Origin of the sequence: Streptomyces sp. NPDC093071 (assembly GCF_044754545.1) — a bacterium.
In the GTDB taxonomy this organism is placed as follows: domain Bacteria; phylum Actinomycetota; class Actinomycetes; order Streptomycetales; family Streptomycetaceae; genus Streptomyces.
In genome coordinates this window covers 1-56,668 of the sequence record NZ_JBIVPH010000017.1, presented here as the reverse complement: position 1 = coordinate 56,668, position 56,668 = coordinate 1, and the positions used below count along the sequence as shown (strand labels likewise).

Annotated in this window: 52 protein-coding genes and 5 tRNA genes (1 of these 57 cut by a window edge); 39 read left to right on the top strand and 18 right to left on the bottom strand. The window is 71.0% G+C overall.

Going from position 1 to position 56,668, the window contains the following annotated elements:
* From ACIQD7_RS33910 to ACIQD7_RS33895, 4 genes are all read left to right on the top strand, one after another.
* Positions 1–203: the end of a TetR/AcrR family transcriptional regulator gene (locus tag ACIQD7_RS33910; protein ID WP_402447139.1), read on the top strand. 343 nt of this gene lie to the left of the window's left edge; the window shows 203 of its 546 coding nt (coding positions 344–546); its start codon lies beyond the left edge, outside the window; its stop codon occupies positions 201–203.
* Between the two features lie 75 nt (positions 204–278).
* Complete coding sequence (locus tag ACIQD7_RS33905; protein WP_402447091.1) at positions 279–1,610, top strand: MFS transporter; 1,332 nt, start codon at positions 279–281, stop codon at positions 1,608–1,610.
* Between the two features lie 282 nt (positions 1,611–1,892).
* A complete protein-coding gene (gene cimA, locus ACIQD7_RS33900) occupies positions 1,893–3,509 on the top strand; it encodes a citramalate synthase (RefSeq protein ID WP_402447088.1) in 1,617 nt (538 codons plus the stop codon).
* A 52-nt stretch (positions 3,510–3,561) separates the two neighbouring features.
* Positions 3,562–4,917: a hypothetical protein gene (locus ACIQD7_RS33895; protein ID WP_402447086.1), complete on the top strand. Its 1,356-nt coding sequence runs from the start codon at positions 3,562–3,564 to the stop codon at positions 4,915–4,917.
* 45 nt (positions 4,918–4,962) lie between these two features.
* Here the strand turns inward: ACIQD7_RS33895 and dnaN are convergent, their stop codons facing one another.
* Positions 4,963–6,060 carry a DNA polymerase III subunit beta gene (gene dnaN / locus ACIQD7_RS33890; protein ID WP_402447083.1) on the bottom strand — a complete coding sequence of 366 codons (1,098 nt, stop codon included), beginning with the start codon at positions 6,058–6,060 and terminating at the stop codon, positions 4,963–4,965.
* A gap of 168 nt (positions 6,061–6,228) precedes the next feature.
* On the opposite strand from dnaN, the gene ACIQD7_RS33885 reads away from it, so the two are divergent.
* Positions 6,229–7,386 (top strand): serine hydrolase domain-containing protein, encoded by a 1,158-nt coding sequence (locus ACIQD7_RS33885; RefSeq protein ID WP_402447080.1) that lies wholly within the window; start codon positions 6,229–6,231, stop codon positions 7,384–7,386.
* 101 nt (positions 7,387–7,487) lie between these two features.
* Here ACIQD7_RS33885 and ACIQD7_RS33880 read toward each other — a convergent pair whose 3' ends face one another.
* Positions 7,488–8,099 carry a YceI family protein gene (locus ACIQD7_RS33880; RefSeq protein WP_161374058.1) on the bottom strand — a complete coding sequence of 204 codons (612 nt, stop codon included), beginning with the start codon at positions 8,097–8,099 and terminating at the stop codon, positions 7,488–7,490.
* 317 nt (positions 8,100–8,416) lie between these two features.
* Between ACIQD7_RS33880 and ACIQD7_RS33875 the strand changes: the two genes are divergently transcribed.
* The 4 genes from ACIQD7_RS33875 (at position 8,417) to ACIQD7_RS33860 (ending at position 15,032) form a co-directional block, all read left to right on the top strand.
* A complete protein-coding gene (locus ACIQD7_RS33875; protein ID WP_402447078.1) occupies positions 8,417–8,926 on the top strand; it encodes a hypothetical protein in 510 nt (169 codons plus the stop codon).
* Positions 8,927–9,070: 144 nt separating this feature from the next.
* Positions 9,071–12,961, top strand: coding sequence for an endo-alpha-N-acetylgalactosaminidase family protein (locus ACIQD7_RS33870; RefSeq protein ID WP_402447075.1), 3,891 nt, complete (start codon positions 9,071–9,073; stop codon positions 12,959–12,961).
* 261 nt (positions 12,962–13,222) lie between these two features.
* Positions 13,223–14,806 (top strand): acyl-CoA carboxylase subunit beta, encoded by a 1,584-nt coding sequence (locus tag ACIQD7_RS33865; RefSeq protein ID WP_121831369.1) that lies wholly within the window; start codon positions 13,223–13,225, stop codon positions 14,804–14,806.
* Between the two features lie 22 nt (positions 14,807–14,828).
* On the top strand, positions 14,829–15,032 hold the full coding sequence (locus tag ACIQD7_RS33860; RefSeq protein ID WP_161374056.1) for an acyl-CoA carboxylase subunit epsilon: 204 nt from the start codon (positions 14,829–14,831) through the stop codon (positions 15,030–15,032).
* A gap of 157 nt (positions 15,033–15,189) precedes the next feature.
* On the opposite strand, the gene ACIQD7_RS33855 is transcribed toward ACIQD7_RS33860, so the two are convergent.
* The 8 genes from ACIQD7_RS33855 to ACIQD7_RS33820 all read right to left on the bottom strand — a co-directional run bounded on the left by ACIQD7_RS33855 (position 15,190) and on the right by ACIQD7_RS33820 (position 25,787).
* Positions 15,190–15,771 (bottom strand): ATP/GTP-binding protein, encoded by a 582-nt coding sequence (locus ACIQD7_RS33855; RefSeq protein ID WP_015036414.1) that lies wholly within the window; start codon positions 15,769–15,771, stop codon positions 15,190–15,192.
* The gene (locus tag ACIQD7_RS33850; RefSeq protein ID WP_121834076.1) at positions 15,752–16,300 is read right to left on the bottom strand and encodes a DUF742 domain-containing protein; all 549 of its coding nucleotides are present in this window, start codon (positions 16,298–16,300) and stop codon (positions 15,752–15,754) included. Before ACIQD7_RS33850 ends, ACIQD7_RS33855 begins: the two co-directional genes overlap by 20 nt.
* Positions 16,301–16,406: 106 nt before the next feature.
* Positions 16,407–16,820: a roadblock/LC7 domain-containing protein gene (locus ACIQD7_RS33845; protein ID WP_026057603.1), complete on the bottom strand. Its 414-nt coding sequence runs from the start codon at positions 16,818–16,820 to the stop codon at positions 16,407–16,409.
* 7 nt (positions 16,821–16,827) lie between these two features.
* A complete protein-coding gene (locus tag ACIQD7_RS33840) occupies positions 16,828–20,124 on the bottom strand; it encodes a nitrate- and nitrite sensing domain-containing protein (RefSeq protein WP_402447070.1) in 3,297 nt (1,098 codons plus the stop codon).
* Between the two features lie 341 nt (positions 20,125–20,465).
* Complete coding sequence (locus tag ACIQD7_RS33835; RefSeq protein ID WP_161374012.1) at positions 20,466–21,047, bottom strand: ATP/GTP-binding protein; 582 nt, start codon at positions 21,045–21,047, stop codon at positions 20,466–20,468.
* On the bottom strand, positions 21,028–21,432 hold the full coding sequence (locus ACIQD7_RS33830; RefSeq protein ID WP_121834079.1) for a DUF742 domain-containing protein: 405 nt from the start codon (positions 21,430–21,432) through the stop codon (positions 21,028–21,030). The genes ACIQD7_RS33835 and ACIQD7_RS33830 overlap by 20 nt, the downstream gene beginning before the upstream one ends.
* A gap of 161 nt (positions 21,433–21,593) precedes the next feature.
* Positions 21,594–22,007, bottom strand: coding sequence for a roadblock/LC7 domain-containing protein (locus tag ACIQD7_RS33825; RefSeq protein ID WP_053644606.1), 414 nt, complete (start codon positions 22,005–22,007; stop codon positions 21,594–21,596).
* 9 nt (positions 22,008–22,016) lie between these two features.
* Positions 22,017–25,787 carry a nitrate- and nitrite sensing domain-containing protein gene (locus ACIQD7_RS33820; RefSeq protein WP_402447066.1) on the bottom strand — a complete coding sequence of 1,257 codons (3,771 nt, stop codon included), beginning with the start codon at positions 25,785–25,787 and terminating at the stop codon, positions 22,017–22,019.
* A gap of 569 nt (positions 25,788–26,356) precedes the next feature.
* Between ACIQD7_RS33820 and ACIQD7_RS33815 the strand changes: the two genes are divergently transcribed.
* The 3 genes from ACIQD7_RS33815 to gltX all read left to right on the top strand — a co-directional run bounded on the left by ACIQD7_RS33815 (position 26,357) and on the right by gltX (position 28,955).
* Complete coding sequence (locus ACIQD7_RS33815) at positions 26,357–26,560, top strand: hypothetical protein (RefSeq protein WP_121833652.1); 204 nt, start codon at positions 26,357–26,359, stop codon at positions 26,558–26,560.
* A gap of 132 nt (positions 26,561–26,692) precedes the next feature.
* A complete protein-coding gene (locus ACIQD7_RS33810) occupies positions 26,693–27,487 on the top strand; it encodes a fumarylacetoacetate hydrolase family protein (RefSeq protein WP_121833651.1) in 795 nt (264 codons plus the stop codon).
* Positions 27,480–28,955, top strand: a complete 1,476-nt coding sequence (gene gltX / locus ACIQD7_RS33805; protein WP_402447063.1) for a glutamate--tRNA ligase — start codon at positions 27,480–27,482, stop codon at positions 28,953–28,955. Before ACIQD7_RS33810 ends, gltX begins: the two co-directional genes overlap by 8 nt.
* 115 nt (positions 28,956–29,070) lie before the next feature.
* Here the strand turns inward: gltX and ACIQD7_RS33800 are convergent, their stop codons facing one another.
* Together ACIQD7_RS33800 and ACIQD7_RS33795 are read right to left on the bottom strand one after the other, a co-directional pair.
* Positions 29,071–29,994, bottom strand: a complete 924-nt coding sequence (locus ACIQD7_RS33800) for a hypothetical protein (protein ID WP_402447060.1) — start codon at positions 29,992–29,994, stop codon at positions 29,071–29,073.
* Positions 29,995–29,999: 5 nt separating this feature from the next.
* Positions 30,000–30,443, bottom strand: a complete 444-nt coding sequence (locus ACIQD7_RS33795) for a peptidase inhibitor family I36 protein (RefSeq protein WP_121833648.1) — start codon at positions 30,441–30,443, stop codon at positions 30,000–30,002.
* Between the two features lie 165 nt (positions 30,444–30,608).
* Here ACIQD7_RS33795 and ACIQD7_RS33790 point away from each other — a divergent pair, with 165 nt between their 5' ends.
* From ACIQD7_RS33790 to ACIQD7_RS33765, 6 genes are all read left to right on the top strand, one after another.
* Positions 30,609–31,331 (top strand): HAD family hydrolase, encoded by a 723-nt coding sequence (locus ACIQD7_RS33790; RefSeq protein WP_402447057.1) that lies wholly within the window; start codon positions 30,609–30,611, stop codon positions 31,329–31,331.
* A gap of 93 nt (positions 31,332–31,424) precedes the next feature.
* Positions 31,425–31,496 (top strand) — tRNA-Gln (locus ACIQD7_RS33785).
* Between the two features lie 43 nt (positions 31,497–31,539).
* Positions 31,540–31,612: transfer RNA gene (locus ACIQD7_RS33780), tRNA-Glu, on the top strand.
* An 84-nt stretch (positions 31,613–31,696) separates the two neighbouring features.
* Positions 31,697–31,772: transfer RNA gene (locus tag ACIQD7_RS33775), tRNA-Glu, on the top strand.
* Between the two features lie 18 nt (positions 31,773–31,790).
* Positions 31,791–31,862 (top strand) — tRNA-Gln (locus ACIQD7_RS33770).
* A gap of 18 nt (positions 31,863–31,880) precedes the next feature.
* Positions 31,881–31,953, top strand: a tRNA-Glu gene (locus ACIQD7_RS33765).
* Positions 31,954–32,102: 149 nt separating this feature from the next.
* Here ACIQD7_RS33765 and ndgR read toward each other — a convergent pair.
* Complete coding sequence (gene ndgR, locus ACIQD7_RS33760) at positions 32,103–32,819, bottom strand: IclR family transcriptional regulator NdgR (protein WP_053644579.1); 717 nt, start codon at positions 32,817–32,819, stop codon at positions 32,103–32,105.
* A 140-nt stretch (positions 32,820–32,959) separates the two neighbouring features.
* On the opposite strand from ndgR, the gene leuC reads away from it, so the two are divergent.
* The 4 genes from leuC (at position 32,960) to ACIQD7_RS33740 (ending at position 36,164) form a co-directional block, all read left to right on the top strand.
* Entirely contained in the window at positions 32,960–34,384 is a 1,425-nt protein-coding gene (gene leuC / locus ACIQD7_RS33755) for a 3-isopropylmalate dehydratase large subunit (RefSeq protein WP_121833887.1), read from the top strand.
* A 6-nt stretch (positions 34,385–34,390) separates the two neighbouring features.
* Positions 34,391–34,984, top strand: a complete 594-nt coding sequence (gene leuD / locus ACIQD7_RS33750) for a 3-isopropylmalate dehydratase small subunit (RefSeq protein ID WP_161373798.1) — start codon at positions 34,391–34,393, stop codon at positions 34,982–34,984.
* Positions 34,985–35,088: 104 nt separating this feature from the next.
* Positions 35,089–35,316 carry a hypothetical protein gene (locus ACIQD7_RS33745; RefSeq protein ID WP_015036430.1) on the top strand — a complete coding sequence of 76 codons (228 nt, stop codon included), beginning with the start codon at positions 35,089–35,091 and terminating at the stop codon, positions 35,314–35,316.
* A gap of 143 nt (positions 35,317–35,459) precedes the next feature.
* Entirely contained in the window at positions 35,460–36,164 is a 705-nt protein-coding gene (locus tag ACIQD7_RS33740) for an HU family DNA-binding protein (RefSeq protein WP_383409238.1), read from the top strand.
* Positions 36,165–36,273: 109 nt separating this feature from the next.
* Here the strand turns inward: ACIQD7_RS33740 and ACIQD7_RS33735 are convergent, their stop codons facing one another.
* A complete protein-coding gene (locus ACIQD7_RS33735) occupies positions 36,274–36,483 on the bottom strand; it encodes a hypothetical protein (protein WP_402447051.1) in 210 nt (69 codons plus the stop codon).
* Positions 36,484–36,493: 10 nt separating this feature from the next.
* A complete protein-coding gene (gene cofC / locus ACIQD7_RS33730; protein WP_402447048.1) occupies positions 36,494–37,141 on the bottom strand; it encodes a 2-phospho-L-lactate guanylyltransferase in 648 nt (215 codons plus the stop codon).
* Between the two features lie 126 nt (positions 37,142–37,267).
* On the opposite strand from cofC, the gene ACIQD7_RS33725 reads away from it, so the two are divergent.
* From ACIQD7_RS33725 to ACIQD7_RS33715, 3 genes are all read left to right on the top strand, one after another.
* Positions 37,268–38,020, top strand: a complete 753-nt coding sequence (locus ACIQD7_RS33725) for a 1-acyl-sn-glycerol-3-phosphate acyltransferase (protein ID WP_121832403.1) — start codon at positions 37,268–37,270, stop codon at positions 38,018–38,020.
* Positions 38,017–39,018 carry an NAD(P)H-dependent glycerol-3-phosphate dehydrogenase gene (locus ACIQD7_RS33720; RefSeq protein ID WP_121832404.1) on the top strand — a complete coding sequence of 334 codons (1,002 nt, stop codon included), beginning with the start codon at positions 38,017–38,019 and terminating at the stop codon, positions 39,016–39,018. Before ACIQD7_RS33725 ends, ACIQD7_RS33720 begins: the two co-directional genes overlap by 4 nt.
* 123 nt (positions 39,019–39,141) lie before the next feature.
* Entirely contained in the window at positions 39,142–40,281 is a 1,140-nt protein-coding gene (locus tag ACIQD7_RS33715) for a D-alanine--D-alanine ligase family protein (RefSeq protein WP_383409245.1), read from the top strand.
* Positions 40,282–40,380: 99 nt separating this feature from the next.
* On the opposite strand, the gene ACIQD7_RS33710 is transcribed toward ACIQD7_RS33715, so the two are convergent.
* Both ACIQD7_RS33710 and ACIQD7_RS33705 read right to left on the bottom strand, forming a co-directional pair.
* Entirely contained in the window at positions 40,381–40,878 is a 498-nt protein-coding gene (locus tag ACIQD7_RS33710; RefSeq protein ID WP_402447045.1) for a DUF3515 domain-containing protein, read from the bottom strand.
* 20 nt (positions 40,879–40,898) lie between these two features.
* Entirely contained in the window at positions 40,899–41,132 is a 234-nt protein-coding gene (locus ACIQD7_RS33705) for an Lrp/AsnC family transcriptional regulator (RefSeq protein WP_017947604.1), read from the bottom strand.
* Positions 41,133–41,365: 233 nt separating this feature from the next.
* On the opposite strand from ACIQD7_RS33705, the gene ACIQD7_RS33700 reads away from it, so the two are divergent.
* Positions 41,366–42,328: a thiamine-phosphate kinase gene (locus tag ACIQD7_RS33700; protein ID WP_402447043.1), complete on the top strand. Its 963-nt coding sequence runs from the start codon at positions 41,366–41,368 to the stop codon at positions 42,326–42,328.
* The gene (gene thiD / locus ACIQD7_RS33695; RefSeq protein ID WP_402447041.1) at positions 42,325–43,119 is read left to right on the top strand and encodes a bifunctional hydroxymethylpyrimidine kinase/phosphomethylpyrimidine kinase; all 795 of its coding nucleotides are present in this window, start codon (positions 42,325–42,327) and stop codon (positions 43,117–43,119) included. Before ACIQD7_RS33700 ends, thiD begins: the two co-directional genes overlap by 4 nt.
* A gap of 134 nt (positions 43,120–43,253) precedes the next feature.
* Here thiD and rpmB read toward each other — a convergent pair whose 3' ends face one another.
* A complete protein-coding gene (gene rpmB, locus ACIQD7_RS33690; RefSeq protein ID WP_003957616.1) occupies positions 43,254–43,439 on the bottom strand; it encodes a 50S ribosomal protein L28 in 186 nt (61 codons plus the stop codon).
* A 237-nt stretch (positions 43,440–43,676) separates the two neighbouring features.
* Here rpmB and ACIQD7_RS33685 point away from each other — a divergent pair, with 237 nt between their 5' ends.
* From ACIQD7_RS33685 to ACIQD7_RS33630, 12 genes are all read left to right on the top strand, one after another.
* Positions 43,677–45,440, top strand: a complete 1,764-nt coding sequence (locus ACIQD7_RS33685; protein ID WP_402447038.1) for a DAK2 domain-containing protein — start codon at positions 43,677–43,679, stop codon at positions 45,438–45,440.
* Positions 45,441–45,499: 59 nt separating this feature from the next.
* Positions 45,500–47,701: an ATP-dependent DNA helicase RecG gene (recG, locus tag ACIQD7_RS33680; protein WP_121832408.1), complete on the top strand. Its 2,202-nt coding sequence runs from the start codon at positions 45,500–45,502 to the stop codon at positions 47,699–47,701.
* 69 nt (positions 47,702–47,770) lie between these two features.
* Positions 47,771–48,355, top strand: a complete 585-nt coding sequence (rsmD, locus tag ACIQD7_RS33675; RefSeq protein ID WP_402447035.1) for a 16S rRNA (guanine(966)-N(2))-methyltransferase RsmD — start codon at positions 47,771–47,773, stop codon at positions 48,353–48,355.
* Between the two features lie 26 nt (positions 48,356–48,381).
* Positions 48,382–48,861, top strand: a complete 480-nt coding sequence (gene coaD, locus ACIQD7_RS33670; protein WP_199837039.1) for a pantetheine-phosphate adenylyltransferase — start codon at positions 48,382–48,384, stop codon at positions 48,859–48,861.
* A gap of 110 nt (positions 48,862–48,971) precedes the next feature.
* Positions 48,972–50,042 (top strand): cell division initiation protein, encoded by a 1,071-nt coding sequence (locus ACIQD7_RS33665; protein ID WP_402447031.1) that lies wholly within the window; start codon positions 48,972–48,974, stop codon positions 50,040–50,042.
* 100 nt (positions 50,043–50,142) lie between these two features.
* Positions 50,143–50,877: a YceD family protein gene (locus tag ACIQD7_RS33660; RefSeq protein ID WP_402447029.1), complete on the top strand. Its 735-nt coding sequence runs from the start codon at positions 50,143–50,145 to the stop codon at positions 50,875–50,877.
* A gap of 2 nt (positions 50,878–50,879) precedes the next feature.
* Complete coding sequence (rpmF, locus tag ACIQD7_RS33655; protein WP_015036448.1) at positions 50,880–51,053, top strand: 50S ribosomal protein L32; 174 nt, start codon at positions 50,880–50,882, stop codon at positions 51,051–51,053.
* 20 nt (positions 51,054–51,073) lie between these two features.
* Complete coding sequence (rnc, locus tag ACIQD7_RS33650) at positions 51,074–51,880, top strand: ribonuclease III (protein WP_121832412.1); 807 nt, start codon at positions 51,074–51,076, stop codon at positions 51,878–51,880.
* A gap of 150 nt (positions 51,881–52,030) precedes the next feature.
* Positions 52,031–52,918, top strand: a complete 888-nt coding sequence (gene mutM / locus ACIQD7_RS33645; RefSeq protein ID WP_391164683.1) for a bifunctional DNA-formamidopyrimidine glycosylase/DNA-(apurinic or apyrimidinic site) lyase — start codon at positions 52,031–52,033, stop codon at positions 52,916–52,918.
* 219 nt (positions 52,919–53,137) lie between these two features.
* Positions 53,138–53,467, top strand: a complete 330-nt coding sequence (locus tag ACIQD7_RS33640; RefSeq protein ID WP_391754793.1) for a hypothetical protein — start codon at positions 53,138–53,140, stop codon at positions 53,465–53,467.
* Positions 53,468–53,757: 290 nt separating this feature from the next.
* On the top strand, positions 53,758–54,573 hold the full coding sequence (locus tag ACIQD7_RS33635) for a TIGR04255 family protein (protein WP_402447025.1): 816 nt from the start codon (positions 53,758–53,760) through the stop codon (positions 54,571–54,573).
* A 640-nt stretch (positions 54,574–55,213) separates the two neighbouring features.
* Positions 55,214–56,233, top strand: a complete 1,020-nt coding sequence (locus ACIQD7_RS33630) for a hypothetical protein (protein WP_402447022.1) — start codon at positions 55,214–55,216, stop codon at positions 56,231–56,233.
* The last annotated feature ends 435 nt before the right edge of the window (positions 56,234–56,668 follow it).

The window sequence follows — 56,668 nt, the reverse complement described above, 5'->3', positions numbered from 1 at the left end:
GGGACCTGGTCGCGATCCTGGCCGAAGGGGTCTCGCGCGGCGAGTTCCGGCCGGTCGACCCGGACCGCTTCGCCACCCGGACGCGCGCCCTGCTCGACGGCTTCAGCGTGCACGTCGCCGTCGGGCTCCCCGGCACCGGAAGGGGGCAAGTCCTCGACCACGTAAGGGAGTTCGTCGAGCAGGAGCTGCTCGCGCGACCGTAACGCACGCAAGTACACAGGATCGTTGTCCCCGGCACCCTTGTTGGCCGGGCCGGTGCTCCGGCACGGTTCCTGCCCATGGGACGAGAGCAGTGGAAGAAGATCTGGGTCGGCTCCGCCGGCAACATGGTCGAGTGGTTCGACTGGTTCGTGTACGCGAGCTTCGCCACCTACTTCGCGGGGGCGTTCTTCCCCGAGGGCAACGACACCGCCAAACTCATGAACACCGCCGGCATCTTCGCCGTCGGCTTCTTCATGCGCCCGGTCGGCGGCTGGCTCCTCGGCCGCGTCGGCGACCGCAAGGGCCGCAAGGCGGCCCTCACCCTCACCGTCACCCTGATGTCGGCCTCCGCCGTCCTCATCGCCGTCGCCCCCACCTACGCGGTCGCCGGATACGGCGGCGCCGCCGTCCTCCTGGTCGCCCGCCTCCTCCAGGGCCTCTCCGTCGGCGGCGAGTACGCGGCCAGCGCCACCTACCTCACCGAGGCCTCCGCCCCCGAGCACCGCGGCTTCGCCTCCAGCTTCCAGTACGTGTCGATGACCGCGGGCCAGGTCCTCGGCCTCGGCCTGCTCCTGGTCCTCCAGCAGACCCTCTCCGACGCGGCCCTGCACTCCTGGGGCTGGCGGATCCCCTTCGTCGTCGGCGCCCTCGGCGCGGCCGTCGTCTTCTACCTGCGCCGCACCATGCTGGAGACCGAGGTCTACGAGGAGACCGCGGGCGACGGCGTCGAGCAGGGACAGCAGGGCACCCTCAAGGCCCTGTGGGCGCACCGCCGCGAGGCCTTCCTCGTCGTCGCGCTCACCATGGGCGGGACCGTGGCGTACTACACGTACACCACCTACCTCACCAAGTACCTCTCGAACTCCGCCGGGCTCCCCAAGCAGACCGCCACCCTGGTCTCCTTCTGCGCCCTGATCGTCTTCGCCTGCCTCCAGCCGCTCGCCGGACGGCTCTCCGACCGGATCGGGCGCCGCCCCCTGCTCATCACCTTCGCCGTCGGCTCCACCCTCCTCACCGTGCCGATCATGGCGATGCTCAGGCACGCGGGCTCCTTCTGGCCGGCCCTCGGCCTCTCCCTCCTCGCGCTCCTCGTCGTCACCGGCTACACCTCCATCAACGCCTGCGTGAAGGCCGAGCTCTTCCCGACCGGCGTCCGCGCCCTCGGCGTCGCCCTCCCGTACGCCATCGCCAACGCCCTCTTCGGCGGCACCGCCGAATACGTGGCCCTCTGGTTCAAGGACGCGGGCATCGAGTCGGGCTTCTCCTGGTACGTGGCCGGCTGCGCGGCCGTCTCCCTGGTCGTCTACCTCACGATGCGCGAGACCCGCGACATCGACCTCGGCCGGGTCGGGAAGGGCGCCGACGGCGCCGCGGCCGGGCGGAAACCGGACAGCCTGCCCGTATCGTGAGACCCACGCCCCACGGGGCGGCCACCTGTGTCAGACTTCCGGCGTGCCTGCTACCACGATGATTATCGGCAGCGGCGCGCCGGTCCGCAGTGACCGCTGACGCGTGGAACGACCCCCACGCAGGCGGACACCGTGCCCCAGACCCGCGCGCAGACCTCTCGCACCCGCGAGGGGTTTTTTCGTTTTCCGGCCCCACCCACGCCGGAGACGGACGCGGCGCGAGAATGGGGGCAAGTGGAGCCAGACCTTCCGGAGCCACATCCGACAGGAGCCATGACAGTCATGACCACGGAGAACGCCGAGGCGTCACCCCTCGACGACAGTTTCCACGTCTTCGACACGACGCTGCGCGACGGGGCGCAGCGCGAGGGCATCAACCTCACCGTCGCGGACAAACTGACCATCGCCCGGCACCTCGACGAGTTCGGCGTGGGCTTCATCGAGGGCGGCTGGCCCGGTGCCAACCCCCGCGACACGGAGTTCTTCGCCCGCGCCCGCCAGGAGATCGCGTTCAAGAACGCCCAGCTCGTCGCCTTCGGCGCCACCCGCAGGGCCGGCGGCACCGCCGCCGAGGACCCGCAGGTCAAGGCGCTCCTCGACTCCGGCGCTCCGGTCGTCACCCTGGTCGCCAAGTCGCACGACCGGCACGTCGAGCTGGCCCTGCGCACCACCCTCGAAGAGAACCTGGAGATGGTCCGCGACACCGTCTCCCACCTGCGCGAGCAGGGCCGCCGCGTCTTCGTCGACTGCGAGCACTTCTTCGACGGCTACAAGGCCAACCCGGACTACGCCAAGGCCGTCGTCCGCGCCGCCCACGAGGCCGGCGCCGACGTCGTCGTCCTCTGCGACACCAACGGCGGAATGCTCCCCGCCCAGATCCAGGCCGTCGTCGCCACCGTCATCGCCGACACCGGCGCCCGCCTCGGCATCCACGCCCAGGACGACACCGGCTGCGCCGTCGCCAACACCCTCGCCGCCGTCGACGCGGGCGCCACCCACGTCCAGTGCACCGCCAACGGCTACGGCGAGCGGGTCGGCAACGCCAACCTCTTCCCCGTCGTCGCGGCCCTGGAGCTCAAGTACGACAAGCGGGTGCTGCCCGAGGGCGCCCTCGCCGAGATGACCCGGACCTCGCACGCCATCGCCGAGGTCGTCAACCTCACCCCCTCCACCCACCAGCCGTACGTGGGCGTCTCCGCCTTCGCCCACAAGGCCGGACTGCACGCCTCCGCGATCAAGGTCGACCCCGACCTCTACCAACACATCGACCCCGAGCGGGTCGGCAACACCATGCGGATGCTCGTCTCCGACATGGCCGGCCGTGCCTCCATCGAGCTCAAGGGCAAGGAGCTGGGCGTCGACCTCGGCGGCGACCGGGCGCTGGTCTCCCGGGTCGTCGAGCGGGTCAAGGAGCGCGAGCTCCGGGGCTACACGTACGAGGCCGCCGACGCCTCCTTCGAGCTGCTCCTGCGCGAGGAGGCCGAGGGCCGGGCCCGCCGCTACTTCCGTACGGAGTCCTGGCGGGCGATCGTCGAGGACCGCCCCGACGGCACCCACGCCAACGAGGCCACCGTGAAGCTCTGGGCCAAGGGCGAGCGGATCGTCGCCACCGCCGAGGGCAACGGCCCGGTCAACGCCCTCGACCGGGCGATCCGGGTCGGCCTGGAGCGGATCTACCCGCAGCTCGCCAAGTTCGAGCTGACCGACTACAAGGTCCGCATCCTGGAGGGCCGCCACGGCACCGAGTCCACCACCCGGGTCCTGGTCACCACCAGCGACGGCCACGGCGAGTGGTCCACGGTCGGCGTCGGCGAGAACGTCATCGCCGCCTCCTGGCAGGCCCTGGAGGACGCCTTCACCTACGGCCTGCTGCGGGCCGGGGTCGACCCCGCCGAATAGCCGCCTCTGTCCTTCTATGTCCTGTTCGGCGCCGTTCGGGTAGCGTCGACGTATGAGGACCAGGCCGCTCGCCCGCCCAGCGGCCCTCGGCGGGCTGATACTGCTGCTGCTCCTGGTCCTGGTGCCCGTCGCGGGCGCCAGGGCCACGGGCGTGTCCGACGCGGCCGCCGCCCTGCGCCAGGGCCCGGTATACGTCGACCCCGGCGCCGCCGACCAGCTCTCGAAGGCCGACGCGGACGCCCTCGCGCGGAAGATCGAGGACGCGGACAAACCGCTCTTCGTGGCCGTGCTGCCCGCGAACGCGGAGTTCCCGCCGCAGGGGCTCATCGACAACCTGCGGGCCCAGACCGGCGCCACCGGCCTGTACGCCGTGCGGCTCGGGGACCGGTTCGACGCCGGGGTCGACCCCTCCGTGATGTCCCCGGCCGCCGTCCGCAACCTCGCCGCCTCCGTCCGCGCGCAGGACGTGGACGCGGCCGCCGAGCTGAACGCCTTCGTGGACCAGGCCCTGCCCGCCCTGCGCGGCTCCGCCCCCTCCTCCTGGGACTCCGCCGGATCCGGCTCCGGGGTCCCGGTCGCCGGACTCGCCGTCCTCGGCGGCGTCGTCGTCGCGGCCGGCGCGGGCGGCTACGCGGTCGTCCGCCGCAACCGGCTCCGCAAGGAGGCCGAGGAGCGGGCCGCCCTGGAGAAGCTCCGGGTCGTCGTCGACGAGGACATCACCGCCTTCGGGGAGGAGCTGGAGCGCCTCGACTTCCATCCCGCCGAGGCCGGCGCCGACGACGCCATGCGCAGCGACTACGAACACGCCCTCGACTCCTACGACCGGGCCAAGTCCCTCATGGGCTCCGCCGCCCGCCCGCACGACGTGCGCGGGGTGACCGAGGCCCTGGAGGACGGCCGCTTCTCCCTCGCCGTCCTGGCCGCCCGCCGCGAGCACCGCCCGCCGCCCGAGCGGCGCGCCCCCTGCTTCTTCGACCCGCGCCACGGCCCCTCGACCGAGGACCGCGTCTGGACCCCGGCCGGCGGCGCCGCCCGCGAGGTCCCGGTCTGCGCCGCCGACGCGGCCCGCCTGGACGACGGCCGCGACCCCCTCGCCCGTACGGTCGACACCGACTCCGGCCGCCGCCCCTACTGGGAGGCGGGACCCGCCTACGGCCCCTGGGCCGGCGGCTACTTCGGCGGCGGCCTGCTCCCCGGCCTCCTCATGGGCACCGTCCTCGGCTCGATGCTGTCCACCCCGGCCTACGCCTCCGAGTACGGCGGCGGCGACTTCCAGGGCGGCGACTTCTCCTCCGGCGACTTCGGGTCGGGCGGGTTCGACGGCGGGGGCGGCTTCGACGGAGGTGGCTTCGGCGGGGGAGGGGACTTCGGCGGGGGCGGCGGCTTCGACGGCGGAGGCGGTTTCTAGGGCGGAGGCGGCTTCCAGGGCGGGCCGGATCGGCGGCGCCGGGGCTCAGACCAGCGGCTTCACCGACATCAGCAGATGGCGGTGGACCGGGTCCGGGCCGTCGGTGAGCAGGGCCCGCTGGCCGGGGCCCAGCAGGTGGAAGTGGACCTCGGGGCTCTCCAGGGTGGTCAGGGCGTCCAGCAGGTAGCCGGGGTTGAAGGCGACGGCCACGGAGTCCGCCCCGGTGAGCGAGGCCGGGAGCCGCTGGGACGCCACGTCGTCCTCGTACCCCGCCCGCAGGTGCAGGCCCTCGGCCGAGAAGGCCAGCTGGACCGGGCTGTCGCCCTCCGCGACGACCGCGACCCGCTTCACGGCCTCGACCAGCGGGGCCCGCCCGGTGACCGCGAGGGCGTGCTCGCCGAGGGCGAAGAGCTTGTCGTGGCGGGGGAGCCGGCCGTCGAGCAGCCGGGTGGTGGTGCGCGTCCCGCCGCTCTCGAAGCCGAGCGACCCGGAGTCGAGCGCGAGCCGGGCCGGACCCGCGCCGGCCAGGGAGCGGGCGATCTCGGTGAGGCGCCGGGCCGGGACGACCACGTCGGCGTCCACCGCCTCCGCCCCGGGCTTCCACTCCAGGGTGCGGACGGCGTAGCGGTAGCGGTCGGTGGCGGCCAGCGTCATGACCGTCCCGTCCAGGGAGAGCCGCACCCCGGTGAGGACGGGCAGCGAGTCGTCCCGGCCCGCGGCCACCGCCACCTGGCCGACCGCCGCCGCGAAGGCGTCCCCGTCGACCAGACCGAGCACCTCGGGGAGCGGCGGCGGGGCGGGATGGTCCTCGAGCGGCAGCAGGGAGAGGCCGAACCGGGCGTCGCCCGCGACCACCGAGAGGCGGGCGCCCTCCACGGCGAGCCCAGCGCGGCCCCGGGGGAGGACCTTGCAGATGTCGAGCAGCCGCCGGCCCAGGACCAGCGCCCGGCCCGCCACGACCGTCTCGGCCTCGACCTCGACGCGCGCCGACGCCTCGTGGTCGAGCCCCGAGACGCGCAGCCCGTCCCCCGTCGCCTCCAGGAGCAGACCCCCGAGGACGGGCATCGGGGAGCGGGTCGGCAGGACGCGCGCGGCCCAGGCCACGGCATCGGTCAACACGGCGCTGTCGATACGGAATTCCATGCCGCCGACGCTAACGGTGACCACTGACAACGGCCCCGGCCCGCGGGTTCGCGCCCGGCCCGCCCTTCGCCGACTCCGTTGTCAGTGGCGGCCGTTACGGTCGGGGGCGACGACCGGTACGACGCACGGACACCGCCGCGGCGGCGGCGCGCGGGATGAGGAGAGACGATGAGCGACGTCCACGTCCACGGCACGGTGGAGCCCGGTTTCGAGTCGGTGAGGGAGGCGTTCGCGGGGGTCGCCGCGCACGAGGCGCGGGACGGCGGCGCGCAGCTCGCCGTCCACCACCGCGGCCGCCTCGTCGTCGACCTCTGGGGCGGTGACGGCGTCGACGGGGACTCCCTGCTCGCCCTCTACTCCTCCTCCAAGGGCGCCATGGCCCTGGTCACCGCCCTCCTGGTCCAGGACGGCGTCCTGGACCTCGACCGCACGGTCGCCTCCTGGTGGCCCGAGTTCGCCGCCGAGGGCAAGGGGGAGACCACCCTGCGCCAGCTGCTCTCGCACCGCGCCGGGGTGATCGGCGCGGACGACGGCCTCTCGCTGGAGGAGCTGGCCGACGACCGCAGGACCGCCGCCCGCCTCGCGGGTCAGCGCCCCTTCTGGGAGCCGGGCACCGGCCACGGCTACCACGCCCTGGTCGTCGGCGCCCTGGTCGGCGAGGTGGTCCTGCGGGCCACCGGCCGTACGATCCAGGAGCTGTTCGAGGAGCGGGTCCGCGCCCCGTACGCCCTGGACTACTACCTGGGCCTGCCCGAGGAGCTGGAGCCCCGCTTCCGCCCGGCCCTGCCGCTGGTCCCCACCCCCGAGGAGAAGGCCTTCCTCGACGCGAACCCGATCGCGCCCGACAGCCTGGCGGCCGTCGCCTTCGACCTCCGCGCCGACCCTCCGGTGGACATGGTCGACTACGGCAACTCCCGTGCCGTGCGGGCCCAGGCGCCGGTCTCCGGCGGCGGCGTCGGCTCCGCCCGCGGGCTGTCCCGGATGTACGCGGCGATCGCGGGCGAGCTGGACGGCCGGCCGCCGCTGCTCGCCCCCGGCACCCTCGCCGAGTTCGCCCGGATCCACGCGCGGGGCACCGACCTCGTCACCGGCTCGCGGAACGCCTTCGGCCTCGGCTTCGTCCCGCTGGCCACCCGTTATCCCTCGCTGAATCCGGGCGCCGTCGGCCACAGCGGCGCCCCCGGCTCCCAGGCCTTCGCCGACCCGGCCGCCGGACTCGCCTACAGCTACGCCCGCCGCCGCTTCGCCCTCGTGGGAGGTCCGGGCGCCCCGGAGAACGATCGCCTGGTCGCGGCGGTGACGGAGGCGGCGGCGAAGGCGGCCTGACGCCCGCCGGGTCCGTCCCGGAAACGCCGAGCGCCCGCCGTCCGCCGTGTTCCGGCGGACGGGCGGGCGCGCTCGTACGGCCTCGCGGCCGGGGGATCGGATCAGGCGGCGTTCTTGATCGCGGAGATGTCGAAGGTCAGCTTGACCTTGTCGCTGACCATGACACCCCCGGTCTCCAGGGCCGCGTTCCAGGTCAGACCCCACTCGGAGCGCAGGATCTCGGCGGAGCCCTCGAAGCCGACGCGCTCGTTGCCGTAGACGTCCGTCGCGGCGCCGTTGAACTCCAGGTCGATGGAGAGCGGCCGGGTGACGTCCTTGATGGTCAGGTCGCCGGTGATCCGGTACGCGTCGCCGCCCAGCCGTTCGGCCCGCGTGGAGCGGAAGGACATCAGGGGGAACCGCTCGGCGTCGAAGAAGTCGCCGCCGCGCAGGTGGCCGTCGCGGTCGGCGATGCCGGTGTCGACGGAGGCGATCTTCACGTCGATCGAGGCGGTGGAGGCGCCCGGGTCCGTCCCGTCCAGCTTCAGCGCGCCCTCGTGCTCGGCGAAGGTGCCGCGCACGTTGGTGACCATGGCGTGGCGGACGGTGAAGCCGATGCTGCTGTGGGCGGGGTCGATGGTGTAATCGCCGGTCAGGGCGGCCAGGGCCGGGTCCACCGGGAGGGTGGCGACGGCGGTGGCGGACTCGGTGTTCTTGCGGCCGAAGAGACCCATGACTGCTCCTTGCTCGGGATTGGTTGAACCTTCAACGAGAATGACTGTAACCCCCTTACGTTCAACATTCAACATCCGTGGAGCGCGTTCACGGCGCGTTCATCCGGAAGGCCCGAAAAGCCCCCGGGGAGGGCCCGGGAAGGGCCCGGTGAAGGGCCGGGAAAGAGCCGAGGCCCTCTTCCGGACGCGCGTAGAACTGCGGCACCATCTCCCCTGCGACACCCGGCGCACCGGTGTCACCACCGCCGTGCGCGCCCCCCGCACCACCTGCACCGCCGTCCCCACCCCCTCACGGTCACCAGCAGGAGGAACCCCCGATGAAGCTCCGCTCCGTCCTGACCGCCCTCACGCTCGTCCTCGGCGCGCTCTTCGCGCCCGGCGTCGGCGTCCTCGCCTCCGCCGGCGAGGCCCACGCGGTCACCAAGATCAGTCACTCCGCCGCGACCTCGCGGTTCCAGTCGTCCGGGATCACCTGGTCCTCGTCCGGCGGCTGCTCCAACCGCAACAACCCCACCTGCACGTCCTTCGACCAGCTCAACCTCGCCACCGCCCAGGGCGCCCAGACCCTCAAGAGCGCCAGCGGCTGCGCCCTCAACATCACCGGCGGCACCGAGACCGGGCACGCGAGCGGCACGTACTCCCACTGGAACGGCTACAAGCTGGACTTCAGCAAGTACACCTGCCTGGGGAACTACATCAAGAACACCTTCACCTACATCGGCGTGCGCGGTGACGGGGCCCCGCAGTGGAAGTCCGGCGCGGGCAACGTCTACGCCGACGAGGGCAACCACTGGGACGTGACCTTCTACAACTGCGGCGGCTGCTGACCCCGGGGAGGAAAAGCCGGAAGGAAAGCCAACGAACCCCCTTCGGAGTCCACTTGGACTAACCGAAGGGGGTTCTTGGACTGGAGGCGCCCGCACGGCGCGATCTCGTTGACGGTGCCGCCGGGCCGGGGCCAACTAGTGCGCATGTCCCTCCCACACACCCCTCGCTCGCCAAGAGGCCGCAGGTTCCGTGCGGCCTGCGCCCTCGCCGCCGCCTCCTCCGCCGTGTTCGCCCTGGCCGGACCCGCCGACGCCCGGGGCCCGCTCACCGGGACCGCCGCCGATGCCGCCCCGGGTGACACGGGCGTCACCGCGGACGCCGTCATCGCCTCCCGGCAGCTCTCCGTCGCCGTCGCGCAGGACTTCCCCCGCGTCCTCTCGTACACCGACCGCGCGAGCGGCGACCGCCTCCTCGGCAGTACGGCCCCGGTCACCCAGGTGGTGCTCAACGGCGCCGCCCGCACCGTCCGGGCCAAGGCCGCCCCCGTCCTGAAGTCGGCCTCCGCCGCGTACACCCTGGTCTTCCCCGACCTGCCGGGCGTCGAGATCGACGCCCGGCTCGACGTCCGGGACCGGGCCACCACCTTCCGGATCACCGCCGTCCGCGACACCGAGGCCTTCCGGGTCGGGACGATCGACATACCCGGCCACGACCTGGTCTCCGTCGGCTCCTCGGACACCGGCGGCGCCGCGACCGCCTTCACCCGCCTCGACCCGGACTCCACCCGCACCGCCGACGTCTTCGCGCGGATCACCGACGCCACCCCGGCCGAGACGAGCCCCGTCGGCGCCTCGTACGCGATCGTCCACACCGGCCGCCTCGCCGCCGCCGTCGAGTCCAACTCCAGCTACGACAAGCCCACCGGCGCCTCCGCCCGCGACGGCTCCCGCTTCTGGCACCAGGCCCGCAAGAACGGCACCGAGACCCGCGTCGGCGTCTGGTCCGGCCAGTGGACCCACCGGGGCGAGGGCGCCCCGAAGCCCGAGACCGGCGACGCCCTGCCCTGGGCCAAGGTCGTCGTCACCCCGGACGCCAACGCCGACGGCACCGTCGACTGGCAGGACGGCGCCGTCGCCTTCCGCACGATCGGGATCAAGGCCCCCGGCAGCGAGCGGACCCCCGGCCGGGTCGTCGCCCACATCCCGTTCAACTTCGCCTCCCAGGCCACCCACCCCTTCCTGCGCACCCTCGACGACGTCAAGCGGATCTCGCTCGCCACCGACGGACTCGGCCAGTTCGCCCTGCTCAAGGGGTACGGCTCCGAGGGCCACGACTCCGCCCACCCCGACTACGGCGGCAACTACAACAAGCGCGCCGGCGGCCTCGCCGACCTCAACACCCTCCTCAGGGAGGGCAAGAAGTGGAACGCCGGCTTCGGCGTCCACGTGAACGCCACCGAGTCGTACCCCGAGGCGAAGAACTTCAGCGAGACCCTCGTCGACAAGACGAAGCCCGGCTGGAACTGGCTCAACCAGAGCTACTACATCGACCAGCGCCGGGACATCAACAGCGGCGACCTCGCCCGCCGCTTCCAGCAGCTCCGCGACGAGACCGATCCCAACCTCTCCGCGCTCTACATCGACGTCTACTACACGCACGGCTGGATCGCCGACAAGACGATGCGGGCGGTGCAGGCGCAGGGCTGGAACGTCGCCACCGAGTGGGCCGACAAGTTCGAGCGCTCCTCCCTCTGGTCCCACTGGGCCAACGACCTCGACTACGGCGGCGCCACCAACAAGGGCCTCAACTCGCAGATCATCCGCTTCATCCGCAACGGCGAGAAGGACGTCTGGAACGACCACCCGGTCCTCGGCCAGACCGCCCTGGTCGACTTCGAGGGCTGGACCGGCGAGACCGACTGGAACGCCTTCACCGCCAACGTTTGGCAGCGCAACCTCCCCGCCAAGTACCTCCAGCAGCAGAGGATCACCCGCTGGAACGGCGACGACATCACCTTCACCGGCGGCGTCCGCGGCACCGTCGAGGACGGCCGCCGCACCTTCTACGAGAACGGCCGCAAGGTCCTCGACGGCGAGAGGTACCTGCTCCCCTGGGACGGCGGCAAGAAGCTCTACCACTACAACAAGTCCGGCGGCACGACCAGTTGGCAGGTCCCGGCCGGAGCCCGCTCGTACACCGTGTACGAGCTCACCGACAACGGGCGCGCGAAGACCGCCACCGTACGGCCCGCGAACGGGAGGATCACCCTGACGGCCACCGCCGGACGGGCCTACGTCCTCTACCCCGACGAGGCCCCCGCCCAGGCCGGCCCCCAGTGGGGCCGGGGCACCCCGGTGAAGGACCCCGGCTTCAACGACGCGAGGCTCACCGCCTGGACGAAGACCGGCACCGTCGCCCGCGACACCGACGAGCAGGGCCGCAACAGCGCGAAGCTCACCGGCACCGCCGCCGCCTCGGTGGGCCAGCGGATCACCGGCCTCACCCCCGGCGAGCGGTACACCGCCTCCGCCCTCATCGAGGTCGAACCCGGCAAGACCCGCCCCGCCACCCTCTCCATCGGCGGCGCGTCCGTCACCGTCGAGCGCTCCCCGCTCCAGAACCGGATCGCCGCCTCCGACTGGAACGACACCCGCCTCCAGCGCGCCAAGGTCACCTTCACCGCGCCGCGCGGCGCCACCACCCTGACCGTCCGGACGGCCGGCGGCGAGGCGGCCGTCCGCGTGGACGACGTCCGGATCGTCGCCAACGACCCCGCCACCAGGGCCGGGACCACGGCGTACGAGGACTTCGAGGCCGTCGACCAGGGCTGGGGCCCCTTCCTCAAGGGCGACGCAGGCGGCACGAACGACCCGCGCACCCACATCGCCCAGCTCCACGCCCCCTACACCCGGGCCGGCTGGAACGGAAAGCTCGTGGACGACGTCCTCGGCGGCGCCGAGTCCCTCAAGTCGCACGACGAGAACACCGGCCTCGTCTACCGGACCGCGCCCTGGACCGTCCCCATGAAGGACGGCCACCGGTACCGGGTGGAGTACGACTACCAGTCCAGCCACGCGGGCGCGTACGAGTGGGTCACCGGCTACGACCGCACGAGCGGCACCGGAGCGGCCGTCGAGACCCGGCGCACCCCGATCGGTCAGCAGCGGACCACCGGGCACTTCACCGAGACCGTCACGGCGGGCTGCGGCGACACCTGGACCGGGCTCCGCAAGCGGGCCGACGCCCCCGACGGCGCCGACTTCGTCCTCGACGGCTTCACCGTGACCGACCTCGGCCCGGCCCCCGAGCGCGCCGCCTGCGGCACCCTCGCCGTCGCCGCGCCCGAGACCCTGGAGCCCGGCCGCCCGAACCGGGTCACCGTCACCTTCGGCAACGACGAGACCGAAGGCGCCACCGGCGCACGGGCCGTCCTCGCCCTGCCGGACGGCTGGACCGCCGCACCGGCCGCGCCCGTCGACCTCGGCACGGTCGCACCCGGCGGAAGGGCCACCGCCACCTGGCAGGTCACCCCGCCGGTGGACGCCGCCTACCGGTCGTACCCGCTGAACGCCTCCCTCACGTACACCGTCGGCGGGGGCGAGCGGAGGCTGACCGCCGCCACCACCGTCCGCACCCTGCCCCCGCCGCCCACCGCCGACACCTGGGCCAGTGACCACGACTGGACCTCGGCGACCAGCGGCTGGGGACCCGTCGAGCGCGACCTCTCCAACGGCGGGACCGCCGCCGGGGACGGCTCCCCGCTGAAGATCGGGGGAGTCGCGTACGCCAAGGGCCTGGGCACCCACGCCCCCGCCACCGTCCGCTACTACCTCGGCGGCCGCTGCACCTCCTTCACCGCCGAGGTCGGCGTGGACGACAGCCAGGTCGGCCGGGGCAGCGTCCGGTTCGCCGTCCTCGCGGACGGGACGGAGAAGGCGAAGTCCCCCGTCCTCACGTCCACGGACCCCGCCCGGTCGCTCACCGCCGACGTCACCGGAGCGGCCTACGTCGACCTGGTCGTCGACGACGGCGGCGACGGCAACGGCAACGACCACGCCGACTGGGGGGACGCCCGCTTCCACTGCGGCGGCTGAACCTCCTGGAGGCCCTTCCCGAAGGGGAAGGCGTTGTAGGGAAGTGAAGAACGCGGGCGGCACCCCTGTACGGTGGGTGTCGCCCGCGGACGCGACGCCCTCACCGAGGTCCATGTCGGAACCCTACAAGCACAGGGGGTGTCCGGCTGTTGACTCGGGACGTACGGGACACGGTTCTGTCCGTCCCCGCCAGGAATCGACACGCGAGACTGTACGGAGTCGACGGCAAGGTTTTCTTGTCCGACTTCGTAGGGTCGGTACATGACCGTTGTGGACCAGATCCCGAGCGAGCCCGCCGATGCCCGTGGCCGTGTGGCCGAGCTGCACGTCCTGCGCGAGCGGGCCCTGGCGGGCCCGAGTGAGCGCGCGACCGAGGCGCAGCACGCCAAGGGCAAGCTGACCGCCCGCGAGCGCATCGAGCTGCTCCTCGACCCTGGTTCCTTCAACGAGGTCGAGCAGCTGCGCCGGCACCGGGCGCAGGGCTTCGGCCTGGAGGCGAAGAAGCCCTACACCGACGGTGTGATCACCGGCTGGGGCACCGTCGAGGGCCGCACGGTCTTCGTCTACGCGCACGACTTCCGGATCTTCGGCGGCGCGCTGGGCGAGGCCCACGCGACGAAGATCCACAAGATCATGGACATGGCCATCGCGGCCGGTGCCCCCCTGGTGTCGCTGAACGACGGCGCCGGCGCCCGCATCCAGGAGGGCGTCTCCGCCCTCGCCGGATACGGCGGGATCTTCCAGCGCAACACCCGCGCCTCCGGTGTCATCCCGCAGATCTCGGTGATGCTCGGCCCGTGCGCGGGTGGCGCCGCCTACAGCCCGGCCCTGACCGACTTCGTGTTCATGGTCCGCGAGACCTCGCAGATGTTCATCACCGGCCCGGACGTGGTCAAGGCGGTGACGGGCGAGGAGATCACCCAGAACGGCCTGGGCGGCGCGGACGTGCACGCCGGGACGAGCGGCGTGGCGCACTTCGCGTACGACGACGAGGAGACCTGCATCGCCGAGGTCCGCTACCTCCTGGCGATGCTGCCGCAGAACAACCGGGAGAACCCCCCGGCGGTCCCGTCCGAGGACCCGGCCGACCGGCGCTCCGAGGTCCTGCTGGACCTGGTCCCGGCGGACGGCAACCGGCCGTACGACATGCACAAGGTGATCGAGGAGCTCGTCGACGACGGCGACTACCTGGAGGTCCACGAGCGCTGGGCCCGCAACATCATCTGCGCCCTGGCCCGCCTGGACGGCCAGGTCGTCGGCATCGTGGCCAACCAGCCGCAGACGCTGGCCGGCGTCCTGGACATCGAGGCCTCCGAGAAGGCCGCGCGGTTCGTGCAGATGTGCGACGCCTTCAACATCCCGATCATCACCCTTCTGGACGTGCCCGGCTTCCTTCCCGGGGTCGACCAGGAGCACGGTGGAATCATCCGGCACGGCGCCAAGCTGCTGTACGCCTACTGCAACGCGACCGTGCCCCGGATCAGCCTGATCCTGCGCAAGGCCTACGGCGGCGCCTACATCGTCATGGACTCCCAGTCCATCGGCGCCGACCTGACGTACGCCTGGCCGACCAACGAGATCGCCGTCATGGGCGCCGAAGGCGCCGCCAACGTCATCTTCCGCAAGCAGATCGCCGACGCCGAGGACCCCGAGGCCATGCGCACCCGCATGGTCAAGGAGTACAAGGCCGAACTCATGCACCCCTACTACGCCGCCGAACGCGGACTGGTCGACGACGTCATCGACCCCGCCGACACCCGCCAGGTCCTCATCCGCTCCCTGGCCATGCTCCGCACCAAGCACGCCGACCTGCCCTCCCGCAAGCACGGCAACCCGCCGCAGTAAGCACCCCGAGGAGCCCCCTGCCATGAGCACCCCCGCCAACCTCCTGCGCGTCGAGAAGGGTCACGCCGACCCCGAGGAGCTCGCCGCCATCACCGCCGTCCTCCTCGCCCGCGCCGCCGCCCAGCCGTCCGCCGACACCGCCGGCGCCCACCGGGGCCGCAGCGCGGCCGGCTGGCGCCGCCTGGAGCGCGAGCACGGCTTCCGCGCCCCGCACAGCTGGCGCTAGCCGGCACGGAGCGCCAGAGAGCACGGCGAAGGGCCGGAACCCGGTGGAGACCGGGTTCCGGCCCTTCGCGATGCCGTCCGCACACGACCGAAGGCCGCGCCCCCCTTCCGGGGAGCGCGGCCTTCGGGACGAGCGGAGACGGAACGCCTGGGGACAGCTACCGCAGTCGGGCCATGAGGGCGTGCTCGACGAGCGTGATGAGCGCGCTCTTGGCGTCGGCGCGGTGGCGGGCGTCGGTGGTGATGATGGGGGTGTCGGGGCCGATCTGCAGGGCCTCGCGGACTTCCTCGGGCTGGTAGGGCTGGTTGCCGTCGAAGCCGTTGAGGGCGATGACGAACGGCAGGCCCGAGTTCTCGAAGTAGTCGACGGCGGGGAAGCAGTCGGCGAGCCGGCGGGTGTCGACGAGGACGACGGCGCCGATGGCGCCGCGGACGAGGTCGTCCCACATGAACCAGAAGCGGTCCTGTCCGGGGGTGCCGAACAGGTACAGGATCAGGTCCTGGTCGAGCGTGATGCGGCCGAAGTCCATGGCGACGGTCGTCGTCGTCTTGTCGCCGGTGTGGGTGAGGTCGTCGATGCCCGCCGAGGCGGACGTCATGACGGCTTCGGTACGCAGCGGGTTGATCTCCGAGACGGCGCCGACGAACGTGGTCTTGCCCACGCCGAAGCCACCCGCCACCACGATCTTCGCGCTGGTGGTTGAACGGGCCGCGCCGCCGCTAGAGCTTGCGAAGTCCACTGAGCACCCTTTCGAGCAGTGTCACGTCTGGCTGACCGCCGGCGGCCTCGTCGCCGCCGGGCTGGTGGATGGCGACGAGTCCGGCCTCGGCCAGGTCGGCGACGAGGATTCGGGCGACGCCGAGGGGGATGGAGAGAAGAGCCGAGATCTCGGCGACCGACTTGATCTCGAAGCAGAGCCGGCAGATCCGCTGGTGCTCGGGCAACTGCCCCTGCAGCCGGGACGGATCGGCCGTCGTACTGACCAACGCCTCGATGGCGAGCTGGTAACGCGGCCGGGTCCGGCCGCCGGTCATCGCGTACGGACGCACCAGCGGGTTGTGCCCGCCCGAGCCGCCCGAGGCGGACGGGCCGCGCGAGGCGGACGGTCCGGCGGGTGCCGCCGGGGCGTGCGGCTGCCGATAGGGCTGCGACGGACCCTGTCCGCTCGGTGCGGAGGGAAAGTTGAACCGGTTCTGCGCGGTGTCGCCCAGCGGTGTCTGGTGCGCGTCATAACCGTTGTAAGGGCTTCCGCCCGGGGGTGTTCCCACGTTTCCTCCTCCGACTGCCTCGCGGTCCATGTCCCTTGGAGCCGCGCCACCGCACCTTACGGGGCGGTGGCGCGGAACGCACGGTCCGTCTGTTGGTTGAGAACTGTTAGTTGAGAAGACTGCCCTGGAGTTCCGCCCGGAGGTCGGGGGTCAGGACGGTGCCCGCGCGGTCCACGAGCAGGGCCATCTCGTAGCCCACGAGACCGATGTCCGCCTCGGGGTGGGCGAGCACGGCCAGCGAGGAGCCGTCCGAGATCGACATGATGAAGAGGAAGCCGCGCTCCATCTCCACCACGGTCTGGTTGACCGCACCGCCCTCGAAGATCCTGGACGCGCCCGCGGTCAGCGAGGTCAGTCCGGAGGCGACGGCCGCCAGCTGGTCGGCGCGGTCCCGGGGGAAGCCCTCGGACATCGCCAGCAGGAGTCCGTCGGCGGAGACCACCACCGTGTGCGACACCCCGGGGGTGTTGTCCACGAAGTTGGTGATCAACCAGTTCAGATTCTGCGCCGCCTGGCTCATGCTCACACTAACGCTCCTGGTTGTAGGTACTGCCCGGGCCGAGGCCCGATCCGTTCGTGTCCGTTCCCGCGTTGCGTCCCTGCTGGACGCCCCGGCGCAGGTTGCTCAACCTGCCCCGTACGTCCTCGGGTGCGCGGGAGACCTGGGGGCCGCCCTGCGGGGTCTGCTCAGCCGTGCCCTCGACCAGGTTGGCCTTCGGGACGCGTCGGGGGAGACCGGACGAGGTGACCCCGCCCGCCTTCGGGTCCTTGAGCTTTCCGGCCCGCTGCCAGCGCTCGTCGTTGGTCGAGCGCCATTCGTCGGAACCGCCGGCTTCGTTCTGCTGCTGTTCCGGCTGCGCGGGCTTGGCCGGCTGCGGCGTCCGCTGCGTCGGCGGGGCGACGCTGCCGCGGCGCGGCAGTCCGGCGTCGGTCAGCGCGTGACCGGCGTCCGGGGCGGGATTCGGAGTCGGACCCGGACGGTCGAAGCCTACGCGGTCGGCGGCCTGTTCGGGAGCGGCCGGAGCAGATTCCGGTTCCGTCCGGTACTCCTGGGCGTAACCGCCCTGGTAGGCGTTCTGGTCCGGCCACTCCGCCTGGTGGGACTGGGGATCGAACGTGTGGTCGTACTGCTGGTGTTCGGTTCCCGGAGTCTCGTACGAGGCTTCCGCATAACCCTGCTGAGGGTACGCCTCGTAGCCCTGCTGCGGCGCCGCGTAGCCCCCGGCGTGGGAGGCGTCCCCGGCGTAGCCGTCCTGCTGCGGGTAGCCGGCCGCGTACTCCTGGCCGTACTCCTGCCGGGGCTGCTGCCCGTACTCCTGCGCGGGGGCGTACTCCGCCGCGTACTCCTGGCCCTGCGGCTGCCCCTGGGCGTACTCCTGGCCCTGGACGGTCTGCTCCTGGCCGTACTCCTGGGCCTGGGCGTACTCCTGCGGCTGCTCCGCCTCGTCGCGGAAGAGCGGGCGGTCGCCGGTCTGCGCGCGGTCGCCCAGGGCGGCACGCCGCCCCTCGCGCCGCAGCGAGCGGTTGACCGGGTCGAGGCTCTGCTGCTCCCCGTCCGGCTGCTGCTCGTAGCGCGAGTCGTCGAAGCCGAGGTCGGCCGCGGTCAGCATCGGCTGCGCGGGAGCCGCCTCGAAGGCGTGCTGCGGCTGCTGCTGCTCCGGGATGATCTGGGAGACGGTGAAGTCGTCCTGGATCGGCTGCTCGCCGCCGCCACCGTGCGTGATCGCGTCCGGCAGCATGACGAGCGAGGTCGTCCCGGCCTGCTCGCCCGAGGGGCGGAGCTGGACCCGGATGCCGTGCCGGTCGGCCAGCCGGCCGACCACGAAGAGGCCCATGCGCTGCGAGACGGCGGCGTCCACGGTCGGCGGGTTGGCCAGCTTGTGGTTGATGTCCGCGAAGTCCTCGGCGGTGAGGCCGATGCCCTTGTCGTGGATCTCGACCATCACGCGGCCGTCGGGGAGACGGGTCGCGGTGACGCGGACCTTGGTCTGCGGGGAGGAGAACGTGGTGGCGTTCTCCAGGAGCTCGGCGAGCAGGTGCACGAGGTCGGTCACGGCCTGGCCGTGGATCTCGGCCTCCGGGACGCCCGCCAGCTCGATGCGCTCGTACTGCTCCACCTCGGAGGAGGCGGCGCGCATGACGTCGACCAGGGGGACCGGCTGGTCCCAGCGGCGGCCGGGCTCCTCGCCGGCGAGGACCAAGAGGTTCTCGCCGTTGCGGCGCATACGGGTCGCCAGGTGGTCCAGCTTGAAGAGGTTCTCCAGCTGGTCGGGGTCGGCCTCGTTGTTCTCCAGGTCGGTGATGAGGGTCAGCTGGCCCTCGATCAGCGACTGGTTGCGGCGCGAGAGGTTGGTGAAGATCGCGTTGACGTTGCCCCGGAGCATGGCCTGCTCGGCGGCGAGCCGGACGGCCTCGCGGTGGACCTGGTCGAACGCGCGGGCGACCTCGCCGATCTCGTCCTGGGAGTCGATCGGGATCGGCTGGACGCGGGTGTCGACCCGGCCCGGCTCGGTGCGGGAGAGCTGGTCGACCAGCATCGGCAGGCGCTGCTCGGCGATGCCGAAGGCGGCGGTCCGCAGGGTGCGCATCGAGCGGCTCATCTGGCGGGCCATCATCCCGGCCAGGACGAACGCGGCGAGCAGGGCGATGACGACGATGGCGCCGTTCAGCCAGGCGTCCGACTTGGCGTCGTCGGAGATCTTGACGGCCTCGTTCACGGCCTTGTCGACGAGCGCCTTCTCGACCTCGCTGTAGCCCTCGAACTTGGCGGTGGCGATCGCCATCCAGGTCTCGGGCGTGATGCCCCGGGCCCTGAGCGCCTTGATGTCGTCGGGCCCCTTGGCCGTGCCGATCGCGGTGGCCACGCCGGAGTAGACGGAGCCGTCCTTGCCCTTGGGCAGCTCGACGTCGGCCGCCTGCATCTGCTTGGCGCCCTCGGCGGCCTTGCCGGCCATGACCTTCTTGAGGAGCTCGACGTCCTCGGGCATACCGCCGGAGCTGAACTCGCCGAGGGCGATCTGCTCCAGGTAGTTGTACGAGTTGAACGCCACGGACTGCTGGGCGAAGACGGCCTCGGTGGTGCTTGGTCGGACGAGCAGCTGGGTGCCGATGGACCGCTGGAGGGACTCGGCGCCCTTGGAGAGCTGGATCGCGTAGACGCTGCGGCCGTACGCGGTGACGTTGCCGGTGCCCAGGCCGAGCTCGTTGGAGAACTCGGTCAGGTAGTGCTGGACGCCGGTGTACGCGAGCTGGGTGTTCACCGGGTCGTAGGAGCGGGCGTACGCGCTCTTGCGGAGCGCCTCGAGCTTCGGCTCCTCGTCCTTGAACAGACGGAGGCGGCGCTCCAGGCCCTGGCCCGAGGGAAGGTTCTTCGCGGCCTCGTCGAACTTCAGCCGGGCGGCGTCGGTCGCGGCGTACGCGCGCTGGACCTCGTCGGCCTTGCGGTCCTCGGGGCTCTTGGCGACGAGCAGCGGCGCGGCGGTGAGGTCGCGCTCGTTGAGCAGCGCGGTGCTGTACTCCGAGGCGGCGCGCACGATGAGCGCCGTCTTCTCGGCGTCCTGGGCCTCCTGCCAGGTGTCGATCGACCCCTTGACCTGGAAACCGCCCATGACGAGGCCGACGAGCACGGGTATGAGCAGGATCGCGTTCAGCCGGGTGGGCACCCGCCAGTTGCGGGGCGACAGCTTGCTGGAGCTTCCCCCGGTCGCCTCGGCGGGCGGCGGCGGCGTGACGGGCACGTCCGCGGGCGACACCGCCGTGCGCGACGGCGGCGTGAAGTTGCCCCGCGTCTCCTGCTCCGCGGAGCTTTCCTTGCTTCGCCTCACTCGACCAACAACCTCTCGGCGTCGGCACCTACGTTGTGCCGGTGTTTCGTTCAGGGCCGTACTACTCGGGAGTTCATGAATTGCAGCACGTGAAGGGGGTCCCTTCCAAACAGTGGGACACGGCTACTTTCCGTGGTGCGTACCGCGAATAAAACGGGCATAAAGAGCGAGCCCCGCCAAAAAGCGGGGCTCATGTGAGCGCAGTGACACCGATCGGATGCGTCGGGTGTCCGAGGCGCCCCAATTCTCTGTCGAAACGTTATGAACACGGGGGCGGTCGTGTCGAACGACACAGACCGCCCCCGGACCGGCGGTGCGGGGCAACCGCCCGGCCCGGCCTCCTACTTGAGCCGCGCCATCAGGGCGTGCTCGACGAGCGTGATGAGCGCGCTCTTGGCATCGGCGCGGTGGCGGGCGTCGGTGGTGATGATGGGGGTGTCCGGACCGATCTGCAGGGCCTCGCGCACCTCTTCGGGCTGGTAAGGCTGGCTGCCGTCGAAGCCGTTGAGGGCGATGACGAACGGCAGGCCCGAGTTCTCGAAGTAGTCGACCGCCGGGAAACAGTCCGCGAGACGCCGGGTGTCGACGAGCACGACGGCGCCGATGGCCCCCCGCACCAGGTCGTCCCACATGAACCAGAAGCGGTCCTGCCCGGGCGTGCCGAACAGGTACAGGATCAGGTCCTGGTCGAGCGTGATGCGGCCGAAGTCCATGGCGACGGTCGTCGTCGTCTTGCCACCCGTGTGCGTCAGGTCGTCGATGCCCGCCGAAGCGGACGTCATCACGGCCTCGGTACGCAGCGGATTGATCTCCGAGACGGCGCCGACGAACGTGGTCTTGCCCACGCCGAAGCCACCCGCCACCACGATCTTCGCGCTGGTGGTCGACCGGGCCGCACCGCCGCTAGAGCTTGCGAAGTCCACTGAGCACCCTTTCGAGCAGAGTCACGTCCGGCGTGCCGCCGGTCTCTCCGTTGCCCGGCTGGTGGATCGCCACCATGCCGGCCTCCGCCAGGTCGGCGACGAGGATCCTGGCGACGCCGAGCGGCATCGACAGGAGGGCCGACACCTCGGCCACCGACTTGACCTCGCGGCACAGGTGGCAGATCCGCTGGTGCTCGGGGAGCAGCGTGGCGAGGTGCGCCGGGTCGGCCGTGGTGCTGACCAGCGCCTCGATGGCGAGCTGGTAGCGCGGCCGGGTCCGGCCGCCGGTCATCGCGTACGGACGGACCAGCGGCTGGTCGCCCTCGTGCCCGTACTCGTCGACTGAGGAGCCGTACGGATCGTGAGAGGCGGGGGGCGGGGTCATGAATCCTCCGGGCGTGACAGCAAGACTTCTGCCGTCTGATGGGGCCGGTGGGGGGCCGGGTGGGGCGGCCGGACGGTGAACGGTTTCCAGGGCGGTACGGAGGGGCGTACCGCCCTGTCGGTCATTCGGTGCGGGGACGGGGTGTCCGGGTGGGGACCCCGCTAGTGGAGCAGGCTGCCCTGGAGCTCCGCGCGGAGGTCCGGGGTGAGCACGCTGCCGGCCCGGTCGACCAGCAGCGTCATCTCGTAGCCCACGAGGCCGATGTCGCACTCGGGGTGGGCGAGCACGGCCAGCGAGGAGCCGTCCGAGACCTGCATGAGGAAGAGGAAGCCGCGCTCCATCTCCACGACGGTCTGCGCGACCGGACCACCCTCGAAGATCCTGGACGCGCCCGCGGTCAGCGAGGTCAGTCCGGACGCGACCGCCGCCAGCTGGTCGGCGCGGTCGCGGGGGAATCCTTCGGACATGGCCAGCAGGAGTCCGTCGGCGGAGACCACCACCGTGTGGGACACCCCGGGGGTGTTGTCCACGAAGTTGGTGATCAACCAGTTCAGATTCTGCGCCGCCTGGCTCATCGCGTTCAACTAACGCTCCTGCTGATGGTTCGGACCGAGGTGGTGAGTACCCGTGGTCGAGTTACCGGCCTGACGGCCCTGCTGAATGCCGCGGCGCAGGTTGGTGAGCCGGCCGCGGACGTCGTCGGGTGCACGCGAGACCTGGGGGCCGGCCGTGTGGGCCTGCTCCTGGGCGGTCCCGGGTACGAGGTTGGCCTTCGGCACGCGCCGGGGGAGGCCGGAGGTGGTGACGCCGCCGGCCGCGGGCTTGCGCACCCGCTCGGCCTGGCGCACCAGCTCGTCGTTGGGCGAGGTCCGCCAGGCGGCCCCGCCGTTCTGGTCGCCCTGGCGGGGGGCCGGGGCGGCCGAGCGCGGTACGACCGGGGTCTGCGCCGTCTGCGCCGGGTCCTGGGCCTGGGCCTGCTGGGCCGCCTGGTCCTGGTGGAACCAGTTGGTCTCCAGGTTGTCGTACAGCGGCGTACGGCCGTCGCCCGCGCCGCTCGCCGGCGGCAGCGCCTCCGGTCGGCGCGGCTGCTGGAGCTGCGGCTGCTGCGGCTGCTGACGGCCCGGCTCGGCCGGACGCGGGGCGCCGAAGTCGTTCCCGCCGGTCCGCTGGCGCGGCGCCGGGGGCTGCGGAGCCTGCGGCTGCGCCTGCGGTACGAAGGGCTGCCGGCCGAACTGCTGCTGCTGGCCGCCCTGGTAGCCCTGCGGCTGCTGGGGGGCCTGCTGCTGCGGGGCCTGCGGGGCGCCGAAGTCGGGGCGCGGGAACTGGCCGGTGGAGCCGGGACCCTGCGGAGCGCCGAAGTCCGGACGCGGGAACTGCGCCGTCGACGCCGGGTCCTGCGCACCGCCCTGGTACCCCTGCGGGACCTGCGGCTGCTGGGGAGCCTGCTGCTGCGGGGCCTGCGGAGCACCGAAGTCGGGCCGCGGGAACTGGCCCGTGGAGCCGGGACCCTGCGGAGCCGCGAACCGGCCCGCCTCCGGGTCCTCGTGGCCGCGCGGGGCGTCCAGCGGGGACATCTCCTGCTGCGGGCGGCGCACCGGCTGCTGCGGGGCCTGCTCGTTGCCCCAGCTCGCGGCCTGCGGACGCTGCTGCGGCGGCGGGGTGCCGCCCGGCAGCTCGGCGCGCGGGAAGTCGTACCCGCCCTGCGACGCCTGCTGTTGCGCGCCGGGACCGGCCTGCGGGGTGCCCTGGTTGGTCTGGCCGCCCTGGTTGCCCCAGACGTCCGTGCGGGACGGGATGGCGCTCGCGGCGCCGCCGATGAGACCGCCGCCGCCCGGGCGCGGGGCCTCGGGGGCCTGGGGCGCCTGCGGCTGCCGGCCGGTCTGCTCCAGCTGCGCGTTCTGCGGCTGCGGGGTGCGGGGCTGCTGCGGGCCGCCGGCGAGCGGGGCGCCGTCACGGGCGGGCAGCGCGGCCCGGGGGCCGCCCGCGCCGACCTGGCCGCGCGGGGCGCCGGTGCCGAGGCGTCCGGCCGCCGGGGACGGCGCGCCGCCCTGGCCCGGACGTCCGCCGGGACCGCCGGCCGCGCCGGGGCCGCCGGGCAGCCGGCCGCCCGGGGCGGAGGCGCCCGGAGGCATCGCGCCCTGGCCGCCCGCGCCCGGCTTGGGCATGGGCTTCTTGCCGCCCTGGGCGACGTCGACGGGGAGCATGACGAGCGCAGTGGTGCCGCCCGAGTCGGAGGGGCGCAGCTGGATGCGGATGCCGTGTCGCAGGGACAGGCGGCCGACCACGAACAGACCCATGCGGCGCGAGACCGAGACGTCCACGGTGGGCGGCGAGGCGAGCCGCTCGTTGATCGCCGCGAGGTCCTCGGGGGAGAGGCCGATGCCGGTGTCGTGGATCTCGACGAGCACCCGGCCGTCGGGCAGCGCGTGGCCGGTGACCCGGACCTTCGTCTGCGGGGAGGAGAACGAGGTGGCGTTCTCCAGCAGCTCGGCGAGGAGGTGCACGAGGTCGTTGACGACCCGGCCGGCGACCTCGGTCGCCGGGACCGCGGCCAGTTCGATGCGCTCGTACTGCTCCACCTCGGAGGCGGCGGCGCGGAGCACGTCGACCAGCGGGACCGGACGGGTCCAGCGGCGGCCCGGCTCCTCGCCGGCGAGGACGAGGAGGTTCTCGCCGTTACGCCGCATACGGGTGGCGAGGTGGTCGAGCTTGAAGAGCGAGGAGAGCTGGTCCGGGTCGGCCTCGCGGGACTCCAGTTCGGAGATGAGCGAGAGCTGACGCTGGATGAGGCCCTGGGAGCGGCGCGAGAGGTTGGTGAACATCGCGTTGACGTTGCCCCGGAGGAGGGCCTGCTCGGCGGCGAGGCGGACGGCCTCGCGGTGCACGTCGTCGAAGGCCGCGGCCACCTGGCCGATCTCGTCCCGGGAGTGCACGCCGACGGACTCGACGGAGGTGTCGACGTCCTGCGGGTCGGACTCGGAGAGCTGCTTGACGAGCTCGGGCAGGCGTTCCTGGGCGACCTTGGTCGCGGTGTCCTGGAGGCGGCGCAGCGAGCGGATCATGGACCGCGCCACGACGAAGGCGCCGACGAGCGAGACGCCGAGGACGAGCAGGATCAGCGCACCGTTGATGATCGCCTCGCGCTGCGACTCCTGCCGCAGCTCACGGGCCATGGACTCCATGTCGCCGAGCAGGACGCTCTCGATGCGGTCCATCGCGGCGATCTTGGTGCCGTACTCGTCGGTGAAGTTCAGATGGCCGCGCCGGGGGCCGTTCTGCATCATGTTTTCCGAGCCGAGCACGCGTTCGGCGTACTTGTCGGCCGCGGTGATGGACGGGTTGCCCCGGTTCAGGGTCGACGTCAGGTCGTCGGCGTCGCCACCGGTCGACTTGTAGATCGCCTGGAAGGACTTGAGCTCGACGTTCTCACTGTTGAGCGCGGCCTCGCCGTACAGCCGGTCGCCCTGCTCGATCTTGCCGCGGGTCCGGTCGCTCGGGGGCAGCGCCGCCGCGATGATCGCCTGCTGGATGGAGGCGTACTCCTTGGCGGACGAGAACGCGGCGAGCGCGCGGGTCCGCTTGATCATCTCGGGGTTGCTGGTCGCCTGCGCCATGTCCTGCGACAGGCTCAGGAGCGAGCGGATGAGACGGCTGTACGCCTCGACCGTCACCGAGTTGGAGACGTCCTTCTTGTACGCGCTGCCCCGGATGGAGTGGAGCTCGGTGACCTGGGAGGCGATCTGGCTGACGTTCTGGCGGATGCTGCGCAGCGCCTCGTCGCCCTCGGTGGAGGGGATTTCCTCGGTGGCGGCCAGGAAGGCCTTGTACTCCAGGTCCGTCTTCCGGCGCGGGTTGGCGACCTGGTAGTCGCTGACCGGGCGGCCGTTGGCCAGCGGGCCGGCGGAGTGGTCGCGCTCGGCCTGGAGGGCCTTGGCGAGGTCCGTCGCCTCACGCGTCAGCTTGGTGAGCAGCTGCATGTGGTCGAGCTGCTCCATGTCCTTGAGCGACTCGTTGATGCGGATGCCGCCCAGGGCGGTCGCGGCGACCACGGGGAGGGTGAGGAGCGCGACCAGACGCGTCGAGATGCGCCAGTTGCGGAGGGCTATTCGGGAGCCGACCTCGTTCTCGGCCTTGGGCGCGGGAGCGGCGGACGCCTCGGACGGCGTGCCCGCGGAGCCCGCGCGGCGGCCGCCGTCACCGCCCTCGCCGGACGGACCCTGACCCTGGTTCGGGGTGTGCGAGGCCGAGGGACCGCGGTCGGTCCCGGCACGCGGTTCCTGCTCCGCCGGAGCATCCGCTCGGCCCTGACGGGCCTGGGGAGACCCCGAGCCATCCCTCTTGAAACGTCCCTGCACTAGCGTCGCAACCTCTGGACCAGGCGCCCTTCCGGATGAACGGAGAGGGCGGTGTCGGTGTCGATCGGGGTGTGTGGAGCACCCCAGGTGGTCGTCGGTGACCGGCGCAGTTCCCCCTTCGTCCCGCCACTCGGCCGGCGCTGCGTTGCGCCTCTGCGCGCCGGCTTGAAACCCGCGGCGGTGCGGGAATTCCAGCACAGTGCCGGATCTCCAACAAGGGCCGCGTGTCGCGCCGGGAAGCGTATGACAACGCGTGCCCGACGTGTCACCCCATGTAGAAGATGATCGCGGAGGAAACGGACTTTTCTGTGCCAATGGCCCGGCATCCCCGTGTGTCCCAGTCGACATGATCAGGAGCGGAATAGAGCATTCAGTGGCGGAATGTCCCTTTCCGGGATGGCCGGTGGCTGTCCGTAATGCCTGGAATCTACCATCGTTGGTGAGCAAACTCACACGCCGATCGATGTCTTAGCCATGCATTCGAAGGGAATCCCATGTTTAGCCTGACGCTTTACGACCCCTACGCGCCCGCACGGGCGCCCGTCCCGGAACAAGGTCTGATCACCGCGATGAACAAGACGACGCTCCGCACCACGGCCAACCCCCGCCGCTCCACCCTCGTCCACCTCCAGGACGCCGCACAGCTCGGCCGGGGCGCCCAGCCGGAGTACGCGGCCGAGCTGCCCGGCCGGACGGCCAACCCGCGCCGCACCGTCCTCATGCAGCCCCCGGCCCCGTACGAGCCCGCCCCGTACGCCACGGTCGCCCGCTAGCACCCGCCCGGCGGGCCCGGGACCCGCTCCCACCGGCCCGTACGGCCCGTATGTCGCCGTTCGGCGGCCCCCCGCCGCGTTAGCCTGGAGCGTCAGACTCCAGCCAGTACCAAGTGAGGGGCGACAGCACTCGTGCGCATCGCCAGATTCTCCATCGACGGCAACGTGGCCTTCGGCGCCGTCGAGGGCGAGGGGACCGTCGAGTCCGGCGGCCTCGTCCTCGACATCATCAAGGGCATCCCCTACACCGACTTCGAACTCAGCGGCACCAAGGTCCCGCTGAGCAAGGTACGGCTCCTGCCGCCCGTGCTCCCCAACAAGGTCGTGGGCATCGGCCGCAACTACGCCGAGCACGCCGCCGAACTCGGCAACGAGGTCCCCGACGCCCCCGTCGCCTTCTTCAAGCCCACCACCTCGGTGATCGGCTCCGGCGACGCCGTCGAGTACCCCTCCTTCTCCAGCGAGCTGCACCACGAGGCCGAACTGGCCGTGGTGATCGGCCGCATGTGCCGCGAGGTCCCCCGCGAACGCGTCCAGGACGTGATCTTCGGGTACACCTGCGCCAACGACGTCACCGCCCGGGACGTCCAGAGGCGCGAGAACCAATGGGCCCGCGCCAAGGGCTTCGACACCTCCTGCCCGCTGGGCCCCTGGGTCGAGACCGGCCTGAGCCCCGCGCAGGCCGGCGACCTGACCGTGCAGGCCACGGTCAACGGCGAGCAGCGCCAGCTCGGCCGCACGAGCGACATGATCCGCTCCGTCGAGGACCTGGTCGTCCACATCACCGAGGCCATGACGCTGCTCCCCGGAGACGTCATCCTCACCGGCACCCCGGCCGGGGTCGGCCCCCTCAACGTCGGCGACGAGGTCGCCGTCACCATCGAAGGCATCGGCACTCTCACCAATAAGGTGATCAAGCGTGGCTAACGCGAACATCCGCGTCCGTTTCTGTCCCTCGCCGACCGGCAACCCCCACGTGGGTCTGGTCCGCACCGCCCTCTTCAACTGGGCCTTCGCCCGGCACAACCAGGGCACCATGGTCTTCCGCATCGAGGACACCGACGCGGCGCGCGACTCGGAGGAGTCGTACCAGCAGCTGCTCGACTCGCTGCGCTGGCTCGGCCTCGACTGGGACGAGGGACCGGAGATCGGCGGCCCGCACGCGCCGTACCGCCAGTCGCAGCGGATGGACATCTACAAGGACGTCGCCGACAAGCTGCTCGCCGGCGGCCACGCGTACCCCTGCTACTGCACCACCGAGGAGCTCGACGAGCGCCGCGAGGCCGCCCGCGCCGCCGGCCGCCCCTCCGGCTACGACGGCCACTGCCGCGACCTCACCGAGGAGCGGAAGGCGGCGTACGAGGCCGAGGGCCGCACGTCGATCGTCCGCTTCCGGATGCCCGACGAGCCCATCACCTTCACCGACCTGGTCCGCGGCGAGCTGACCTTCACCCCGGAGAACGTGCCGGACTACGGCATCCTCCGGGCCAACGGCGCCCCGCTCTACACCCTGGTCAACCCGGTCGACGACGCCCTGATGGAGATCACCCACGTCCTGCGCGGCGAGGACCTGCTCTCCTCCACCCCGCGCCAGATCGCGCTCTACAAGGCGCTGATCGAGCTGGGCGTCGCCAAGGAGATCCCCGCCTTCGGCCACCTGCCGTACGTGATGGGCGAGGGCAACAAGAAGCTCTCCAAGCGCGACCCGCAGGCCTCCCTCAACCTCTACCGGGAGCGCGGCTTCCTCCCCGAGGGCCTGCTGAACTACCTCTCCCTGCTCGGCTGGTCCTTCTCCGCCGACCAGGACCTCTTCACGATCCCCGAGATGGTGGAGAAGTTCGACATCGCCGACGTCAACGCCAACCCGGCCCGCTTCGACCTCAAGAAGGCCGAGTCGATCAACGCCGACCACATCCGCAGGCTGGACGTGAAGGCGTTCGCCGAGGCCTGCGAGCCCTGGCTGCGCGCCCCGCACGCCCCCTGGGCGCCGGAGGACTTCGACCGGGCCGCCTGGGAGGCCGTCGCGCCGCACGCCCAGACCCGCCTGACCGTCCTCTCGGACATCACGGCCAACGTCGACTTCCTCTTCCTGCCCGAGCCGGTCTTCGACCAGGCCTCGTGGGACAAGGCGATGAAGGGCGAGCCGGCCGCGCTCCTCACCACCGCCCGGGAGAAGCTCGCGGGCGCCGACTGGAGCGACCCCGAGTCCCTCAAGAGCGCCGTCCTGGCCGCCGGCGAGGCCCACGGCCTCAAGCTCGGCAAGGCCCAGGCCCCGGTCCGCGTCGCGGTCACCGGCCGCACGGTCGGCCTGCCGCTCTTCGAGTCCCTGGAGATCCTGGGCGAGGAGAAGACCCTGGCCCGCATCGACGCGGCCCTGGCGAAGCTCACCGCGTAGGCACCGCTCGTACAACACCGGAGGGGTACGGCCCGTGGTCGTACCCCTCCGGCGCGTCCGGACACCGGGGCGCATCCGGCACCGGGGCGCGGCCGACATCCGGGCTCACCCGGCCTCACCCCTCGGCGATGATCCTCCGGGCCGCCGCCACCTTCCGGACGTGCCGGTCGCGCAGCTCCTCCAGGACCGCCGACTCCGGGCCGATCATCCGCCGCTGGACCTCCGACTCCACGCCGAACCAGGTCTCCAGGAGACCGGTGCTCCGCTTGCAGGCGACGTCCGTTCCGGCGGTCGCGCGCTCCTCGGCCGTGACGGGCCCTTCGAGGTATTTCCCCAGCGGCTCCATCGGGGACGCGTAGGAATATCCGGACTCCGCCATGCAGGCGGACCATTTCCCGAGCGCGGCCCGCACCTTCGGATCGGTCAGGGATTCCTGATGGCTCCGCGTCGCTATCCGGCTCGCCGCGTCGGCACCCTCGGGATGTTCGTACCCCTTGCGGAAATCCTCCATGGCCTGTCCGAGACAGCCCTTCTCCGGAATGGCCTTTCCTCGGTGTTCGAGCTTTCCCGCCCGGCCCCCGGCACCCTGCCGTCCGTACAGGACGAGAATCTCCGCCGCGCCGAGCCGCTCGCCGGCCGGAGCCGGGGAGGGCGTCGGGACCGGCGGCAGGCGATATCCGAACCGGTCGGCATTGCTTTTCTCCGCGAGACCGTAACGCCGGTCCACGGGCGGAGGCGGGGGAGCGGGCGCCGGCGGCCGGTAGGAGAGCGAATAGCGCGCCATGCACCGTTTCGCCAGCACGTGCTCGGCGGATTGGACAAGAGCGTATTCGGCCTCGGTGTAGCTGTAACGGGCCATCGGCAGCCGGAAGGTGTACGCGCTCTCGGCGGCGGGGGTCGCGGCGGACGCGGCCGGGGTATGCGTGCCCGCTCCGGCGGCGCCCGTCGTCGGCGCGGGCCGCGCGGGCGGCTCGGGCGCGGAGCACCCGGCCAGGACGGCGCAGAGGAGGACGAGCGCGGCCGGCGCCAGACGTCTCATCCCCGTCAGCTGAACTTGTAGCAGTTGACTCCGGACCGGCCGAAACCGAGCGAGGCGTTGTCGTTGTACGTGTTCCGGAGCTGCTTGGCCGTGGCGTGCGGCTCGAAGCTGTCGCACGGGCCGCCGTAGTTGCTGTTGAAGAAGACCGTGGTGATCTGGAAGCTGCCGTTGTAGAACGAGGCGGCGTTGTTCTTCACCGTCTGGCCCTTGCCGCTTCCATTGCCCAGGAACTTGTACGGGGCGAGGTCGGGAATGCTGCCCTGCTGGCCCTTCAGGCCGGTGAAGACGATGTAGGAGCCGCTGGTGTTGCTGTTGTAGTAGAAGGCGCCGCAATTGTCGTAGTAGTTGTTGCAGTAAAGACCCGTCTCGGCCTGGGCGGGCGTGACGCCGAAACCGACGGCGAGTACGGCGGGGATCGCTATGGAGGCGGAGCGGCGCAGCAGGCTCATCTTTTCTCCCCTGGAAGAATGGGTTGCGGGCAGGGCTGAAGGATCCTATCCGGGCCGTTCCGGCCAGCGTCAAGGCCAATCCCCGCCACGGGATGCGGAATTTCAAATTCCGGGTGCAATGGAATGTTTGGTCGCCTTCCATGCCGTTCGGGTACGGTGAATGCCATGGTTATCCGGGCGGTCCTCTGGGACATCGACGACACGATCTTCGACTACGCGACCGCCGACACCGCCGGGATGCGCGGCCACCTCGCGGCCGAGGGGCTCCTCGAAGGGTTCGGCACGGTGGAGGCCGCCCTCGACCGGTGGCGGGAGCTGACCGCCCTCCACTGGCGCCGCTTCGAGCGGGAGGGCGGCGACTTCCTGGACCAGCGGCGCGACCGGGTCCGCGACTTCCTCGGCCGGCCGGAGCTCACCCCCGGCGAGGCCGACGCCTGGTTCGACCGGTACGTCGTCCACTACGAGGCGGCCTGGGCGCTCTTCCCCGACACCGTCCCCGTGCTCGACCTGCTGGCCCGTGACTACCGTCACGCGGTCCTGTCGAACTCCAGCATCCGCAACCAGGAGCGCAAGCTCCGCGTCCTCGGCGTCCGGGACCGCTTCGAGGCCGTCCTGTGCGCCGCCGAGCTCGGCGTGGCCAAGCCCGCCCCGGAGGCCTTCCACGCCGCCTGCACCGCCCTCGGTCTGCCCCCGCACCAGGTCGCGTACGTCGGGGACCAGCCGGACATCGACGCCCGGGGCGCGGCGGAGGCGGGGCTCCTGGGCATCTGGCTGGACCGCGCGGGCACCGGCGGCCGGCCCGAGCTGAAGCGGATCACGGAGCTGAGCCAGCTCCCCGGCCTGCTGCGCGGGGATACCCGTTTTGGAGCGCGGTCCACCTTCGGGTAATGTTCTTCCTGCGCCGAGGGGAGCAAGCCGAAAGGCAAGAACCCGGAAAGCGCAAGCCGAGCAGGATCTTCCCTGGTGGAGATGTTGCCCCGGTGGCCTATGGTGTAATTGGCAGCACGACTGATTCTGGTTCAGTTAGTCTTGGTTCGAGTCCAGGTAGGCCAGCTCGCAGAGCTTCATCTGCAATCCGCGGATCTTGATCCGCAAGGCCCCCGTTGTGTAGCGGCCTAGCACGCCGCCCTCTCAAGGCGGTAGCGCCGGTTCGAATCCGGTCGGGGGTACAGATCCATCCTGTAGGTCACTTGGGTAGCTCCCGGTGGACCTACGGTGACATCACCCGGCTCCGGCCGGGTGGGATCGCTAGGGCCCCCGTTGTGTAGCGGCCTAGCACGCCGCCCTCTCAAGGCGGTAGCGCCGGTTCGAATCCGGTCGGGGGTACCAACTGGTCTAAACCACCAGTGGCCTATGGTGTAATTGGCAGCACGACTGATTCTGGTTCAGTTAGTCTTGGTTCGAGTCCAGGTAGGCCAGCGGATCATCCCAGATCTTGCCCCCGTTGTGTAGCGGCCTAGCACGCCGCCCTCTCAAGGCGGTAGCGCCGGTTCGAATCCGGTCGGGGGTACGCACAGGAGAAGCCCTTCCCTTCGGGGGAGGGCTTCTTCGTCGTCCCCGCTCCTTTCCCGTCGTGCGGACGGCTCCGGACGCAACTCCGGCCCACCGCTGCGGCGTTGAAGCGGTGGGCCGGGACGAACGGGAAGGAAGGGCGGGGCGTCAGCCGTTGCGGCGGAGCGCCTCGGAGAGGCGGGCGGCGGCGTCGATGATCGCCTGGGCGTGCATCCGGCCCGGGTGGCGCGTCAGGCGCTCGATGGGGCCCGAGACCGACACGGCGGCCACCACGCGGTTCGAGGGGCCGCGCACGGGCGCGGAGACGGACGCCACGCCCGGCTCCCGCTCGCCGATCGACTGGGCCCAGCCGCGGCGCCGTACGCCCGACAGGGCCGTCGCCGTGAAGCGGGCGCCCTGGAGGCCGCGGTGCAGCCGCTCGGGCTCCTCCCAGGCCATCAGGATCTGCGCCGACGAGCCGGCCTTCATCGTCAGCGTCGAGCCCACCGGGACCGTGTCCCGGAGGCCCGAGAGCCGCTCGGCCGCCGCCACGCAGATGCGCATGTCGCCCTGGCGCCGGTAGAGCTGGGCGCTCTCGCCGGTGACGTCGCGCAGATGCGTGAGCACCGGGCCCGCGGTCGCGAGGAGGCGGTCCTCGCCGGCCGCGGCGGCGAGCTCCGCGAGGCGCGGTCCGAGGATGAACCGGCCCTGCATGTCACGCGCCACCATCCGGTGGTGTTCCAGTGCCACGGCGAGACGATGTGCCGTGGGTCGTGCGAGTCCCGTCGCCGCGACCAGTCCTGCGAGGGTGGCCGGACCGGACTCCAGGGCGCTCAGGACAAGGGCTGCCTTGTCGAGAACGCCTACGCCGCTAGAGTTGTCCATGCAACGATATTCGCGTCTCACTCTGTGAAACGCAAGTTCAATTTTCCCGGGAACTTGTCACTCTGGTGGGGCGGCCGCACAACGGCCCGCGAAACGGGTCTCTAGTTGTGCCGACGCAGACGTCGGCCGGAGGGAAAGCGATGGGTAGGACACTCGCGGAGAAGGTCTGGGACGACCACGTCGTCCGGCGCGCCGAGGGCGAACCCGACCTCCTCTTCATCGATCTGCACCTGCTGCACGAGGTGACCAGCCCGCAGGCCTTCGACGGCCTCCGCCAGAACGGTCGCCAGGTGCGGCGCCTCGACCTCACCATCGCCACCGAGGACCACAACACCCCGACCCTCGACATCGACAAGCCGATCGCCGACCCGGTCTCCCGCGCCCAGCTGGAGACCCTCCGGAAGAACTGTGCCGAGTTCGGCGTCCGGCTGCACCCGCTGGGCGACGTCGAGCAGGGCGTCGTGCACGTCGTGGGCCCCCAGCTGGGACTGACCCAGCCCGGCACCACCGTCGTCTGCGGCGACTCCCACACCTCCACGCACGGCGCCTTCGGCGCGCTGGCGTTCGGCATCGGCACCAGCCAGGTCGAGCACGTCCTCGCCACCCAGACGCTGCCGCTGGCCCGCCCGAAGACCATGGCGATCACGGTCGACGGCGAACTGCCCGAGGACGTCACCGCCAAGGACCTGATCCTGGCGATCATCGCGAAGATCGGCACCGGCGGCGGCCAGGGCTACATCCTGGAGTACCGCGGCTCCGCCATCGAGAAGCTCTCGATGGAGGCCCGGATGACCATCTGCAACATGTCGATCGAGGCCGGCGCCCGCGCGGGCATGATCGCCCCCGACGAGACCACCTTCGCCTATCTGAAGGGCCGCGCCCACGCCCCCGAGGGCGAGGACTGGGACGCCGCCGTCGCGTACTGGAAGACCCTGAGGTCCGACGAGGACGCGGTCTTCGACGCCGAGGTCGTCATCGACGCCGCCTCCCTGGCACCGTTCGTCACCTGGGGCACCAACCCCGGCCAGGGCGCCCCGCTTTCGGCGAACGTCCCCGACCCGGCTTCGTACGAAGACGCTTCGGAGCGCCTCGCCGCCGAAAAGGCCCTGGAGTACATGGGGTTGACCGCCGGGCAGCCGCTGCGCGACATCAAGGTCGACACCGTCTTCGTAGGCTCCTGCACCAACGGCCGCATCGAGGACCTGCGCAACGCCGCCGGTCTGCTCCAGGGCCGCCGGGTCGCCGACGGGGTCCGGATGCTGGTCGTCCCCGGCTCCGTCCGGGTCGCCCTGCAGGCCGTCGAGGAGGGCCTGGACAAGGTCTTCAAGGAGGCCGGCGCCGAATGGCGGCACGCGGGCTGCTCGATGTGCCTGGGCATGAACCCCGACCAACTGGCCCCCGGCGAGCGCTCCGCGTCCACCTCCAACCGCAACTTCGAGGGACGGCAGGGCAAGGGCGGCCGGACCCACCTGGTCTCGCCCCAGGTCGCCGCCGCCACCGCCGTACTGGGCCATCTGGCCTCCCCGGCCGATCTGTCCGACGTCGCCACTCCCGCGGGGGTCTGAGGAACCATGGAAGCTTTCACCACGCACACCGGCCGGGCCGTCCCGCTGCGCCGCAGCAACGTCGACACCGACCAGATCATCCCCGCGCACTGGCTGAAGAAGGTCACCCGCGACGGCTTCGAGGACGGCCTCTTCGAGGCCTGGCGCAAGGACGCCGACTTCGTCCTCAACCGCCCCGAGCGGCAGGGCGCCACGGTCCTGGTCGCCGGCCCCGACTTCGGCACCGGCTCCTCCCGCGAGCACGCCGTCTGGGCGCTCCAGAACTACGGCTTCCAGACCGTGATCTCCTCCCGCTTCGCCGACATCTTCCGCGGCAACTCGCTGAAGAACGGCCTGCTGACCGTCGTCCTCCCGCAGGAGACGGTGGACGCGCTCTGGGAGCTGACCGAGGCCGACCCGACCGCCGAGGTCACCGTCGACCTGGAGCGCCGCAAGGTCCTGGCCGCCGGGATCGACGCCGACTTCGAGCTCGACGAGAACGCCCGCTGGCGCCTCCTGAACGGACTCGACGACATCAGCCTCACCCTTCAGAACGAAGCCGACATCGCCGCCTACGAGGCGGCCAGGCCCTCCTTCAAACCCCGTACAATTACGGTCTGAGCAGCGCTTTTCCACGACTGCGCCCCCCACCCTCCGGTGGGGGGCGCAGTCGCTTGTTGAGCCCCTGTCGGGCGACAACTCGCCCTAGATGGCACAATCGGTGCATGGAACGCGACAGCCAACTCGAGCTCTACGAGGCAGTCGCCGCCCGATTGAAGGAAGCGCATACAAGGGTGCGCTCACTGCAAGTCCCGGAGGGCGTAAGGATGGCGCTGTCCCGGAAGCTGCTGGTCGTGACGGCCGCGGCGAAGCACGATCTCAAGGACGCGGCGACGCGTCTGGACCGGTTGATGAAGGACCTCGACGAGGGCCGATTCCCAGAGGACGACTGACACCAGGAACTCCGCAACGGCTCTTCAGCGTTGCGGCACTAGGGTGATTAGCCCGTTTCGTGTTTGATTTGCGGTATATACATGCCTAACGTGCGAAAAAGCTTGAACACTTTCGTTCTGGCAATGTCTCCGAAGGGGAAGACGTGAACAAGGCGCAGCTCGTAGAAGCGATTGCCGACAAGATGGGCGGTCGCCAGCAGGCCGCCGAAGCCGTCGACCACGTGCTCGACGCCATCGTGCGTGCCGTGGTCGGTGGCGACCGGGTCTCCGTCACGGGTTTCGGCTCGTTCGAGAAGGTCGACCGGCCGGCCCGCTACGCCCGCAACCCGCAGACGGGTGAGCGGGTCCGCGTGAAGAAGACCTCCGTCCCCCGCTTCCGCGCCGGTCAGGGCTTCAAGGACCTGGTCAGCGGCTCGAAGAAGCTCCCCAAGGGCGGCGAGGTCTCCGTCAAGAAGGCCCCCAAGGGCAGCCTCACCGGCGGTGCCTCCGCGACGGTGAAGAAGGCCGCCGCCAAGAAGGCCACCACCGCCAAGAAGGCCGCCGCGAAGAAGGCGACCCCGGCGAAGAAGACCACCGCGGCCGTCGCGAAGAAGACGACCCCGGCCAAGAAGACCACCACGGCGGCCGCCAAGAAGGCGACCCCCGCCAAGAAGACCGCGACCACCGCCGCCGCCAAGAAGACCTCGGCGGCCGCGAAGAAGACCACCACGGCCGCCGCCAAGAAGGCGACCAAGGCCACGGTCAAGAAGACCGCGCCGGCCGCGAAGAAGGCCACGGCGACGAAGGCGCCCGCCAAGAAGACGACGGCGCGCAAGACCACCGCCAAGAAGACCGCCGCCAAGAAGTAGGACGTGCGGGAACGATCCGCCGGGCCGGGCTCCCCTCGGGGAGCCCGGCCCGCGGCGTGTCGTCAGGGAAGTCAGGGAAGTCCGGGGAGTCCGGGAACCCCCGGCGCCCTCAGAAGGTCTGGAGCGTCACGAGCGTGATCCGGGGCCCGGCCCCCGCGCCGCCCGGCTCCGTCTCGATCCGCACCCGCTGCCCCGGCCGCAGCAGCAGCAGCCCGCCCGCCTCGAAGGCCTCCGCCCCGAACTCCACCGGGGTGCCGTCGTCGAGCAGCACGCTGCCGCTGCGGGTCTCGGGGTCGTACATGTACGCGGTCGCCTGCATGGACCGCAGCCTATCCGGCCGCCGGCAGCCACCGGGCGGCCGTCCGCGGGCCCAGCCCCAGCTCCCGGGCCGCCGCCAGGTCCTCCCCGGTGTCCACGTCCCGGCGTACGGAATCCACCCCCGCGAGCCGGATTTCCACCGCCCCTGACGACAAATGCCGCAGCCTCGACGCGCCCCCGAATGCCGGTGCCAATTCCACCCCCGGAGCAGCCGAGAGGAATGTCGTACCGATTTCGGCGGCGTCCGCGAGAAATGCCCTCGGAAATGCCAGGGCCGCGTCCAGGACCCGGGCGAGGTCCGCCGGGCGCAGCGCGGGGAGGTCCGCGTTGAGCGCCGCCACGCGCGCGTGCGGCCGCCGGAGCCGCACGGTCCGCGCCCCGTGCGCGAGCGCCGCGTTGAGCCCCGCCGCCGGGAGGTCCGGCACGATCCGCGCGCCCAGCGCCGCCAGGGCCGCACCGGCCGCGGGGTCGTCGGTGACGACCACCGCCTCCCGCACCCGCGCACAGGCCAGCACCGCCCCCACGGTGTCCTCGGCGAACGCGAGCGCGAGCCGGGGACGCAGCCGCGCGCCCGCCGCCGCGGCCAGCCTGCTCTTCGCCAGGGCAAGGGGCTTCAGGGGTACGACGAGGGACCAGCCCTCGTCCGCATCGGTGTTCATCGCGGACCATTCTGTCCCGCCCGTGCGGCCCGCCGGAGGGACCGGGGCGTACGGTGTCACTCGACAGACCAGGAGCACGGGGCGACACTGACCCCCTGCCACCCAGTCCCGGAGAAAGGTGTCCGCGTGCCCCGCCGCAGAATCGGCTTCTGGTACCGCCTCGCGGCGGTCATCGCCAAACCCCCCCTGGTGGTTCTGTTCAAGCGGGACTGGCGCGGCACGGAGCACATCCCGGCCGACGGCGGGTTCATCACCGCGGTCAACCACAACTCCTACCTGGACCCGCTCTCCTACGCGCACTACCAGTACAACACCGGCCGCGTCCCGCGCTTCCTCGCCAAGGCCGCCCTCTTCAAGGGCTCCTTCGTCGGCACGATGCTGCGCGGCACCGGACAGATCCCCGTCTACCGCGAGACCACCGACGCGCTCGACGCCTTCCGCGCCGCCGTCGAGGCCATCGAGCGCGGCGAGTGCGTCGCCTTCTACCCCGAGGGCACCCTGACCCGCGACCCCGAGATGTGGCCCATGGCCGGCAAGACCGGCGCCGCCCGCGTCGCGCTGCTCACCAAGGCCCCCGTCATCCCGGTGGCCCAGTGGGGCGCGAACCTCGCGATGCCGCCGTACGCGAAGGAGAACAAGTTCCGGCTGTTCCCCCGCAAGACGCTGATCGTGCAGGCCGGTCCGCCGGTCGACCTCTCCCGCTTCCACGGCCTCGACCCCACGCCCGAGGTGCTCCGCGAGGCCACCGAGACCATCATGGCCGCCATCACCGCCCTCCTGGAGGAGGTCCGCGGCGAGAAGGCGCCCGACGAACCGTACGACCACCGCAGGGCCCGCCTGGAACAGCGGCGCAAGGCCGCGGAAGGGGGCACCAAGTGACCAAGGCAGCCGTCTTCGGCAACGGTTCCTGGGGCACCGCCTTCGCCATGGTGCTCGCCGACGCGGGCTGCGAGGTGAGCCTCTGGGGCCGCCGCGCGGAGCTCGCGAAGGAGATCAACGCCACCCGCGTCAACCCGGACTACCTGCCGGGGGTCGAACTCCCCGGGGCGGTCACGGCCACCGCCGACCCGGCCGAGGCCGCCGCCGGCGCCGACTTCACCGTCCTCGTCGTCCCCTCCCAGACCCTCCGCGGCAACCTCGCCGCCTGGACGCCGCTCCTCGCCCCCGACACGGTCCTCGTCTCCCTCATGAAGGGCGTCGAACTCGGCACCGCCAAGCGGATGAGCGAGGTCATCACCGAGGTCGCGGACGTCCCCGCCGAGCGCGTCGCCGTCCTCACCGGCCCCAACCTGGCCAAGGAGATCGCCGCCCGGCAGCCCGCCGCCGCCGTCGCCGCCTGCGTCGACGAGACGGTCGCCCGGCGGCTCCAGACCGCCTGCCTCACCCCGTACTTCCGGCCGTACACCAACACCGACGTGGTGGGCTGCGAGCTCGGCGGTGCCGTCAAGAACGTCATCGGCCTCGCCGTCGGCATCGCCAACGGCATGGGCCTCGGCGACAACTCCAAGGCCACCCTGATCACCCGCGGCCTCGCCGAGACCACCCGGCTCGGCCTCGCCATGGGCGCCGACCCGCTCACCTTCTCCGGCCTCGCGGGCCTCGGCGACCTCGTCGCCACCTGCTCCTCGCCGCTCTCCCGGAACAACACCTTCGGCACCAACCTCGGCCGCGGGATGACCCTCCAGGAGACCATCGCGGCCACCAAGCAGACCGCCGAGGGCGTCAAGTCCTGCGAGTCGGTGCTCGATCTCGGCCGCCGCCACGGCGTCGACATGCCCATCACCGAGACCGTCGTCTCCATCGTCCACGAGGGCAAGCCGCCCGTCGTCGCCCTCAAGGAGCTCATGTCGCGCTCGGCGAAGCCCGAACGCCGCTGAAGCCCGAACCCCGCTGAAGCCCGGACGCCGCCGAGCCCGGACGCCGCCGAGCCCGGACGACTCGGACGCGCGCGCGGCGGGGCGCTCAGGAGTTCGGGAACCGCAAGGTACCCTCATCGCGATATGAGCGAGAACACCCAGAGCCCCCGCAAGCCGCGCGTGGCCGTCGTCTTCGGCGGACGCAGCTCCGAGCACGCCATCTCCGTCGTCACGGCCGGCGCCGTCCTGAGCGCCATCGACCGGGACAAGTACGACGTGCTGCCCATCGGCATCACGACGGACGGGCGCTGGGCGCTCACCGCCGACGCCCCGGAGCGGATGGCCATCGCCGACCGCGCGCTGCCGAACGTCGCCGACCTGGCCGAGTCCGAGCAGGGCGGCGTCGTCCTCTCCGTCGACCCCGCCAACCGCGAGGTCGTCCTCGCCGAGCCCGGCGCCGTGCCGCGCGCCCTCGGCGAGGTCGACGTGGTCTTCCCCGTCCTCCACGGCCCGTACGGCGAGGACGGCACCCTCCAGGGCCTCCTGGAGCTCTCCGGCGTCCCCTACGTCGGCGCGGGCGTCCTCGCCTCCGCCGTCGGCCAGGACAAGGAGTACATGAAGCGGGTCTTCGTCTCCTTCGGCCTCCCGGTCGGCCCCTACGAGGTCGTCCGGCCGCGCGAGTGGGAGCAGAACCCGGCCGCCGCCCGCAAGAAGATCGTCGAGTTCGCCGCCGACCACGGCTGGCCGCTCTTCGTGAAGCCCGCCCGCGGCGGCTCGTCCGTGGGCATCACCAAGGTCGACGACCTCTCAGGCCTCGACGAGGCCGTCGAGGAGGCCCGCCGCCACGACCCCAAGGTCATCGTGGAGGCGCTGGTCCGCGGCCGCGAGATCGAGTGCGGCGTCCTGGAGTTCGAGGACGGCCCGCGCGCCAGCGTGCCGGCCGAGATCCCGCCCGTCACCGACCACGACTTCTACGACTTCGAGGCGAAGTACATCGACTCGGCCTCCGGCATCGTGCCCGCCCCCATCGGGGACGAGGCCACCGCCGAGATCCAGCGCCTGGCCGTCGCCGCCTACGAGGCCGTCTCCTGCGAGGGCCTGGTCCGCGCCGACTTCTTCCTCACCGAGGACGGCGACTTCGTCATCAACGAGATCAACACCATGCCGGGCTTCACGCCCATCTCCATGTACCCGCGCATGTGGCAGGAGAGCGGCGTGAGCTACCCCGAGCTGGTCGACCGGCTCCTCCAGGCCGCGCTGACCCGCTCCACGGGCCTGCGCTAGCGCGACGGCGTCCGGGGCCGGCCGCGAGCACGCGACCGGCCCCGGAAGGACGTCCGCGAGCACGCGGCCGGCCCCGGAAGGACGTCCGCCGGAAGGCCCCTAGGAGCACTCCGGTTCGAGCGCGCACGGGACCGTCTCCGCCACGGGGGCGGCGAGATCGGCGAGCGGTCCCGCGTCGTGCGCGTACCGCGCGTCGAGGCTCACCTCGATGTACGCCTCCCGGTACACCGAGGTGAACCGGGGCCCGGAACCCGCCGGCCGTTCGAGCAGCCAGCGCACGCCGTTCGCGGAGACGCCCTGCGCCTTCGCGTCGCTCATCTTTTCGGGCCGGGGGACCCCGCAGCGCAGTACGATCGCACCGTCACCCCACCCGGCGGTCAACTCGGAGCCGGGCTCCGGGTCACTCCGTTCCAGTCCCGCCACGGTGCCGGGCAGCTCCTTCGCCAGCGCCTGGCAGAGGGCGGCCTCCTCCGCCGGAGGGCTGGGGACCGCGACGGACGCCGAGGCGTCCGAAGGGGAACAGCCGGCGGACGCCAGCAGCAGCACGGCGGCCGCGACGGCGGCGGGCAGGCCGAAGGGCCGGTGGGAAGACGTCACCGGCCAAGCGTAGACGGGGGCTACAGATGAACGACCGGGCAGGTGAGGGTGCGCGTGATGCCGTCCACTTGCTGGACCTTGGCGACCACCATGCGGCCCAGCTCGTCGACCGTGTCCGCCTGCGCGCGCACGATCACGTCGTACGGACCGGTCACGTCCTCGGCCTGGATCACCCCCGGGATCTTGGAGATGGTGTCGGCGACGGTCGACGCCTTGCCCACCTCGGTCTGAATAAGGATGTACGCCTGTACCACGGAACCTCCAGGGCGGCCACGAGGATCTTGTGGGAGAAAGGGACGCCACGGTACCGCGTCGCCGCGGGCCGCGGGGAGACCCGCGCGTCCGGGGGCACCCGGGGCGTGGCGTACGCAGGACAGAAGTTGACGGTCTACTTGACGGTACCCAGCACGGTGACGGCCCGCGACCCGCGGCGCGCCCAGACGCGCCCCCGCCCGCCGGCCGGCACGAAGACACGAGGTGAGACGCGGTGAAGGGCACAGTCGGAGAGCTGGGCGAGTTCGGGCTCATCAGAGAGCTCACGTCCCGGCTCACCTCCACCCCGGCGGTACGGATCGGGCCCGGCGACGACGCCGCGGTCGTCTCCGCCCCCGACCGGCGCGTGGTGGCCAGCACGGACATCCTCCTCGAAGGACGTCACTTCCGCCGCGACTGGTCGACGGCGTACGACGTCGGCCGCAAGGCCGCCGCGCAGAACCTCGCCGACATCGCCGCCATGGGCGCGGTCCCCACCGCCCTCCTCCTCGGCCTCGTCGTCCCCGCCGAACTCCCCGTCACCTGGCCCACCGAACTCATGGACGGCCTGCGCGACGAATGTCAGGTCGCGGGCGCGGCCGTGGTCGGCGGCGACGTCGTGCGCGGCGACACGATCATGGTCTCCATCACCGCCCTGGGCGACCTGCGCAACCACGACCCGGTCACCCGGGGCGGCGCCCAGCCCGGTGACGTCGTCGCCTACACCGGCTGGCTCGGCTGGTCCGCCGCCGGATACGCGGTCCTCTCGCGCGGCTTCCGCTCCCCGCGCGCCTTCGTCGAGGCCCACCGCAGGCCCGAACCGCCGTACTACGCGGGCCCGGCCGCCGCCGGACTCGGCGCCACCGCCATGTGCGACGTCAGCGACGGCCTCATCGCCGACCTCGGCCACATCGCGGAGGCCAGCAAGGTCCGCATCGACCTGCGCTCCGGACTCATCGACATCCCCACCCAGATGAACGACATCGGCCAGGCCGTCGGCGTCGACCCCATGCAGTGGGTGCTCACCGGGGGAGAGGACCACGCCATCGTCGCCACCTTCCCGCCGGACGTGAAGCTCCCCGCCCGCTGGAAGGTCATCGGCGAGGTCCTCAACCCCTCGGCGCTGCCCCAGGTCACCGTGGACGGCGCGCCCTGGCACGCGGCCGGCGGCTGGGACCACTTCGGGGAGACGGAGTGAGGCCGCCGCTCGTCCTCACCGTCGCCGGGTCCGACTCCGGCGGCGGCGCGGGCATCCAGGCCGATCTGAAGACGATGCTGGCGCTCGGCGTCCACGGCATGAGCGTCCTCACCGCCGTCACCGCGCAGAACTCCCGGGGCGTCCAGGGCGTCTGGGAACTGCCCGTGGAGGCCGTGCGCGCCCAGTACCGGTCCGTCGTCGACGACATCGGCGTCCAGGCCGTGAAGACCGGGATGCTGGCCACCGCCCCGCTGGTGGAGACCGTCGCGGAACTCCTCGCGGACACCGGCGCGCCCGTGGTCGTCGACCCGGTCGGCGTCTCCAAGCACGGCGATCCGCTCCTCGCCGCGTCCGCGCTCGACGCCGTCCGCACGAAGCTGCTGCCCCGCGCCACCGTCGCCACGCCCAACCTGGACGAGGTGACGCAGCTCATGGGCGTGCACGTCGTGGACGAGAGCGACATGAGGACCGCCGCCGAGGGGATCCTGTCGTACGGGCCGGAGTGGGTCCTGATCAAGGGCGGGCACCTGCCCACGGGCCGGGAGGCCGTGGACCTGCTCACCGACGGCGAGGAGGAGCACTGGCTGCGCGCCCCGCGCCACGACAACCGGCACACCCACGGCACGGGCTGCACGCTCGCCTCGGCCATCGCCTCCGGGCTCGCCAAGGGCCTGACGGTGCCGGAGGCCGTACGGGGGGCCAAGGAGTACGTGACCGGGGCCATCGGCGCCGGGTTCGGCCTGGGGACGGGCATAGGCCCGGTCGACCACGGCTGGCGGTTCAGGGACTGAGCCGGTCCGGGGGTGCCACACGCCCCCGGACCTGTTCCCGGATCTGCTTCCGGGCATGGCAAAAGGCCGGTTCACCGAGGTGAACCGGCCTCTCAAGGCAACCGCAGGGGCTGCGCTACGACGGAACGTCGCGGTTAGCGCGAGACCTTGCCGGCCTTGATGCACGAGGTGCAGACGTTGAGCCGCTTCGGCGTCCGACCGACCACGGCACGCACGCGCTGGATGTTCGGGTTCCAGCGACGGGACGTACGGCGGTGCGAGTGCGAAATGTTGTTGCCGAAGCCCGGCCCCTTGCCGCAGACGTCGCAGTTGGCAGCCACGGGTCACTCCAAAGACTTCAGAATTACAGTGAAATCCGGCGCACCGGAATCAGGAGTCTGAAGTGGCTTGCCGGGGAACGGCCCGGACTGAACCGGGCAACCGAAGCAGCATACAACGACTGCCTCGGTGGAACGAAACTACCATGGTCTCCGCCGGCCTCGCCCCGGGCCCCGGTCACGCCCGGGACACCCCCGGTCTACCCTGCGGTGAGCTCACCGCCGAAGGAGGACCCCCCGTTGTCGCGAGCCCTTCAGCCTGACGAGGAGCTCGTCGAGCTCGACGCCGAAGCGGTCCGGACCTGGTGCGCGAGGGCCTTCGACGCCCTCGGACGGGAGCGCGAGGAGATCGACGCGATCAACGTCTACCCGGTCGCGGACGGGGACACCGGCACCAACCTCTACCTGACGGCGGAAGCCGCCCACCAGGCCGTCGAAGCCGTCTTCGCCGCCTCCGGCCCGGACACCGCCGAGACCGTACGGGCCATGGCCCACGGCGCCCTCCTCGGCGCCCGCGGCAACTCCGGGACCATCCTCTCCCAGCTCCTGCGCGGCATGGCGACCGTCCTCGCCGACGGACGCGACGGCGAGCACCTCGCCCGCGCCTTCGCCGAGGCCGCGCGCGCGGCCCGGCAGGCCGTCGCCCACCCCGTGGAGGGCACCATCCTCACCGTGGCGAGCGCCGCCGCCGAGGCGTGCGCGGCGGGCGGCACGCTCGTGGAGGTGGCCCGGGGCGCCTACGAGGGAGCCGCGACCGCCCTGGCGGCCACCTCGGGCCAGCTGGACGTCCTCGAACGCGCCGGGGTCGTGGACGCGGGCGGCCGGGGCCTGGTGGCCGTCCTCGGGGCCCTCCTGGAGACCGTCACCGGACAGACCCCCGACCACCCCGGGATCGCGCCGCTCCCGCCCGCCGCCCCCCGCGAGAAGTGCGCGGGCGAGGACGGCCCCGCCTACGAGGTGATCTACCTCCTGGAGGCCGACGACGCGGCCGTCGCGCTGCTGCGCTCCCGCCTCGACGCCCTGGGGGAGTCCCTGGTCGTCGTCGGCGGCGACGGGCTCTGGAACGTCCACGTGCACGTGGACGACGCGGGCGCCGCCGTCGAGGCCGGCGTCGAGGCCGGCCGGCCCCACCGCATCCGGATCACCCACTTCGCGTCCGACGCGACGCCCGCGCCGGGACGCGGCACCGCGCGAGGGACCGGGAGCGGGACCGGCGACCGGTACGGGACCGACGACGGGTACGGAACCGGCGACCGGTACGGGACCGATCACGGGTACGGGACCGGCGACGGGTACGCGTACGCGTGCGGCACCGGAGACGACGACGCGCGCGGGGAGCGCGCCGCGCGCGCGATCGTCGCCGTCGTCCCCGGCGAGGGCCTCGCCGGACTCTGCGCCGAGGCCGGCGCGACCACCGTCCGAGCCCGCCCCGGCGAACCCCCCGCCGAGGACGAGCTCGTCGAGGCCCTCCGCCGGGCGCACGCACGCGAGGTCGTCCTGCTGCCCAACGACACCGACCTGCGCGAGACCGCCGCCGCGGCCGCCGAACGCGTCAGGGCCGAGGGCGTCCGCGTCGCCCTCGTCCCCACCCGGGCCGCCGTCCAGGGCATCGCCGCCCTCGCCGTCCACGAACCCGGCCGGCGCTTCGACGAGGACGTCGTCGCCATGACGGCCGCCGCCGGAGCCACCCGCTACGCCGAACTCGCCGTCGCCGAGCACCGGTCCTTCACCTCGGCCGGCGTCTGCCAGGCCGGCGACGTCCTCGGCCTCATCGAGGGCGACGTCGCCGTCATCGGCCAGGACCTCACCGAGACCGCCCGCACCGTCCTGGACCGGATGCTCTCGGCGGGCGGCGAACTCGTCACCCTCGTCGTCGCCGACGACGCCCCGCCCGGCCTCGCCGCCGCCCTCGAACGCCACGTCCGGCGCGCCCACCTGGCCGTCGACACCACCACGTACCACGCGGGCGCGGAGGCCCCGCCGCTGCTCATCGGGGTGGAATAGGCCCCGGTTCCCGGGGTTGTCCACAGGCTTCGGCGCGGTTGTCGGTCTCGTGGTGTGCAATGGAACGCGTGCCCGCGCTCGACGAACCACTCAAGAAGTCCCTCGGCCCCGCCACCGCCAAGGTCATGGCCGAGGCGCTCGACCTGCACACGGTCGGGGACCTGCTGCACCACTACCCCCGCCGGTACGCCGAGCGGGGGGAGCTGACGACCCTCTCCGACCTGCCGCTCGACGAGCACGTCACGGTGGTCGCGCAGGTCGCCGACGCCCGCGTGCTGACCTTCAACGGCTCCAAGGGACGCGGCCAGCGCCTGGAAGTGACCATCACCGACGGCAGCGGCCGCCTCCAGCTGGTCTTCTTCGGCAAGGGGGTGCACAAGCCGCACAAGGACCTGCTGCCCGGCACCCGCGCGATGTTCGCCGGCAAGGTCTCGCTCTTCAACCGGCGCCTCCAGCTCGCCCACCCGTCGTACGAACTCCTGCGCGGCGACCGCGAGGAGGCCGTGGACGTCTGGGCCGGGGCCCTCATCCCGATCTACCCGGCCACCACCAAGCTGGAGTCCTGGAAGATCGCTAAGGCCGTCGACGCGGTCCTGCCGAGCGTCGCCGACGCCGCCGACCCGCTCCCGGACGCCCTGCGCGAGGGCCGGGGCCTCGCCGAACTGCCCGACGCCCTGCGGATGATCCACCGGCCCCGCACCAAGGCCGACATCGCCGCAGCCCGGGACCGGCTCAAGTGGGACGAGGCCTTCGTCCTCCAGGTCGCCCTCGCCCGCCGCCGGCACGCCGACACCCAACTGCCCGCCGTCCCCAGGAAACCCGCTCCCGACGGCATCCTCGACGCCTTCGACGCCAAACTCCCCTTCACCCTCACCGACGGCCAGAACAAGGTCTCCGCCGAGATCTTCGACGACCTCGCCACCGACCACCCCATGCACCGGCTCCTCCAGGGCGAGGTCGGATCGGGCAAGACCATGGTGGCCCTGCGCGCCATGCTCGCCGTCGTCGACTCCGGGGGACAGGCCGCGATGCTCGCGCCCACCGAGGTCCTCGCCCAGCAGCACCACCGCTCCGTCACCGAGATGATGGGCGAGCTGGCCGAGGGAGGGATGCTCGGCGGCGCGGACCGCGCCACCAAGGTCGTCCTGCTCACCGGCTCCATGGGCGCTGCCGCCCGCCGCCACGCCCTCCTCGACCTGGTCACCGGCGAGGCCGGGATCGTCATCGGCACGCACGCGCTGATCGAGGACAAGGTCAAGTTCCACGACCTCGGCCTGGTCGTCGTCGACGAGCAGCACCGCTTCGGCGTCGAGCAGCGCGACGCCCTGCGCGGCAAGGGCAAGCAGCCCCCGCACCTCCTCGTCATGACGGCGACGCCCATCCCGCGCACGGTCGCCATGACCGTCTTCGGCGACCTGGAGACCTCCGTCCTCGACCAGCTGCCCGCCGGCCGCTCTCCGATCGCCAGCCACGTCGTCCCCGCCGCCGACAAGCCGCACTTCCTCGCGCGCGCCTGGGAGCGGGTCCGCGAGGAGGTCGAGAACGGACACCAGGCGTACGTGGTCTGCCCCCGCATCGGGGACGAGGAGGACCAGAAGAAGGCCGGCGCCAAGGCCAAGTCCGCCGAAGGGGACGACGCCGAGAAGCGGCCCCCGCTCGCCGTCCTCGACGTCGCCGAGAAGCTCCGCGCCGGCCCCCTCGCCGGCCTGCGGATCGCCGTCCTGCACGGCCGGATGCACCCCGACGACAAGGACGACGTCATGCGCCGCTTCGCCGCCGGCGAGCTCGACGTCCTCGTCGCCACCACCGTCATCGAGGTCGGCGTCAACGTGCCCAACGCCACCGCCATGGTGATCATGGACGCGGACCGCTTCGGCGTCTCCCAGCTCCACCAGCTCCGCGGCCGGGTCGGCCGCGGCTCGGCCCCGGGCCTCTGCCTCCTCGTCACCGAGATGCCCGAGGCGAGCCCCGCCCGGCAGCGCCTCGGCGCCGTCGCCTCCACCCTCGACGGCTTCGAGCTCTCCCGCATCGACCTCGAACAGCGGCGCGAGGGCGACGTCCTCGGCCAGGCCCAGTCCGGCGTCCGCTCCTCCCTGCGGGTCCTCACCGTCATCGACGACGAGGAGGTCATCGCCGCCGCCCGCGAGGAGGCCACCGCCCTCGTCCTCGCCGACCCGGACCTGACCGCCCACCCGGGCCTGCGCACCGCCCTCGACGCCCTCCTCGACAAGGACCGGGAGGAGTACCTGGAGAAGGGCTGACCGCCCACCGGCCGCACCGCGGCCATATCCTGAGACGTACGCACTGGACGACGCAGGACGAGGACACCGATGACCCGCGTGATCGCCGGTACGGCCGGCGGCCGGCGCCTGGCCGTGCCGCCCGGCAACGGCACCCGCCCCACCTCCGACCGGGCGCGCGAGGGCCTCTTCTCCACCTGGGAGGCGCTCCTCGGCACCCTCGACGGGACCAGGGTCGCCGACCTGTACGCGGGCTCCGGCGCCGTCGGCCTGGAGGCGCTCTCCCGGGGCGCCGTCCACGCCCTCCTCGTCGAGGCCGACCCCCGCGCCGCGAAGACGATCCGGGACAACGTCCGCGCGATCGGCCTGCCGGGCGCGGAGCTCCGTACCGGCAAGGCCGAGCAGATCGTCACCGGACCGGCCCCCGCCGACCCGTACGACCTGGTCTTCCTCGACCCGCCGTACGCCGTCGAGGACGACGGCCTGCGGGAGATTCTCCTCACACTGCGCGCGGAGGGCTGGCTGAGCGAGGATGCGCTGGTCACCGTGGAGCGCAGCACCCGAGGCGGGGAGTTCGGCTGGCCGGCCGGGTTCGAGCCACTGCGGGCCCGTCGTTACGGCGAGGGAACGTTTTGGTACGGTCGCGCCGCCTCTACGTGCGAAGACGCACGATGACCGGACCGGAGAGCGAGGGACCCAAGTTGCGCCGCGCCGTCTGTCCGGGGTCATTCGACCCCATCACCAACGGACATCTCGACATCATCGCCCGCGCCTCCAAGCTGTACGACGTCGTACACGTGGCCGTGATGATCAACCAGTCGAAGAAAGGTCTCTTCACGGTCGACGAGCGGATCGAACTGATCCGCGAGGTCACCGCCGACTTCGGCAACGTCGAGGTGGAGTCCTTCCACGGCCTGCTCGTCGACTTCTGCAAGCAGCGCGACATCCCCGCCATCGTCAAGGGCCTGCGCGCGGTCAGCGACTTCGACTACGAGCTGCAGATGGCCCAGATGAACAACGGCCTCTCGGGCGTGGAGACCCTCTTCGTCCCCACCAACCCGACGTACAGCTTCCTCTCCTCCTCCCTGGTCAAGGAGGTCGCGGCCTGGGGCGGCGACGTCTCCCACCTGGTCCCGCCGCTGGTCCTCGGACGGCTGACCGAGCGGCTCGCGGAGAAGTGACGCGCGGCCACCGCCGCTGACGCTCCGTCACCTGGTGTCGGACGGGCGCCGACTGCCCTTACAGTCGTCCCGTCCTTCTCCAACCGGCTGTAGAGAGTGGCGAGCACCAGGTGGACGTGCAGAAGAAGCTCGACGAGATCGTGGCGACCGTGCAGGGCGCCCGCTCCATGCCCATGTCGGCATCCTGCGTGGTCAACCGCGCCGAGCTGCTCGCCCTGCTCGAAGAGGTGCGCCAGGCCCTGCCGGGCTCCCTCGCCCAGGCCCAGGAGCTGATCGGCGGCCGCGAGCAGATGGTCGAGCAGGCCCGCCAGGAGGCCGAGCGGATCATCGAGGCCGCCCACGCCGAGCGCGGCTCGATCGTCTCCGACACCCAGGTCGCCCGGGAGTCGCGGGAGGAGGCCGACCGGATCCTCTCCGAGGCCCGCCGCGAGTCCGAGGAGATCCGCGCCGAGGCCGACGACTACGTCGACTCCAAGCTGGCCAACTTCGAGGTCGTCCTCAACAAGACCATCGGCTCCGTCGACCGGGGCCGCGAGAAGCTCCTCGGCCGCGGCCCGGGGATCGGCCCGGACGGTTACGCCGACGAGGACGCCCCCGAGTACAGCGCCGACCCGCAGACGTTGATCCACCGGGCGGACGAGTACGTGGACGCCAAGCTGGGCGCCTTCGAGGCGGTCCTCAGCAAGACCCTGGAGGCCGTCGGGCGGGGCCGGCAGAAGCTGCACGGCCGGACCGCCACCGACGCCCTCGGCGAGCACATGGCCGCCCAGGACGGCCTCGGCGGCCCGGTCCACACCAGCGACGCCGACTACCTGGCCGGTCTCGCGGAGCTCTCCGACCCCGAGCCGGCCCCGATTCCGGCGCAGGCCCCGCCCCAGGCCCCGGCGCAGGTCCCGGCGCCGCCGCAGCAGCAGCCCGACCCGTACGGGTACCCGCAGCAGGACCCGTACGCGGCCTACCAGCAGGTCCAGCAGCCGGACCCCTACGCGTACCAGCAGCAGCCCGACCCGTACGGGTACCAGCAGCAGGACCCGTACGCCTACCAGCAGCCCGCCCCGCCGGCCCACCAGCCCCAGCAGGCTGCCGCGCTCGACGAGACCAGCTTCTTCGACACGAGCATGATCGACCTGGAACAGCTGCGCCGGTACGAGCAGCAGTACGACCAGGGGCAGCAGCAGTAGGAGCGGCGGCGGCAGCGGGGGACGGGGCGCGGTAAGGGGCGGACGGCCCGGATTGGGCCCTGGGCGAAGCGTCCAGTATCCTGGCTCTTCGGTCACGCGTATGCCCGTGACCCGTGCTGCCCGTGATCGGCAGCCCTACGAACCTTCCACGACGCAGAACGATCCGAAAGCAGGAAGAGCCCTGAGCACGCGCCTCGACCACCGCAACCCCCTCGTGTTCGACACGCACGAGCTGGGGCGGCGTCCTGGTGCCCTGCAGCGGCTCTCGCGATCGGTCGAGGCCCCCGCGGCCATGGGCGTCGAAGGAGTGATCGGAGTGCCCGAGGGCGCCCCGATCGACATCGATCTCCGTCTTGAGTCGGTCATGGAAGGGGTGCTTGTCACAGGCACCGCCCGTGCATCGGCCGAGGGGGAGTGCGTAAGGTGTCTGGAGCCCGTCGAGCTGGAGCTCGACGTGGACTTCCAGGAGATGTTCTCGTACCCCGACTCCGACGACCGGGGCCGCTCCAGGGCGGCCGCGGACGACGAAGCCGAGGACGACGAGGACATGATCCCCCTCGAGGACGGCATGTTCGACCTCGAACCCGTGCTGCGTGATGCGGTGGTGCTCGCACTGCCGATGCAGCCGGTGTGCCGGGAGGACTGTGCGGGTCTGTGTTCCGAGTGCGGAGCCAACCTGAACGAGAACCCGGACCACCACCACGACGCCGTCGACATCCGTTGGGCGGCACTGCAGGGACTCGCCGGTTCGCTGGGAACCGATGAGAAGGACAACATGAGCGGCAAAGCCTCTGACGGGGACGTCCGAAGCGCCGCCGAGAAGCAGGAGAAGTAGCCGTGGCTGTTCCGAAGCGGAAGATGTCGCGCAGCAACACGCGCCACCGCCGGTCGCAGTGGAAGGCTGCGGTCCCCACCCTGGTTTCGTGTGAGCGTTGCCAGGAGCCGAAGCTGCAGCACATCGCGTGCCCGAGCTGCGGCACCTACAACAAGCGCCAGGTCCTCTCGGTCTGATTGGGCTGGTGAGAGGCGCAATGTCTGAGTCCCGCAAGACGGACGACAAGACGGACCATGCCTCGTCCCACACGCTTCTGGAAGGGCGGCTCGGCTACAAGCTCGAGTCCGCCCTTCTGGTGCGTGCGCTGACCCACCGTTCGTACGCGTACGAGAACGGCGGTCTGCCCACCAACGAGCGGCTGGAGTTCCTCGGGGACTCCGTGCTCGGCCTGGTGGTCACCGACACGCTGTACCGCACCCACCCCGACCTGCCCGAGGGCCAGCTGGCCAAGCTGCGGGCCGCGGTGGTCAACTCTCGTGCGCTGGCGGACGTGGGACGCGGACTCGAACTCGGCTCCTTCATCCGGCTCGGCCGGGGCGAAGAGGGCACGGGCGGCCGGGACAAGGCGTCCATCCTCGCCGACACCCTCGAAGCGGTGATCGGCGCGGTCTATCTCGACCAGGGCCTCGACGCGGCGTCCGAGCTGGTGCACCGGCTCTTCGACCCGCTGATCGAGAAGTCCTCGAACCTCGGTGCCGGCCTGGACTGGAAGACCAGTCTCCAGGAGCTCACCGCGGCCGAGGGCCTGGGCGTTCCGGAGTACCTCGTCTCCGAGGAGGGCCCGGACCACGAGAAGACCTTCACCGCTGCCGCCCGCGTCGGTGGTGTCTCGTACGGCACCGGCACCGGCCGCAGCAAGAAGGAAGCGGAACAGCAGGCGGCGGAGTCCGCGTGGCGCGCTATCCGCGCGGCCGCGGACGAGCGGATCGCGGCGGCGAAGGCCGCGGCCGAGGCGGGAGCGGTCGCCGACCCCTCTCCTGCCAAGGACCGGGCCTCGGCCTGATCCTCCGTCCTGCCCGTTTCCTCGGCTTTCCGGGAACCCCGCCCCAGGGCGGGGTTCCCGTCTTTCCGCGTGCGGTCGGGACGGACGTAGGGTGGTTCCGGCCGCCGAACAAGCGCTGAGGAAATACCGAACGAGTCCGGAGGAACAGCCGTGCCCGAACTGCCCGAGGTCGAGGTCGTACGGCGCGGACTGGAGCGCTGGGTCGCCGGACGGACCGTGGCCGGGGTCGAGGTCCTGCACCCCCGGGCCGTACGGCGCCACCTGGCGGGCGGCGAGGACTTCGCGGCCCGGCTGGAGGGGCAGCGGTTCGAGGGCGTGCGGCGGCGCGGCAAGTACCTCTGGCTGCCGCTGGCCGACACCGGGACGGCCGTGCTCGGACACCTGGGCATGAGCGGCCAGCTGCTCGTCCAGCCGCACGACGCCCCCGACGAGAAGCACCTGCGCATCCGGGTCCGCTTCGCGCCGTCCGAAGGCGACGCCCTCACGGGCGCGGCCGGCACCGAACTCCGCTTCGTCGACCAGCGCACCTTCGGCGGGCTCTCGCTCCACGACCAGAGCCCCGACGGCCTCCCGGACGTCATCGCGCACATCGCCCGCGACCCGCTCGACCCCGAGTTCGACGACGCCGCCTTCCAGAGCGCGCTGCGCCTGCGCCGTACGACGATCAAGCGGGCGCTCCTGGACCAGTCCCTGATCAGCGGCGTCGGCAACATCTACGCGGACGAGGCGCTCTGGCGCTCGCGGCTGCACTACGACCGGCCGACCGCCACCCTGACCCGGCCGCGCTCGGCCGAACTCCTCGGACACGTCCGGGACGTGATGAACGCGGCGCTCGCCGTCGGCGGCACCAGCTTCGACAGCCTGTACGTGAACGTCAACGGCGAGTCCGGCTACTTCGACCGCTCGCTCGACGCCTACGGCCGCGAGGACGAGCCCTGCCGTCGCTGCGGCACCCCGATGCGCCGCCGCGCCTGGATGAACCGCTCCAGCTACTTCTGCCCGCGCTGCCAGCGCCCGCCCCGCGTCGTCACGGTGTGAACCGGGGTCCGGCGGGGGCTCAGTAGCCGAAGAAGTGACGTGGGGCCTCTCTGGCCTGGGACTTCCTGGGTGACCAACGCTGTGACCTGCGACTTAGTCGTCGGTGATTGTCAACGTTGGTCGCCTTCGGCTGCCCTCGGACGGCCCTGTCACGGCCCAGGTATCGTTCGGACCCTTCGCAGAGCCGGGTTTTCGGCGCTTCACCATTAGGGGAGAGACATGGCGCTGGGCCGCAAAGGGACGCGGCGCATTGTCGTCGGCGACACGACCTACCGCTGGCGGCTGCGACGCAGGCCGACCTACAGCCAAGGTCTCGGCTGGTCTCCATGCACGTACGCCGTGGAACATGCGGATCGTCCTGGGACGACCCTCGTCGTCACCACAGACCAAGTGCACCCTGGCAACTGGCTCGAAGCCCCGGGTGGCTCTGTCCTGCCCTCCGATGTCGCAGAGGCCATCACGTCCGCCCTACGGCTGGGCTGGGTGCCCACGCGAAGTGGTTCACCCTTCCAGCTCGATCGGTCCGCCGGCTTTTCTCCCCTGCTTTGAAGGCGCTGAAGGATCATCGGGTTACAAGGGAGGGAGGGTGTTCCCTGGCCTGACCTGCATGGTTGCAGCACTAGCTGCTCCACCGTGCAGCCCCTCTAGATGCTCTCCATTGCCCGTGAGTCTCCGCACGATCTGGCACTGATGCGGCACAGACCTGGCCAGCTAGCGTTCACCTGCACGCGGTCGGCTTCCAAATTCGATCACTCTGACAGCAAGACGCTGTGCGTCGTGCAGGGGAACAGCGTGCATCCTAGGTGACGCCTCGGGAGGTGTGAAGTACTGTGTGAAGCATGACAAGGAGCCAGTTGCAAGCACCCTTCGGTGACGAGCCGTGCGAGGACGTGCCGCTGTCAGTGGCTCCACTGGTGCGCGTGTTGGCACAGTTGCGCTTCGACCCACTGGCGGTACTGGACTCACCCAATTCTGCTTCTCTTTTTGCAGCGGAGATCGGCAAAGATTATCCGTATCTTGAAAAGGGTGCGGAATTCAATATGCTCATCACCCCGGGTCAAGTTTCGCCGCAAATGGGGCAAAATGCTGTCTGGCGATTTCGATCTCCAGATCGGAAAACCGTAGTTTCTCTCTCCAATGGCTCTCTTGCGCTAGAGACGAGCGTCTATGGCGGGCGCACCGAATTCTGCTCTGCCCTCTCCTCGATTTCTGCGGCATTGAAAAAGGTCGCCTACGTTCCCGCCTACACTCGCATCGGGTATCGGTACACCAATCGAGTTGTCGATCAAAAGGCACTGGCGAACCTTCCCTCACTCATCCGTCCTGAAATTCTTGGGATCTCCGGAGTTCAGCTAGACGGGCGGGCCGATCTCCAGCACTCTCTCGCTCAAGCCAGCTTCAAGATTGACGCCAGCAGAGGACTGCTGGCTCAGTGGGGAGAGATGCCTCCTGGTGGAACATTTGATCCCTCGCTATCTTCGTTTGAGCAGCGGAGTTGGGTCCTCGATTTGGATTCTTTCTACCAGAGCTCAGAGGTTAGTTCTGACCCCGAGGAGGTAAGGAGGCGCGCCGAGATGCTCTCTGAGTCTGCCTACCGATTTTTCCGGTGGGCAGTGACGGACGATTTTCTGTTGCACTTCGGGGGGGAGCTGTGACAATAATGCAGGATACGGCCGTAAATACGCTTCTTCAGATGCGTACCGAGTCGGAAGCTTCGCCACCGATTGTGCGGAGCTTTGACATGCTCGTGCATTCGAAGACGCGAGTTTGGGCTGCTGGCTTGGTATGTGCCGCGACGATTGCAACCTCCACATTTGTTGGCACTCCGACAGCAGACGCTGTTTCGCTAATTGAACACACAACGGCTCCAGTGCCTGCGGATCCAGTCGAAGTTGAATCGACTAAACTCCCCGAGGCTGATCGAGAGAAGTTGCCTCTCGAGATTGCCGAAGTGGTGAGGGTCATTCACGACGAGAGCGGCTTTACGTGGGAGCAACTAAGTCGGGCCTTTGGCGTTAGCCGTCGATCGATGCATTTGTGGGCATCGGGTGCACGGATCAATGCTCGGCACAGTGAGATGCTGATGCATTTTGCTGAACTGGTTCGTTCTGCTCCGGTAAAGTCCCCCGAGCAGGTGCGCTCCTGGTTCCACGCTTCGAAGCCTGGAGTCGGAAGCCCGCTAGAGGTCTTCCAGGCCCGGTACAGGAAGGGCACTACTCCTGTGCAGAGCGTTGGATATACTCCAAGCCAACTGCTCGGTACTGACTCTGACTGAACGTCAGGCTAGGGGGGCACATGGACGCATCTTCCGAGGGTGTGCCCGCAGAATTTCCCGGCGACGATGCCGGCCAAGAGGCTAAGGCTGAACCTGACTGGGCTGATCGCATCAAGGAGTACCGTCAGGGCGATGTCATTCGCGTGGTGAGCATTCCCCTGAAAGTCCAACCTGGTGTTGTTCAGTGGGTAGCTACCCCACATGGTGCAGCCCTAATTACCCAGACCTGCGATGTGGTTCTAAAGGATCGGCCGACAGTCCACTTGGCTCCAGTCCTGGAGCTTCCCCCCGTAGAGGCGAAGGCGAATCGCAATGGTCGACGCCCGAATCTCGTGCATCTGCCTGAGCTCGGTGACTGCTATTTTGCAGACCTGACTTATGTTGCCACAGTTTCAAAGTCGGTTATTGCCTCTGCTGAGCGCAAACCGGGTGTCGAAGCAATTGAAGCGGTGCGCAAGTTCGGGCAGCGAGTTGGCCGTCGATTTAGTCGGTTTGCATTCCCAGATGAAGTGGTTCCATGGCTCCGCCCATTGCAGGACCTAGTGGGAAGTAAGGTCACCAGAGAGGCCAGTCCAGTAGGCTGGGCACTAAGCAAGGTGGCGTCCCTAAGGCTGGAATGTGACGGAGAATGGGAAGTTGCTCCGTACCCACTAACTCTCTGCGTAGTATTGGAACCAGGGGTTCTTCCTCCCTTCCCTCCGAATGAAACTCCTGAGTGCTCCGAGCGGGTTAGCGCATGGCTTTATGGCTCAAATGGAGCCACCTTGATTCGCAGGCATAGCGAAATTTCGAAGCACCTTCAAGACGGCGAGCGAACCTCCCTGGATGCGGCTGATCGGTATTGGCTTTGGAGCGCGCTAGCTGATTCCTGGGCGGCAATGTGCATTCCTCCACAAGGCTCGACTACAGATATTCTGGAGGCAGTCGAAGGAGGCGCGGTGAGCTCTGAGATATTTTCCACGGAAGAGTATTCATTCGAACGCTATCGGCACTCCGAGGAAATCGATCTGGACCATCTTTCCTCTCCGCTGCCGTTGTGATTCGTCGACATTCGATGCTGGTTGGTGGATTTACGACGGGTAAGGTGATTGTGCCTGGAACGCACTGTTCAGCCCCAACGAAACCGGTACCGACGTGGTGTGACCACACCGGTCGGCACCACTTGGTGGCAGTAACTGATCCTCTCCCACCTATTCCCGGTGGTGCGGTCGTCTCACGCTTTCGTCATTCCTAACGGCAGGGGTACGGCGTCCGGCCCTACTCCGGCTTAGCAGTCGGCTGACCCTGCGTAAGAAGCCCCCTTCCTAGCTGCTAGCCGCCTTTTGATCGTCCGTCTTGGCTGCAGTCGGCGATGGTCTGGCAATGCACACCGCTGCCCTGACTCCCATCCCGTCTGCCGTCGACCCACACACCGTGGAGCAGGCGCGGTGCCGGGCGTCCAGGTGGAGCGCGCCACTGTACGAACGACCTGGACG

Coding starts and splice junctions, on each gene's coding strand:
- ACIQD7_RS33845 (WP_026057603.1), bottom strand. CDS start 16,820: ATGAGCCAGGCGGCGCAGAATCTGAACTGGTTGATCACCAACTTCGTG.
- rsmD (WP_402447035.1), top strand. CDS start 47,771: ATGACCCGCGTGATCGCCGGTACGGCCGGCGGCCGGCGCCTGGCCGTG.
- ndgR (WP_053644579.1), bottom strand. CDS start 32,819: ATGGACAACTCTAGCGGCGTAGGCGTTCTCGACAAGGCAGCCCTTGTC.
- ACIQD7_RS33630 (WP_402447022.1), top strand. CDS start 55,214: ATGGACGCATCTTCCGAGGGTGTGCCCGCAGAATTTCCCGGCGACGAT.
- cofC (WP_402447048.1), bottom strand. CDS start 37,141: ATGAACACCGATGCGGACGAGGGCTGGTCCCTCGTCGTACCCCTGAAG.
- ACIQD7_RS33815 (WP_121833652.1), top strand. CDS start 26,357: ATGAACAAGACGACGCTCCGCACCACGGCCAACCCCCGCCGCTCCACC.
- dnaN (WP_402447083.1), bottom strand. CDS start 6,060: ATGGAATTCCGTATCGACAGCGCCGTGTTGACCGATGCCGTGGCCTGG.
- ACIQD7_RS33745 (WP_015036430.1), top strand. CDS start 35,089: ATGGAACGCGACAGCCAACTCGAGCTCTACGAGGCAGTCGCCGCCCGA.
- ACIQD7_RS33660 (WP_402447029.1), top strand. CDS start 50,143: ATGCCCGTGACCCGTGCTGCCCGTGATCGGCAGCCCTACGAACCTTCC.
- ACIQD7_RS33715 (WP_383409245.1), top strand. CDS start 39,142: ATGAGCGAGAACACCCAGAGCCCCCGCAAGCCGCGCGTGGCCGTCGTC.
- ACIQD7_RS33895 (WP_402447086.1), top strand. CDS start 3,562: ATGAGGACCAGGCCGCTCGCCCGCCCAGCGGCCCTCGGCGGGCTGATA.
- ACIQD7_RS33825 (WP_053644606.1), bottom strand. CDS start 22,007: ATGAGCCAGGCGGCGCAGAATCTGAACTGGTTGATCACCAACTTCGTG.
- ACIQD7_RS33880 (WP_161374058.1), bottom strand. CDS start 8,099: ATGGGTCTCTTCGGCCGCAAGAACACCGAGTCCGCCACCGCCGTCGCC.
- ACIQD7_RS33735 (WP_402447051.1), bottom strand. CDS start 36,483: ATGCAGGCGACCGCGTACATGTACGACCCCGAGACCCGCAGCGGCAGC.
- ACIQD7_RS33830 (WP_121834079.1), bottom strand. CDS start 21,432: ATGACCCCGCCCCCCGCCTCTCACGATCCGTACGGCTCCTCAGTCGAC.
- ACIQD7_RS33800 (WP_402447060.1), bottom strand. CDS start 29,994: ATGAGACGTCTGGCGCCGGCCGCGCTCGTCCTCCTCTGCGCCGTCCTG.
- ACIQD7_RS33635 (WP_402447025.1), top strand. CDS start 53,758: ATGACAAGGAGCCAGTTGCAAGCACCCTTCGGTGACGAGCCGTGCGAG.
- ACIQD7_RS33790 (WP_402447057.1), top strand. CDS start 30,609: ATGGTTATCCGGGCGGTCCTCTGGGACATCGACGACACGATCTTCGAC.
- ACIQD7_RS33885 (WP_402447080.1), top strand. CDS start 6,229: ATGAGCGACGTCCACGTCCACGGCACGGTGGAGCCCGGTTTCGAGTCG.
- ACIQD7_RS33905 (WP_402447091.1), top strand. CDS start 279: ATGGGACGAGAGCAGTGGAAGAAGATCTGGGTCGGCTCCGCCGGCAAC.
- ACIQD7_RS33865 (WP_121831369.1), top strand. CDS start 13,223: ATGACCGTTGTGGACCAGATCCCGAGCGAGCCCGCCGATGCCCGTGGC.
- recG (WP_121832408.1), top strand. CDS start 45,500: ATGGAACGCGTGCCCGCGCTCGACGAACCACTCAAGAAGTCCCTCGGC.
- ACIQD7_RS33875 (WP_402447078.1), top strand. CDS start 8,417: ATGAAGCTCCGCTCCGTCCTGACCGCCCTCACGCTCGTCCTCGGCGCG.
- ACIQD7_RS33860 (WP_161374056.1), top strand. CDS start 14,829: ATGAGCACCCCCGCCAACCTCCTGCGCGTCGAGAAGGGTCACGCCGAC.
- ACIQD7_RS33870 (WP_402447075.1), top strand. CDS start 9,071: ATGTCCCTCCCACACACCCCTCGCTCGCCAAGAGGCCGCAGGTTCCGT.
- ACIQD7_RS33795 (WP_121833648.1), bottom strand. CDS start 30,443: ATGAGCCTGCTGCGCCGCTCCGCCTCCATAGCGATCCCCGCCGTACTC.
- leuD (WP_161373798.1), top strand. CDS start 34,391: ATGGAAGCTTTCACCACGCACACCGGCCGGGCCGTCCCGCTGCGCCGC.
- cimA (WP_402447088.1), top strand. CDS start 1,893: ATGACCACGGAGAACGCCGAGGCGTCACCCCTCGACGACAGTTTCCAC.
- rnc (WP_121832412.1), top strand. CDS start 51,074: ATGTCTGAGTCCCGCAAGACGGACGACAAGACGGACCATGCCTCGTCC.
- ACIQD7_RS33640 (WP_391754793.1), top strand. CDS start 53,138: ATGGCGCTGGGCCGCAAAGGGACGCGGCGCATTGTCGTCGGCGACACG.
- leuC (WP_121833887.1), top strand. CDS start 32,960: ATGGGTAGGACACTCGCGGAGAAGGTCTGGGACGACCACGTCGTCCGG.